Annotated in this window: 59 protein-coding genes and 3 pseudogenes (1 of these 62 only partly in view); 27 read left to right on the plus strand and 35 right to left on the minus strand. The window is 62.6% G+C overall.

Translation table 11 applies throughout. From position 1 onward, the window contains the following. From BLQ92_RS30025 to BLQ92_RS30060, 8 genes and pseudogenes are all read right to left on the minus strand, one after another. Positions 1–323 (minus strand): annotated as a pseudogene (locus BLQ92_RS30025) (hopanoid biosynthesis associated radical SAM protein HpnJ); the annotation flags it as partial. A 470-nt stretch (positions 324–793) separates the two neighbouring features. Then, positions 794–1,015: a YXWGXW repeat-containing protein gene (locus tag BLQ92_RS30030; protein WP_090690653.1), complete on the minus strand. Its 222-nt coding sequence runs from the start codon at positions 1,013–1,015 to the stop codon at positions 794–796. 53 nt (positions 1,016–1,068) lie between these two features. Then, complete coding sequence (locus BLQ92_RS30035) at positions 1,069–2,217, minus strand: DUF1501 domain-containing protein (protein ID WP_090690655.1); 1,149 nt, start codon at positions 2,215–2,217, stop codon at positions 1,069–1,071. Between the two features lie 5 nt (positions 2,218–2,222). Next, positions 2,223–3,641 carry a DUF1800 domain-containing protein gene (locus BLQ92_RS30040; RefSeq protein ID WP_090690657.1) on the minus strand — a complete coding sequence of 473 codons (1,419 nt, stop codon included), beginning with the start codon at positions 3,639–3,641 and terminating at the stop codon, positions 2,223–2,225. A gap of 144 nt (positions 3,642–3,785) precedes the next feature. Then, positions 3,786–4,325 (minus strand): periplasmic heavy metal sensor, encoded by a 540-nt coding sequence (locus BLQ92_RS30045; RefSeq protein ID WP_090690661.1) that lies wholly within the window; start codon positions 4,323–4,325, stop codon positions 3,786–3,788. Then, entirely contained in the window at positions 4,322–4,744 is a 423-nt protein-coding gene (locus tag BLQ92_RS30050; protein WP_090690662.1) for a hypothetical protein, read from the minus strand. Before BLQ92_RS30050 ends, BLQ92_RS30045 begins: the two co-directional genes overlap by 4 nt. Beyond that, on the minus strand, positions 4,741–5,346 hold the full coding sequence (locus tag BLQ92_RS30055) for an RNA polymerase sigma factor (protein WP_090690665.1): 606 nt from the start codon (positions 5,344–5,346) through the stop codon (positions 4,741–4,743). Before BLQ92_RS30055 ends, BLQ92_RS30050 begins: the two co-directional genes overlap by 4 nt. A 194-nt stretch (positions 5,347–5,540) precedes the next feature. Continuing rightward, positions 5,541–5,843: a YXWGXW repeat-containing protein gene (locus BLQ92_RS30060; protein WP_090690668.1), complete on the minus strand. Its 303-nt coding sequence runs from the start codon at positions 5,841–5,843 to the stop codon at positions 5,541–5,543. A 136-nt stretch (positions 5,844–5,979) separates the two neighbouring features. Between BLQ92_RS30060 and BLQ92_RS30065 the strand changes: the two genes are divergently transcribed. The 3 genes from BLQ92_RS30065 to BLQ92_RS30075 all read left to right on the plus strand — a co-directional run bounded on the left by BLQ92_RS30065 (position 5,980) and on the right by BLQ92_RS30075 (position 8,100). Next, positions 5,980–6,786 (plus strand): AraC family transcriptional regulator, encoded by an 807-nt coding sequence (locus BLQ92_RS30065; protein WP_090690670.1) that lies wholly within the window; start codon positions 5,980–5,982, stop codon positions 6,784–6,786. A gap of 112 nt (positions 6,787–6,898) precedes the next feature. Further along, complete coding sequence (locus BLQ92_RS30070; protein WP_090690673.1) at positions 6,899–7,861, plus strand: quinone oxidoreductase family protein; 963 nt, start codon at positions 6,899–6,901, stop codon at positions 7,859–7,861. 62 nt (positions 7,862–7,923) lie between these two features. After that, positions 7,924–8,100, plus strand: a complete 177-nt coding sequence (locus BLQ92_RS30075; RefSeq protein ID WP_090690676.1) for a DUF1427 family protein — start codon at positions 7,924–7,926, stop codon at positions 8,098–8,100. Here BLQ92_RS30075 and BLQ92_RS30080 read toward each other — a convergent pair. Further along, positions 8,101–8,453: pseudogene (locus tag BLQ92_RS30080) on the minus strand (hypothetical protein). Between the two features lie 155 nt (positions 8,454–8,608). On the opposite strand from BLQ92_RS30080, the pseudogene BLQ92_RS30085 reads away from it, so the two are divergent. Together BLQ92_RS30085 and BLQ92_RS30090 are read left to right on the plus strand one after the other, a co-directional pair. Further along, a pseudogene (locus tag BLQ92_RS30085) lies at positions 8,609–8,821 on the plus strand (LysR substrate-binding domain-containing protein); the annotation flags it as partial. A 72-nt stretch (positions 8,822–8,893) separates the two neighbouring features. Beyond that, a complete protein-coding gene (locus BLQ92_RS30090) occupies positions 8,894–9,487 on the plus strand; it encodes a DUF4337 domain-containing protein (RefSeq protein WP_090690682.1) in 594 nt (197 codons plus the stop codon). An 89-nt stretch (positions 9,488–9,576) separates the two neighbouring features. Here BLQ92_RS30090 and BLQ92_RS30095 read toward each other — a convergent pair whose 3' ends face one another. The 3 genes from BLQ92_RS30095 to BLQ92_RS30105 form a co-directional block, all read right to left on the minus strand. Beyond that, entirely contained in the window at positions 9,577–10,845 is a 1,269-nt protein-coding gene (locus BLQ92_RS30095) for an RNA polymerase sigma factor (protein WP_090691161.1), read from the minus strand. Positions 10,846–10,970: 125 nt separating this feature from the next. After that, positions 10,971–11,384 carry a YciI family protein gene (locus tag BLQ92_RS30100; protein ID WP_090690685.1) on the minus strand — a complete coding sequence of 138 codons (414 nt, stop codon included), beginning with the start codon at positions 11,382–11,384 and terminating at the stop codon, positions 10,971–10,973. A gap of 175 nt (positions 11,385–11,559) precedes the next feature. Further along, positions 11,560–11,913, minus strand: a complete 354-nt coding sequence (locus BLQ92_RS30105; RefSeq protein WP_090690688.1) for a YciI family protein — start codon at positions 11,911–11,913, stop codon at positions 11,560–11,562. Between BLQ92_RS30105 and BLQ92_RS30110 the strand changes: the two genes are divergently transcribed. The 6 genes from BLQ92_RS30110 (at position 11,912) to BLQ92_RS30135 (ending at position 14,372) form a co-directional block, all read left to right on the plus strand. Continuing rightward, positions 11,912–12,313 (plus strand): hypothetical protein, encoded by a 402-nt coding sequence (locus BLQ92_RS30110; protein WP_090690690.1) that lies wholly within the window; start codon positions 11,912–11,914, stop codon positions 12,311–12,313. The genes BLQ92_RS30105 and BLQ92_RS30110 overlap by 2 nt on opposite strands. Positions 12,314–12,377: 64 nt before the next feature. Further along, positions 12,378–12,626 carry a FitA-like ribbon-helix-helix domain-containing protein gene (locus tag BLQ92_RS30115; RefSeq protein ID WP_090690693.1) on the plus strand — a complete coding sequence of 83 codons (249 nt, stop codon included), beginning with the start codon at positions 12,378–12,380 and terminating at the stop codon, positions 12,624–12,626. Continuing rightward, on the plus strand, positions 12,623–13,042 hold the full coding sequence (locus BLQ92_RS30120) for a type II toxin-antitoxin system VapC family toxin (RefSeq protein WP_090690697.1): 420 nt from the start codon (positions 12,623–12,625) through the stop codon (positions 13,040–13,042). The genes BLQ92_RS30115 and BLQ92_RS30120 overlap by 4 nt, the downstream gene beginning before the upstream one ends. Positions 13,043–13,114: 72 nt before the next feature. Next, on the plus strand, positions 13,115–13,303 hold the full coding sequence (locus BLQ92_RS30125) for a glycine zipper 2TM domain-containing protein (protein ID WP_090690699.1): 189 nt from the start codon (positions 13,115–13,117) through the stop codon (positions 13,301–13,303). Between the two features lie 179 nt (positions 13,304–13,482). After that, the gene (locus BLQ92_RS30130) at positions 13,483–13,935 is read left to right on the plus strand and encodes a GNAT family N-acetyltransferase (RefSeq protein ID WP_090690702.1); all 453 of its coding nucleotides are present in this window, start codon (positions 13,483–13,485) and stop codon (positions 13,933–13,935) included. Positions 13,936–14,018: 83 nt separating this feature from the next. Then, on the plus strand, positions 14,019–14,372 hold the full coding sequence (locus BLQ92_RS30135) for a DOPA 4,5-dioxygenase family protein (protein WP_090690705.1): 354 nt from the start codon (positions 14,019–14,021) through the stop codon (positions 14,370–14,372). A 49-nt stretch (positions 14,373–14,421) separates the two neighbouring features. Here the strand turns inward: BLQ92_RS30135 and BLQ92_RS30140 are convergent, their stop codons facing one another. Next, positions 14,422–14,730: a high-potential iron-sulfur protein gene (locus BLQ92_RS30140; RefSeq protein ID WP_090691165.1), complete on the minus strand. Its 309-nt coding sequence runs from the start codon at positions 14,728–14,730 to the stop codon at positions 14,422–14,424. Between the two features lie 365 nt (positions 14,731–15,095). On the opposite strand from BLQ92_RS30140, the gene BLQ92_RS30145 reads away from it, so the two are divergent. Continuing rightward, on the plus strand, positions 15,096–16,319 hold the full coding sequence (locus tag BLQ92_RS30145; protein WP_244106111.1) for a DUF1444 domain-containing protein: 1,224 nt from the start codon (positions 15,096–15,098) through the stop codon (positions 16,317–16,319). Between the two features lie 264 nt (positions 16,320–16,583). After that, positions 16,584–17,357 (plus strand): hypothetical protein, encoded by a 774-nt coding sequence (locus BLQ92_RS30150; protein ID WP_090690708.1) that lies wholly within the window; start codon positions 16,584–16,586, stop codon positions 17,355–17,357. Positions 17,358–17,391: 34 nt separating this feature from the next. On the opposite strand, the gene BLQ92_RS30155 is transcribed toward BLQ92_RS30150, so the two are convergent. Next, complete coding sequence (locus BLQ92_RS30155; RefSeq protein WP_090690711.1) at positions 17,392–18,186, minus strand: sulfite exporter TauE/SafE family protein; 795 nt, start codon at positions 18,184–18,186, stop codon at positions 17,392–17,394. Between the two features lie 377 nt (positions 18,187–18,563). Between BLQ92_RS30155 and BLQ92_RS30160 the strand changes: the two genes are divergently transcribed. Beyond that, a complete protein-coding gene (locus BLQ92_RS30160) occupies positions 18,564–18,965 on the plus strand; it encodes a hypothetical protein (RefSeq protein WP_244106112.1) in 402 nt (133 codons plus the stop codon). A gap of 39 nt (positions 18,966–19,004) precedes the next feature. Here the strand turns inward: BLQ92_RS30160 and BLQ92_RS30165 are convergent, their stop codons facing one another. Next, positions 19,005–20,141 (minus strand): TDT family transporter, encoded by a 1,137-nt coding sequence (locus BLQ92_RS30165; RefSeq protein ID WP_090690714.1) that lies wholly within the window; start codon positions 20,139–20,141, stop codon positions 19,005–19,007. A gap of 163 nt (positions 20,142–20,304) precedes the next feature. On the opposite strand from BLQ92_RS30165, the gene BLQ92_RS30170 reads away from it, so the two are divergent. The 3 genes from BLQ92_RS30170 to BLQ92_RS30180 all read left to right on the plus strand — a co-directional run bounded on the left by BLQ92_RS30170 (position 20,305) and on the right by BLQ92_RS30180 (position 22,771). After that, on the plus strand, positions 20,305–21,195 hold the full coding sequence (locus BLQ92_RS30170) for a LysR substrate-binding domain-containing protein (protein ID WP_090690717.1): 891 nt from the start codon (positions 20,305–20,307) through the stop codon (positions 21,193–21,195). Positions 21,196–21,305: 110 nt separating this feature from the next. Then, a complete protein-coding gene (locus BLQ92_RS30175; RefSeq protein ID WP_143016695.1) occupies positions 21,306–22,319 on the plus strand; it encodes a CPBP family intramembrane glutamic endopeptidase in 1,014 nt (337 codons plus the stop codon). Then, the gene (locus BLQ92_RS30180) at positions 22,316–22,771 is read left to right on the plus strand and encodes a GNAT family N-acetyltransferase (protein WP_175772154.1); all 456 of its coding nucleotides are present in this window, start codon (positions 22,316–22,318) and stop codon (positions 22,769–22,771) included. Before BLQ92_RS30175 ends, BLQ92_RS30180 begins: the two co-directional genes overlap by 4 nt. A gap of 32 nt (positions 22,772–22,803) precedes the next feature. Here the strand turns inward: BLQ92_RS30180 and BLQ92_RS30185 are convergent, their stop codons facing one another. Together BLQ92_RS30185 and BLQ92_RS30190 are read right to left on the minus strand one after the other, a co-directional pair. After that, positions 22,804–23,640: a ProQ/FinO family protein gene (locus BLQ92_RS30185; protein WP_341806638.1), complete on the minus strand. Its 837-nt coding sequence runs from the start codon at positions 23,638–23,640 to the stop codon at positions 22,804–22,806. 115 nt (positions 23,641–23,755) lie between these two features. Then, positions 23,756–24,373, minus strand: a complete 618-nt coding sequence (locus BLQ92_RS30190; RefSeq protein WP_090690727.1) for a TetR/AcrR family transcriptional regulator — start codon at positions 24,371–24,373, stop codon at positions 23,756–23,758. A 314-nt stretch (positions 24,374–24,687) separates the two neighbouring features. On the opposite strand from BLQ92_RS30190, the gene BLQ92_RS30195 reads away from it, so the two are divergent. The 4 genes from BLQ92_RS30195 to BLQ92_RS30210 all read left to right on the plus strand — a co-directional run bounded on the left by BLQ92_RS30195 (position 24,688) and on the right by BLQ92_RS30210 (position 27,913). After that, positions 24,688–24,999 (plus strand): hypothetical protein, encoded by a 312-nt coding sequence (locus BLQ92_RS30195; protein WP_090690731.1) that lies wholly within the window; start codon positions 24,688–24,690, stop codon positions 24,997–24,999. Positions 25,000–25,052: 53 nt separating this feature from the next. Continuing rightward, positions 25,053–25,358 carry a HigA family addiction module antitoxin gene (locus BLQ92_RS30200; protein WP_090691177.1) on the plus strand — a complete coding sequence of 102 codons (306 nt, stop codon included), beginning with the start codon at positions 25,053–25,055 and terminating at the stop codon, positions 25,356–25,358. 218 nt (positions 25,359–25,576) lie between these two features. Beyond that, the gene (locus BLQ92_RS30205; RefSeq protein ID WP_090690736.1) at positions 25,577–26,797 is read left to right on the plus strand and encodes an MFS transporter; all 1,221 of its coding nucleotides are present in this window, start codon (positions 25,577–25,579) and stop codon (positions 26,795–26,797) included. A 120-nt stretch (positions 26,798–26,917) separates the two neighbouring features. Then, positions 26,918–27,913 (plus strand): aldo/keto reductase, encoded by a 996-nt coding sequence (locus tag BLQ92_RS30210; RefSeq protein ID WP_090690739.1) that lies wholly within the window; start codon positions 26,918–26,920, stop codon positions 27,911–27,913. A 57-nt stretch (positions 27,914–27,970) separates the two neighbouring features. On the opposite strand, the gene BLQ92_RS30215 is transcribed toward BLQ92_RS30210, so the two are convergent. From BLQ92_RS30215 to BLQ92_RS30230, 4 genes are all read right to left on the minus strand, one after another. Beyond that, on the minus strand, positions 27,971–28,735 hold the full coding sequence (locus BLQ92_RS30215; RefSeq protein WP_090691180.1) for an ROK family protein: 765 nt from the start codon (positions 28,733–28,735) through the stop codon (positions 27,971–27,973). 222 nt (positions 28,736–28,957) lie between these two features. Continuing rightward, positions 28,958–30,559: a glucose-6-phosphate dehydrogenase gene (gene zwf / locus BLQ92_RS30220; protein WP_090690742.1), complete on the minus strand. Its 1,602-nt coding sequence runs from the start codon at positions 30,557–30,559 to the stop codon at positions 28,958–28,960. A 163-nt stretch (positions 30,560–30,722) separates the two neighbouring features. Further along, entirely contained in the window at positions 30,723–33,446 is a 2,724-nt protein-coding gene (locus BLQ92_RS30225; protein WP_090690745.1) for an MGH1-like glycoside hydrolase domain-containing protein, read from the minus strand. A gap of 70 nt (positions 33,447–33,516) precedes the next feature. Then, positions 33,517–35,478, minus strand: a complete 1,962-nt coding sequence (locus BLQ92_RS30230) for an amylo-alpha-1,6-glucosidase (RefSeq protein ID WP_090690748.1) — start codon at positions 35,476–35,478, stop codon at positions 33,517–33,519. A 213-nt stretch (positions 35,479–35,691) separates the two neighbouring features. On the opposite strand from BLQ92_RS30230, the gene BLQ92_RS30235 reads away from it, so the two are divergent. Further along, entirely contained in the window at positions 35,692–36,051 is a 360-nt protein-coding gene (locus tag BLQ92_RS30235; RefSeq protein ID WP_090690750.1) for a hypothetical protein, read from the plus strand. A gap of 60 nt (positions 36,052–36,111) precedes the next feature. Further along, positions 36,112–38,241 carry a phosphocholine-specific phospholipase C gene (locus BLQ92_RS30240; protein WP_090690752.1) on the plus strand — a complete coding sequence of 710 codons (2,130 nt, stop codon included), beginning with the start codon at positions 36,112–36,114 and terminating at the stop codon, positions 38,239–38,241. A gap of 132 nt (positions 38,242–38,373) precedes the next feature. Here the strand turns inward: BLQ92_RS30240 and BLQ92_RS30245 are convergent, their stop codons facing one another. Next, positions 38,374–39,489 (minus strand): succinylglutamate desuccinylase/aspartoacylase family protein, encoded by a 1,116-nt coding sequence (locus tag BLQ92_RS30245; RefSeq protein ID WP_090690755.1) that lies wholly within the window; start codon positions 39,487–39,489, stop codon positions 38,374–38,376. 71 nt (positions 39,490–39,560) lie between these two features. Then, positions 39,561–40,331: a transporter substrate-binding domain-containing protein gene (locus BLQ92_RS30250; protein ID WP_090690758.1), complete on the minus strand. Its 771-nt coding sequence runs from the start codon at positions 40,329–40,331 to the stop codon at positions 39,561–39,563. Between the two features lie 155 nt (positions 40,332–40,486). On the opposite strand from BLQ92_RS30250, the gene BLQ92_RS30255 reads away from it, so the two are divergent. Beyond that, positions 40,487–41,413, plus strand: a complete 927-nt coding sequence (locus tag BLQ92_RS30255) for a LysR substrate-binding domain-containing protein (protein WP_090690762.1) — start codon at positions 40,487–40,489, stop codon at positions 41,411–41,413. 16 nt (positions 41,414–41,429) lie between these two features. Here BLQ92_RS30255 and BLQ92_RS30260 read toward each other — a convergent pair whose 3' ends face one another. After that, the gene (locus BLQ92_RS30260; protein WP_090690765.1) at positions 41,430–42,038 is read right to left on the minus strand and encodes a TetR/AcrR family transcriptional regulator; all 609 of its coding nucleotides are present in this window, start codon (positions 42,036–42,038) and stop codon (positions 41,430–41,432) included. Positions 42,039–42,110: 72 nt separating this feature from the next. Beyond that, positions 42,111–42,674: an MFS transporter gene (locus BLQ92_RS30265; protein ID WP_090690769.1), complete on the minus strand. Its 564-nt coding sequence runs from the start codon at positions 42,672–42,674 to the stop codon at positions 42,111–42,113. Positions 42,675–42,927: 253 nt separating this feature from the next. Here BLQ92_RS30265 and BLQ92_RS30270 point away from each other — a divergent pair, with 253 nt between their 5' ends. After that, entirely contained in the window at positions 42,928–44,112 is a 1,185-nt protein-coding gene (locus BLQ92_RS30270) for a glycosyltransferase (protein WP_090690772.1), read from the plus strand. A gap of 8 nt (positions 44,113–44,120) precedes the next feature. Here the strand turns inward: BLQ92_RS30270 and BLQ92_RS30275 are convergent, their stop codons facing one another. The 3 genes from BLQ92_RS30275 to BLQ92_RS30285 form a co-directional block, all read right to left on the minus strand. Then, positions 44,121–44,729, minus strand: coding sequence for a nucleotidyl transferase AbiEii/AbiGii toxin family protein (locus BLQ92_RS30275; protein ID WP_090690774.1), 609 nt, complete (start codon positions 44,727–44,729; stop codon positions 44,121–44,123). After that, entirely contained in the window at positions 44,710–45,807 is a 1,098-nt protein-coding gene (locus BLQ92_RS30280) for a type IV toxin-antitoxin system AbiEi family antitoxin (RefSeq protein ID WP_090691184.1), read from the minus strand. Before BLQ92_RS30280 ends, BLQ92_RS30275 begins: the two co-directional genes overlap by 20 nt. 226 nt (positions 45,808–46,033) lie before the next feature. Further along, positions 46,034–47,068 (minus strand): GNAT family N-acetyltransferase, encoded by a 1,035-nt coding sequence (locus tag BLQ92_RS30285; RefSeq protein ID WP_244106113.1) that lies wholly within the window; start codon positions 47,066–47,068, stop codon positions 46,034–46,036. A 569-nt stretch (positions 47,069–47,637) separates the two neighbouring features. Between BLQ92_RS30285 and BLQ92_RS30290 the strand changes: the two genes are divergently transcribed. Next, positions 47,638–47,907, plus strand: coding sequence for a hypothetical protein (locus tag BLQ92_RS30290; RefSeq protein WP_090690782.1), 270 nt, complete (start codon positions 47,638–47,640; stop codon positions 47,905–47,907). 91 nt (positions 47,908–47,998) lie between these two features. Here BLQ92_RS30290 and BLQ92_RS41175 read toward each other — a convergent pair whose 3' ends face one another. The 4 genes from BLQ92_RS41175 to BLQ92_RS30310 form a co-directional block, all read right to left on the minus strand. Further along, positions 47,999–48,133 (minus strand): hypothetical protein, encoded by a 135-nt coding sequence (locus tag BLQ92_RS41175; protein WP_090690785.1) that lies wholly within the window; start codon positions 48,131–48,133, stop codon positions 47,999–48,001. 99 nt (positions 48,134–48,232) lie between these two features. Next, positions 48,233–48,649 (minus strand): MarR family winged helix-turn-helix transcriptional regulator, encoded by a 417-nt coding sequence (locus tag BLQ92_RS30300; protein WP_090690788.1) that lies wholly within the window; start codon positions 48,647–48,649, stop codon positions 48,233–48,235. Positions 48,650–48,739: 90 nt separating this feature from the next. Continuing rightward, positions 48,740–49,006 carry a helix-turn-helix domain-containing protein gene (locus BLQ92_RS30305; protein WP_090690792.1) on the minus strand — a complete coding sequence of 89 codons (267 nt, stop codon included), beginning with the start codon at positions 49,004–49,006 and terminating at the stop codon, positions 48,740–48,742. A 10-nt stretch (positions 49,007–49,016) separates the two neighbouring features. Next, the gene (locus BLQ92_RS30310; RefSeq protein WP_090690796.1) at positions 49,017–50,432 is read right to left on the minus strand and encodes an aminotransferase-like domain-containing protein; all 1,416 of its coding nucleotides are present in this window, start codon (positions 50,430–50,432) and stop codon (positions 49,017–49,019) included. A 160-nt stretch (positions 50,433–50,592) separates the two neighbouring features. On the opposite strand from BLQ92_RS30310, the gene BLQ92_RS30315 reads away from it, so the two are divergent. Continuing rightward, positions 50,593–52,905 (plus strand): FdhF/YdeP family oxidoreductase, encoded by a 2,313-nt coding sequence (locus BLQ92_RS30315; RefSeq protein ID WP_090690801.1) that lies wholly within the window; start codon positions 50,593–50,595, stop codon positions 52,903–52,905. A gap of 157 nt (positions 52,906–53,062) precedes the next feature. Here the strand turns inward: BLQ92_RS30315 and BLQ92_RS30320 are convergent, their stop codons facing one another. The 3 genes from BLQ92_RS30320 to BLQ92_RS30325 form a co-directional block, all read right to left on the minus strand. Beyond that, the gene (locus BLQ92_RS30320) at positions 53,063–53,383 is read right to left on the minus strand and encodes a DUF4148 domain-containing protein (RefSeq protein WP_090690805.1); all 321 of its coding nucleotides are present in this window, start codon (positions 53,381–53,383) and stop codon (positions 53,063–53,065) included. A gap of 209 nt (positions 53,384–53,592) precedes the next feature. Beyond that, positions 53,593–53,715, minus strand: a complete 123-nt coding sequence (locus tag BLQ92_RS41180; RefSeq protein WP_279607894.1) for a hypothetical protein — start codon at positions 53,713–53,715, stop codon at positions 53,593–53,595. Between the two features lie 195 nt (positions 53,716–53,910). Continuing rightward, positions 53,911–53,985, minus strand: partial view of a substrate-binding periplasmic protein gene (locus tag BLQ92_RS30325; RefSeq protein ID WP_090690808.1) — the final stretch only. The gene runs 783 nt beyond the window's last position; only the last 75 of its 858 coding nucleotides appear in the window; its start codon lies off the right edge, out of view; the stop codon is at positions 53,911–53,913.

A 53,985-nucleotide genomic window follows, 5' to 3' on the forward strand; every position in this document is an offset into this window, starting at 1 on the left:
CCGATCAGCACCGACGGTTTGCGCTGCTTGAGGTCCTGCGCAAACATCGCATCGGTGGGGAACGACGGCGTGCTGGTGTGGATGATGACGAGGTCGTACTGCTGCGCGATCTCGAGCGAGGCCTCGACCGACAGGCCATCGGCCGGCGCATCGAGCACGCGGCTGTCCGGCACCAGTGCCGCGGGCTGCGCGAGCCAGGTGGGATACCAGAACGAGCGAATCTCGCGCTTCGCCTGATAGCGCGAACCCGCGCCGCCATCGAAACCGTCATATGACGGGGCCTGCAAAAACAGCGTTTTCATGAATGCTCCGGCCAGCTCCATTGAGCTTGATAGCGAGGGGAACGAATGTTGTTGTATGCGGAAAACGCCTATGCGACAGCACGAGGCTTCCGGATAGGCGTCTCCAGGTGCGCAAAGCCGCTCAGAAAGCTAACCCGCCGCAATAGTTGAATCAACCTGGAATGTCTCCCCGGGCGCCGTTTTGCATGGCGCTGTCGTGTTTGAAGGCAAGTCGTATGCAAAGCGTAAAACTCGGATCCAAAAGGCGAACCGCGTTCTTCGATTATCGGCCCTGTCCATGGAGATTTTGTGAATCTGGGAAAGAGCGCAGGAAATCGCCGACGCAGCGGTGCTGACGGGCAATCCGTTAGAAGCCGCCGAACACCGCTGCAGAAGGGGAGAGAATGCGTTTCCGCTTGCCGGATGGCGGCGAGCCGCTATTTCTAAACGGGGAGCGCGCATTGCACGCACTCCCTTCGAGCAAAAGCAAACAGCAAAAACGTCGGCTTAGCTTAGTAACCCGGCGCCCAGTGACCGTGCTCCCATTCCCAATGGTTGCCTTCCCAGCGATAGTGGCCCTTCACCCAGTGATAGCCCGGTGCGGGGGCCGCTGGCACCACTTCGACGAGCGGCGCGGGCTGCGGCGGCCGCGCCGGTTCGACGACGCATGCGCTAAGCAAGGAAGCGCACACACAAGAAAGCAAAGCAGCGGTGAAGGTCGATCGCTTTTTCATGTAAATCTCCTGTTTTTAGAACTGCTACTACCCATCCATAGCCAGGCTGCGCGCTAGCTACGGATCAAACCGGTCAACGGTTGCGTGGACCCCGCTTGCGCAAATAGCGCGGTGGCGGCGCGATGCGGATCGAGCCCGAGGCTCTCACTTGCGGCGCCTGCGATCAGGGCGTCCAGTCCAGTGGTGGGCCTGAGGTCGCGCGCCTGGTAAAGATCGCTCGACTTCAAGCCCGGCCAGTCAGCAAGTACGCGTCCGCCGTTCACGGCGCCGCCGATCAGCATGGCCACAGAACCCGTTCCATGATCCGTGCCGCCGGTTCCGTTGGCAGCCGCGGTGCGCCCGAACTCGGTGGCAACCAGCACCGTCGTCTTGTCCCATATAGGCCCGAGGCCGTCGCGCAAGGACGCGAGCATGGTGTCGAGCGCTTTCAGTTGGTTGGACAGACGCGGGTTCTGCGCGCTATGCGTATCCCAGCCGCCGGTTTCGATCATCGCCAGGCGCGGGCCGTCGTCGCGGGCCAGAAAGCTCGCGGCGAGCTTGCCGAGGCTGGCCGGGTCCTGGCGCGCACCGGCATCGCCAGCAAGGCCGCGTGCCGCCATGGCCGATTCCCACAGCGGCCTCAACTGCGCATCCTGGTTGTAAAGGTCCGAGACCCGCGTGAGCAGATCGTCCGGCGCTTGCGGCAAACCCGAAGGCGCGTACGAGGTCACATTCGCCTTGCCGCGCAGCGCCATCGGCACGGTCGGCGCAAATGCGATGGCGTTTTCGTGGCTCGACGGCAGCAGTGCGGCCAGCCGGTTCAGCCAGCCGTCCTTCACCTGATAGGGCGACGTGCCGCCTGTCTCGAGCACATTCTGGCCGTCGAAATGCGAGCGGTCGCGATACGGCGAGGCCACCGCATGGACGAACAACGCCTGGCCGGACCCGTACATCCTGGCGGTTTCGACGAGCGAAGGGTGCAACGCGAAAGTGCCGTTGAGTTTGGTCGCGGTCGACGGGTCGATGGCGAGCGCGCCGCGCAAGCTTGCATAGGATGGCTCAGCATATGGCACCACGATGTTCAGGCCATCGGCGGCGCCGCGCTGGATCACGAAGATGAAACGGCGGTCGGTCTCGGCGCTCGCGAAGGCCATGTGCGGCGACACGAGAATCGCACCGGCACCGGCGGCGGCGAAGTTGAGAAACTGGCGACGGGACATCATGGCGGTTATCTCCGTTGAAAATCGGGCGACACGAGCAGCAGCGCGACCGCGGTCGATACGCTTTCGGCTCGCGACACCGCGGTCTCGGTCGGCGCACTGATCGAGCCGACCAGCAGCGTCTGGCCCAAAGTATGTGGATCGAGGCGGTCGCCCACGCGCGCCGCAAAACGCTGCGCCACTTCCACCCGGCGCACGAGCGCATCGGGGGCGGCCCAGCTCGCCGCGATATCGTCGTAACCGGCGGGCGAACCCGGCCGCCACACGGGCTGGCCCAGTTGTGTCAGCAACGGCGCGCTCTGCAGATTGCCGACGTCCTGCCAGCCGAGACCGCGCATCGACGAAATGGTCCATTCCCACGGCGTTTTGAACTTCACCGCTACGGGCGACCACGCTTCCTGCGAATCGATCAGCGCGCGATAGACGGTCGGCAAGTCGCCGCCGCTGCGCTCGAATGCGTTGGCAAGCCGCTCGGTGACGGCAGGTGGTGGGTTATCCGAAACAAAGTGGCGGGCGAGCTTGCCGGCAATATGTTGCGCGGTGGCCGGCGACGCCGCGAGGTCGTGCAGGATCGCCAGCGCCTGGTCCTCGCCCTGCTGATCGTAGCGGCGCCCCATGATGGTCCGCGAACCCGGCTCATGCACCTGGGGGCGGAACACAAAGGCGCCGGGCGCCGCGCCGTTGGGCTGCGGCCCTTTGATGCCCGCCACGCTCCAGCCGGTCAGCGCGCGGGCGAATTCGGTCACGTCAGCCTGCGTATAGCCGCTGCGCACGCCCAGCGTGTGCAGCTCCATGATTTCGCGTGCGAGGTTCTCGTTGAGCCCGCGTTTGTTGTCCGGATTGCGCTCTTCCGCGCGCATCGCCGCCTTGCTGTCCGGACCGACCGAGCGCGTCTGGTCGAGAAAAATCTGCATTGCGGGATGCTGTTCCACCGCGACCAGCATGTCGTCGAAGCGGCCCAGCACGTGCGGGCGGATCGCTTCCATTTCGAACGCGCCTGCGAGCGCCGCGACTTGCGGCTTCTCTGTAGAGACCGCGAAGTGATTGGCCCAGAAATGCACCAGCCGATCGATAAACGGCGTCGTGCTGGTCAAGGCACTGCTGACGCGCACATTCACCGCCGTGCGATACACATCGCGGATTTCGCCGCGCATCGCCTTGTTAGCAGCCTGTTTAGCGGCCTGATTGGCGGCCGGATCGGCGTTCGTGTTGGCGTTGACGTTCTGCTGGCGTTGCTCGCCCAGCTCGGTTGCCAGCGCGACCGCAGTCGGCTGGCCCGCCCATGCCGCAGGCAGCGGCTGATACTGATCGAACTGCGCTAGCAGCCATCCCTTGGGGTCGGCGGGCGGGGTGTCTTCCGGGCGGGCGCCGAGACCGAAACGGTTCAGCGCAATCGCCGCGGCATTGTCGGGGGCTGAGGTGATCATGCGCATTCCTTCGAGCGTTGCGTACCTTCTTTAAACGCTGGAGGCCGGCATTTCCGTCGCGTCTCGCAGAAGATTTATTTGATTCTTCCAGCTTGCTCGAAGCTCGCCCCTCTTATTGACTGCTTGTTTGCTGCTTACTTCAACTCAGTCGCTTGCAGGCGCCCCGCTCGCCGCCTCGCTCGCTTGCGAACTCGCCGGCTTCTTGCCCTTGGCCCCCGACGCGGGCGTCGGTTCACGCCACTGCCCTGCCTGCTTCAGACCTTCAGCAAACTTGACGCGCTCCTCCGGCGTAAGAGTCGTCGCGAAGTCCGCAACGCTGCTTTCGACCTCGGTACGCAGCGCAATATCGGCGTCGCGCGTGCGCTTGAGCGCAACGTCGAGCGCGGCGCGATCGAATTGCGGCGCGGCCAGCAAGGCCAGCACCTCATGACGTCCTTCGCGGCCCTCGCGTGCGTAGTCCTTGCCTTCGCGGCGCGCTTCCTTGAGCCCCTCAAGGAACTCCTTCTGACGCTCAGACGACAGGCCATCCGTGGCGAAACGCAGCGCAGTGCGCGCCTGCGGCGCCTTGGCGACACTATCGTGCGTGGCGAACCATTGATAAGCACCGCCCGCAATACCACCCAGTAAAAACACGTTCAATACGAACGAACCCGCCAGCAGGATTTTCCATGAACGGTCGCTCATTCGCCGCTCCAGTCGACGCTTGAACCGCCGAAGCTCGAAGTCAGATAGGACGACGATTCATGCACTTGCGGCGGCGTGCCGGTCAGGACAAAAAACGACACGGCAAAGGCGCCCGCCAGACCGCCTGCCAGGCCGATACCGGCAAACGCCGCGCCCTGCCACCAGAGCCGCGTGCGCGGTTTGCGCGGATGCCGCGCGGGTGCCGTAGCGACAATCCGGTCGACGAACGAGCGCTCCGGCGGCGCGATGGTGTGGCTTGTCAGCCAGGCGTCGAGGCTAGCCGATTCGGCGAGCACGGCATCCGCCTCGCTCCGGTGCAGATCGGCCCATGCCTCGGCCGCCGCGCGCTCCTCGTCCGGCCAGCGGCGCGGATCGGCGCCGTAGGCGTCGACGATGGTGCGAAATCTCTCTGGTGTCATGGCATATCCTTGCTAAAGCCGCTGCCGGCCAGTTGTGCGCGCAGACTGCGGCGGGCGCGCGCCAGCAAACTTTCGAGGGCGTCGACGGTGATGCCCATCAGGGCGGCAGCTTCGATATTCGACAGCTCCTGGTAGTAGTTGAGCACCAGGGCTTCGCGCTGCCGCACCGGCAATGCAGCAAGCGCCGTGCGCACCCGTTCGTCGCGCACGCGGGCTTCCAGTTGCATGTCGGGTGAGCTGTGCGGATCGGCGGCCTCGTCGGGCAGTTCGGCGACCGGGTCTTCGCGCCGCCCGCGCAGGCGGTCGTAACAAAGATTCAGCGCCACGCGGTGAATCCACGTGTCGAATCGGGCCTCGCCTTCTTTCCAGTGCGGGGCCTGTTTCCAGATACGCACGAAGGCCTCCTGTGCCACGTCTTCCGCTTCCATACGGTCTCCCAACATGCGCGTCGCGAGCGCGAGCAGACGCGGCAGCTTGCGCGACACGAGCGTGCGCACCGCTGCCGGGTCCTGCTCGCCGACCCGTGCGACCAGGTCCGCGTCGGGATCGCGCTCGCTCAAGGCGCGCAATCCCGTGACATCCCCGGCACGTGCGGCTGCCACCGCTGCGCCCGGACAGATCGTGTCGCGACACGAGCGTTTCTCACTTGCCGTTGCTCCAGGAGGTGCGCGTTGCGCTTGTTTTCACTTGAGTCCTCAATATACGACGACGGCAGGATGGTAATACGCCGGATGGGCCGGCACCACGACGCAGCCGGCCAGCGTTGCCGCCGCGAGCGCCAGAATCAAAAGCGTTTTCACGGAGCCCAGTGCCCCTCTACCCAATGCCAGTTCGGGCCGTGCTGCACCCAATGGCCCGGCACCCAGTGATAACCGACCCGCACCGGCTGCCAGTGGCCCGGCACCCAGACGTATTGACCGTGATCCCAGCGCCAGCGGCCGTGGTCCCAGACATAGCCTGTGCGCGGCGCCGGCACGACCTCGACGCGCGGCGGCGGCGGCGCCATTGGCGCAATGATGACTTCCTGGGCGATGGCGGCGGTCGCTGCCAGCGTGATCGTGGCCGAGACCAGCAGCCGCGTGAGGGTGTTGTATTTCATGTAAAGCTCCCGTAGGTTTGAGTATTCTTGCGATACGCGGAATGGCTCCGTTTCGTCTTAAACGCGGCTGCCGGGAAAATCCGTCGCTTATTTTTTGCAGCCGTGCCCGCCAACCTTTAGCCGATCCCGACCCACTGTGTCCCAAGCCCGCCCTCCCGAACTCCCCGAAGACGACGACGCCCGCTCGCTGGCGCGGCGCTATCCCCGCGGGACGCACATCGAGCCGCACTCGCACACCTGGGCGCAGGTGCTGTACGCGGTGGCCGGCGTGATGTGGGTGGAAGTCGGCCGCGAGGCGCTGGTCGTGCCGCCGCAGCGCGCGGTATGGCTGCCGGCGGGCGCCGTGCACTCGATCCACATGATGAGCGAGGTCGAGATGCGCAATATCTATCTGCACAAGCGCAACGTCCAGCATCTCAGCAAAGAGAGCGATGTCTTTGAAATCAACGGCTTGCTACGCGAGCTCATTACCACGATCGCCGAGTACGAGCACACCCATGCCCGCGACAGCGCGTACCTCGAAACGGCCTATAAGCTCGCCATGCTGGAGCTCGTGCATGCGCCCCGCTCGTCGCTGCGCATTCCGCTGCCCGATGCGTCGGATCGCCGGCTCGACGCGCTGTGCCGGGCGGTGATCGAGAACCCGTCGATTGCCATCAGCTTCGAGCAACATGCCGCCTCGGTCGGGGCGAGCGTGCGCACGCTCGCGCGGCTGTTCACCCGTGAGCTCGGCATTGGCTTTTCCGAGTGGCGGCGCCAGGTGCAGCTTGCTGTCGCGGTGTCGGGGCTCGCCGAGGGCCGCTCGGTCAGCAGCATTGCGCGCTCCCTCGGTTATCTGCCAAGCAGCTTCAGCGACATGTTCCGGCGCGAACTCGGCGCGCCGCCGACCGAATTCGATGCGCAGGAAACCCTCAGCACGGCGCGTGAGGAAAGCAGAGCCTAGGCGCGCCCTCTGTCCGAAATTCGAAAGTTCTTGTCTCAACAATGTCCACTCGGCCACCTAGAATGGGTTCAACGCTGCACCGTGCAGCACCAACCGATCAGGAGCCGTGTCGATGAAAGCCATCCAGTTCAAGTCCTTTGGCAGCCCCGATGTACTCGAATACGTCGATCTGCCCACCCCGACGGCGGACGCAGAAAGCGCCGTAGTCCAGGTCAAGAGCGCCTCGGTGAATCCGAGCGACGTCAAGAACGTCTCCGGCCACTTCGAGCACACCGAGTTGCCCCGCGCGCCGGGCCGCGACTTCAGCGGTGTCGTCGTGGAAGGTCCGGCCGAGTGGCTCGGCGCCGAAGTGTGGGGCACCGGCGGTGACATCGGTTTCACGCGCGACGGCACCCACGCCGAATTCATCAAGATTCCGCTCGCCGCGTTGTCGCGCAAGCCGAAAACGCTCAGTCACGAACAGGCCGCGGCGATTGGCGTGAACTTCGTGGTGGCGTGGCTCGGCACGGTCGACTACGCGCAACTGAAGGCTGGCGAGACGATTGCGGTGATCGGCGCCGGCGGCGGTGTGGGCGGTGCGGTGGTGCAGATTGCCAAGGCACGCGGCTGCCGCGTGATCGGGGTCGACCGTCAGGCGCCGCTGGCGGATTCGCCGGCTGGCCGCCTGATCGACGAGTTCGTACCGTTCGACGAGCATGCGGCGGAGCGCGTCAAGGCGCTGACCGGCGGCGGCGTCGATGTGGTGTACGACTCGGTGGGCGGGGTTGCTTTCGAAACCGCGCTGGGGCTCGTCAAGCGCCGTGGACGGGTGGTGGAGATCAGCGCGACTGGCAAGCGCCGCGTCGAGTTCGACTTGATCGACTTCTACCATAACGAAACGCAACTGCTCGGCGTGGATAGCGCCAAGCTGGGGGTAGCCGAGTCGGCGCGGCTGATGACGGCGCTCGTCGAAGGCTTCGAGAGCGGCGCGTTGCAACCGCCTGCGATTGCCGAGCGGTTCGAGCTGGCGCGCACCCGCGAAGCCTACCAGGCGGTCGCAGCCGGCACGCGCGGCCGGGTCGTCATCACGATGTGAGCTGTGGTTGGTGCGGCGGTGCAAATGCCCGCCGCGCGCCATCAACAGAGGATCAAACAATCATGAAAGCCTATTTCGTCTCCTTGGTGGTGGGCGTGGTGGTCGGCGTGTTCTATAGCGTCGTCAATGTGAAATCGCCCGCACCGCCGACCATCGCACTCGTCGGGCTGCTCGGCATGCTCGGCGGTGAACATCTGATACCGCTGGTGCGGACGTTGTTCGGTTTTAGCGTGAACTAGTCACCACTTGCCCGCCGAGGCCCCGCCGTCGACGGGCAGCACGACGCCCGTCGTGAATTCGGCATCGGTCAGATACAGCACCGCGTCGACCACATCCCTGGTTGCCCCCATGCGCCCCACCGGCTGCCGCGACTTCATGAATTCATGTATAGCGCCCAACCGGTTTGGCGATAAACGCGCCCGCGTTGTTCACGAGGATATCCACCTTGCCGAAAGCGCCAATGGCGCGCTCGAACAACGTGCGGGACGTTGCCGACCACATTAAAGCCGCGGGCGAGATAAGCCTGCGCCAACGCAAGGCCGATGCCGCTGGAGGCGCGAGTAATGACGACGGTTCTAGTTTCGGTATTCACGGTTGAAGTCCCATGCAACATGGTTGCGGTTTGAGCGTAGTGAGAGCGAGCGCGAAACCACTGCAGTGCCGCGCCATACCGGGGAGCGGACGATCTCCCCGCTCACTTGCGGCCGACTATACTGATGCCGTTTGCACCGATAAATCTGCTTGTTCGCGCGGCACGGCGCGGGATTGTTTCAGACCTATCGTTTCGTGGTGGAGCGCGATCTGCGCGAAGGAAGCCTTGTCGAAGTGCTGCCGGAATACGGCGGCGCAACGCGGCCGTTTGTCTTGCTCTATCCGCATGGACGACTCCCGTCGGCCAAGGTGCGCTGCTTTGTGGATTTTCTGCTGGAACAACTCGCGCATCGCACTACGCGATCGTAAGCGCAACACGCTAAGATTTAGCCCCGCGTTGGAAGCGGCAAGAAATTCACCAGGTTTGTCCCGGAGTGTTGGATGTCAGATGAATTCGAAGTACATGGTCCGCACGACCATGCTGTTGAGCACGTTGGCGCAGGGCATAGCGCCCATGCGGACGCCGATCCGTTCGCCAGCCGCATGGCGGTGATGACGGCGATCCTCGCCACGATCGGCGCGATTTACGCCTACCAGAGCGGCACCAGCGAAAACCTCGCGCTTTACTACAAGAACGAAGCGGCCATCAAGAAGACCGAGGCCGCCAATCAATGGTCGTACTACCAGGCGAAGGGCGAGAAAGAAAATCTCGCTGAGCTGGGCGCCGCGCTGTCAGCGCCAGGCAGCGACGCGCACGCGAAATTCCTCGCCGATGTCGACAAGTACAAGCAGCAGAAAGACCCGATTCGCGCCAAGGCCGAAGCCATCGAAAAAGACGTGGCCGACAATGACGCGCAAAGCGAGAAGCTGCTGCACGGTCATCACCGCTGGGCTCAAGCCACCACGCTGATCCAGATCTCGATCGCGCTGACGGCCATTACCTTGCTCACACGCAAGAAATGGCTGCGCAACCTGTCGCTCGGTGCTGCTGCAGCCGGCATTCTGTTCGGCGTGGCGGCGTTCTTGTCTGTTTAAGCGAGCGCGTGTGCGGCGGGCTTATCGTCACCTTGGGTTTCCTGCAGTGGGTGTGGAGCGGTGTTAGCCGAGGCGAGGCACGCACGGCGTCAGCCGAGACGGGCCCGCTCCAGCAGCAACTCACGCTCGCGCGCATTGCGCGTCATCGCCGCGGCACGCTCGAATTCCGCGCGTGCCTCGTCCCTGCGCCCAAGCTTCGCCAGTAAATCCCCACGCACGCTGGGCAACCAATGATAGTTGGCAAGCGTCGCGTCGGCCGCCAGCGCGTCGACAATCTCCAGCGCTACCGCCGGGCCGAACGCCATGCCGACCGCGACCGCCCGGTTCAGCTCCACCACGGGCGATGGGCTCACCTGGGCAAGCGCGTCGTAGAGCGCAACGATCTGCTCCCAGTCGGTTTCCGCCGCGCTATGGGCGCGAGCATGACAAGCCGCCAGTGCCGCCTGCAACGCGTAGGGGCCACTCGCCCCGCCGAGCGCCTGGGCTCGCTCGAGCGCGGCCAACCCGCGCCGGATCAGCAGTATGTCCCAGCGGCTGCGGTCCTGCTCGAGCAGCAGGACGGGACGGCCCTCGCCGTCGATCCGCGCGTGCGTGCGCGAAGCCTGGATCTCCATCAGCGCGACGAGTCCATGCACTTCGCTTTCATCCGCCACGAGGCCTGCCAGCACCCGGCCCAGCCGTAGCGCCTCCTCGCACAAGGCGGGACGCATCCAGTCGTCGCCGGCGGTAGCCGAATAGCCTTCGTTGAAGATCAGGTAGATCACTTCGAGCACGGACCCGAGCCGCGCTGCGCGTGCGTCGGCACGCGGCACTTCGAATGGCACCTTGGCGGCCGTCAGCGTGCGCTTGGCACGCACGATCCGTTGCGCGATGGTCGGCTCGGGTACGAGGAACGCCCGCGCGATTTCATCGGTCGTCAAGCCTCCTAACAAACGCAGCGTGAGCGCGACCCGTGCATCGGTGGACAGCACCGGATGACACGCGGTAAAGACGAGCCGCAGCAAGTCGTCGCCAATGTCGTCCGCGCGCGCGGCGTCGAGCGCGTCGACAAAATCCGGCACGAGGTGGGCCTCCTGCGCGTCCAGGTCGCGGCCCAGCTCCTCGCGCTTGCGCGCATGCAGCACTTCCTGGCGCAAGCGGTCGAGCGCGCGGTTTTTGGCGGTCGCCATTAACCAGGCTCCAGGATTGTCAGGCACACCGTCTTCGGGCCAATGTTCGAGCGCCGCGACCAGCGCGTCCTGCGCCAGCTCTTCCGCAACGCCTACATCGCGGACCATGCGCGCCACACAGGCAATCACTTTCGCGGACTCGATGCGCCAGACAGCTTCGATCGCCCGATGCGTAGCTGCCGGATTCACGGTCATCTCAGTTCGCCTGCGGCGCGGGCCGATGCGCGTGACTCCGTCGCGACATGTGCTCGCAGACTACGAGGTTCACACTGAACTGGCCGTGCGTCATGGGTTGTTTCCTATCGTTATCCACCTTAGCGCCGCGTCGTATTGAGCTCGCGAAAAAGCTCCACGGACGGCCCCGGTTCAAAGTCTTCCAGTTCGAACAATTGCCGTACCTCGATTTCGCCGTCGGCGTGTTCGCCGAACGGAGCCGGGAAACGCCGCGCCCATTCCATTGCTTCTTCCCGCGAGCGCACCTGAATCAGCGTATAGCCCGCTACCAGTTCTTTGGTCTCTGCGAACGGACCGTCGATCACCGTGCGCCGTCCTTGCGAATAACGGATGCGCCAGCCCTTCGAACTCGGCTGCAAGCCGGTGGCGTCGAGCAACACGCCCGCCTTCGCCAGTTCCTCGTGATAGGCGCCCATCACCGCCATCAGGGACTCCTCCGGCATGGCGCCGGATTCGCTCTGCGCAGTCGCCTTAACCATGATCATGAATCGCATCGCAGTGCTCCTTGAGGTCGTGGAGATCGGCCCACATGGCCGCCTCTTCACTGACACGACGCGCGAGCCACGGCAAAATCGACAAGCGATCGGTTGGACCGGGAAAACCCTGAGCCCTGCGTCTCGATCGATCCGATCACCGGGAAGCCGGGTCGGTACTCGGCTCATGCTCAAGTCACTGATAACAGGGGCCGACCTCGCGTACCTCGACGGTGCACCATTGCGCGGCCGGGCAGGCTTCGGCGATCGCGACAACTTCTTCGCGCGTCTCGCAGGTCAGCAACAGGAAGCCGCCGATCATTTCCTTGGCCTCGGCAAACGGGCCGTCGATGAGGCGCCGCTGACCTTCGCGGACCTGCACCCGCACGGCTTTGCTGGTATTCGCGAGCGACTCGCAGGCAACCAGCAGTCCGCGTTTGCGCAAGTCTTCGGCATAGTTGGCCATCCGGTCGTAGAGCGCGCGCCCTTCCTCTTCGGTGCGGTCACTACGCTGATGAACGGGTTCAACGATGAGCAGCATGTAAGGCATGGAGGACTCCGTTGGATCGAACGAGGCGAGTTGGGCGGGCAGGGCTGGGGAAGTGCGTCCTCAAACATGGAACCTGCACGCGCAGACGATCGCTATGAAGGATGCGACGGGCAGTCTAACAAGCGCACAGGAATTACGCACCGGTGGGGTACTCGTCATCGCAGCGATCACGCCGGCTGCCGCGATTGAGATGCCATTTTCCGCCTACGGTTTCAGCGTCTATGACGAGGCAACGCTTGAGGGAACGTGCGTGGCGGCGGCCTTCCGGTCGGTGCAGATTACACATTATATGGAGCCGCTTACGAGGGCTACCGAAGAGGGCGCCATGCGCGAATTCATGTTGCTGCGAGTGTCAGTCAGGGAACGCAGCCGCCTTCTCAGATGGGCTCCGATCGCTTGACTGACAGGGATTGTGCAGCGTGCAATCATTGATTAAAATTGCATCAATGATTAATGGAGGGTCTATGGCAAGCATGACCATTCGAAATATCGACGACCAGTTAAAGGCGCGCTTACGCATCCAAGCGGCCACGCACGGGCGATCCATGGAGGACGAGGCCCGCGATATCCTTCGTACGGCACTGTCGGCTGAGCCGGTTCGAGGGGATTCTTTGATTAGCTCGATTCGGGCGAGAATCGAGCCGCTGAGGGGGATTGAACTGGAGTTGCCAACCCGCGAGTCCATCCGCAGCCCGATGGACCTCGGCGAATGATCGTCCTGGATACGAACGTTCTGTCGGAAGTTCTACGCCCCGCACCCGACCCCAACGTCCTGGCATGGCTGGCAAGACAGTTGCGCGCAGCGCTGTTTACGACGAGCGTCACGCGCAGTGAAATTCTCTACGGTGTTCAAGTGTTACCGTCCGGCCCCCGGAAAGATATGCTTCGAAACGCCGTACTGGGTATCTTCGACAGTGACTTTGCAGGGCAGGTGCTAAGTTTCGACAGCGATGCCGCCGACTTCTATGCCGACATCGCGGCGTCGCGCAGGTGCGCCGGACGCCCTATCAGCCAATTCGACGCGATGATCGCTGCGGTGGCCCGTTCGCGGGGGGCGAGTTTGGCCACCCGCAACGTCAAGGATTTCATCGATTGTGGGATTGAGGTCATCGATCCTTGGACCGCCTAGGCACCGCTGCACCGCATCCACGGCACATGAATTGCTCCACCCTCTGCATCAGCATGTACAGAGAGGTCGAAAATGAACACTCGATTCAGGTGGACAAGCATCGTGACGCTTGCGGTTCTGGCAGCGCTCTCGAGCGGCTGCACGCTAGGCGGTGCCGCCGCAGGCGGCGTGATCGGCAATGAAGCGACCAATCACAGCGTGGCTGGCACCGTGGGTGGCGCCGTGGTTGGCGGCGCGGTCGGCTACGAGTTGGGTAAATAAGAAAATGGGTAGGTCACCTGAGCAGGCAATCCGCTAGATAGCCCGCAATAAAAAACGTCTCGGCAACCCAGGTAAATTTGACACGCGCAGCGAGGCAGAGCAGACTGCCTCGCTCGCCGGGCCGCTGGAAGGCTGCGTCTGCCGCGGCAAAAAGCGGCCTTTTCACTCCCACCCGAAACATGATCGACCCTGCCATCACACTGCGTCCGGCCACCAATGCCGACGAGTCCTTTCTGCTCGGCTTGCGCCGGGCCACCATGACCGAACATCTCGAACGCGTCGGCGAACCATCCGACGCGGCGGCTCATCACGCTCGCTTGCAATACCGCTACGATGCGGCGCGCATTGTCTGTCTCGACGGCGTGGCAATCGGTTTGCTGAAAGCCTATCGCGACGCAACCGAGTGGCATCTGGTGCAATTGCAGATCGACCCGCACTACCAGGGACGCGGACTCGGCGAACAAATCATCAAAACCCTGCTTGCGGGTGCGCAAGCAGATGCGTTACCGGTATCGCTCAAGGTGCTGAAGGGTAATCCGGCAAAGCGTCTCTACGAACGCCTCGGCTTTCGCGAGATCAGTTCAGACGAGCGGGAATTCCACATGCGGTGGCAGCAAACGCACCAGGTCTGATCGGATCGGCGACCCACGCGGCATCTCGCACACAGATCCGCAAACTGCCTTATCCTGACGGTCTTCCCGCACCCATTCATCATATGACCTCTCCAGACGTCTCGGCTATCCAGGGCTGGCATGCCCACGTGTACTTCGACGCGGAACACCGCGACGCCGCATGGGCTCTGCGCGAGCAGATCGAAGCCCGCTTCGAGGGCAAGCTTCAACTGGGCCGCTTTCATGAGCGTCCGGTCGGCCCGCATCCAATGTGGTCCTATCAGCTCGCGTTTGAGCCGCCTTACTTCAGTGAGATCGTGGAATGGCTCACGCTCAACCACGGCGCACTGGACGTTTTTCTGCACCCCAATACCGACGACGAACTACGTGATCATCGCGATTCGGCGGTATGGATCGGTCACTCGCACGTACTCAAACTCGAAGTGTTCGGCCGCTGACCTGGCGTGGCGCCCTCGCCCACGCGTCGGGTCACACAGCACGCCTGCGCTACATGTTGCTATAAGAGCTGCACCAACCGGTCGCCGCCACCTGCTGCGTGCCGAACACCATGCATCCGCCCCAGGCATCCGATGCCTTGCCCTGAAACAGCGAGCAGTTGGCGCACGTCTGCCCCGCTACGTAGGTCGGAAACTTAGCTTTGTCGACGTTTGCCGCGACCTCTTTATATCCCAGCGCTTGCGCCTTGGGATCCGCTTCGCTGACCCGGGTCGCATCGGCAAGCGCCACGCGCGTCAGGGCGAGCGACGCTCCAACGCCGATGCTCAAAAAGACAAAACTGCGACGTGAGTTTTTCATGGTGGGGATGGGATGTTTTAGCTTCAATACCGCATCGATCGCGTTGGCGGATTCGTTCATTCCGATGGCCTTTGCTGAGTGAGTTGCGCTTGAGCGGGCCTGACGCTGGCGTGCCTCACACCCGGCCCGCCCTTGTCGGGCGATTGCCTGACGGGTTGGCGGGACAACAGACCAGCGCCTGTCTTCGGGGCGATTCTAGCCGGTGCCGCGCAGGCTTGCTGGCGAGGCCTTCAAGAATTGCCGCGCGAGGCCGTTATTCCTGACATGCCCACAAACTGGGCGACTGACCGGCTGCGCTTCGCGGCGACGTTCCCGCTGCGCCCGCCCGGCACGGCGCCCTCGACCGACTGTCTTCGCTCGCCTCAATGCCTTTGCTCAAGATGGGATTTTTCGACGCGCTGTTCGGACGCAAACCTTCGCCGGACGCGTTCGCCTCCCTGTTTATCGAGGCGGCCAAACGCCGCGGTTTTGGCGCCGCGCTGCGCTACAACGCGGACGAATACCGCCTCGAATATGGGGACAACGCCGTCTTCAATCTGCATCACGCGTACCGCGCTTACTGCGGCAGCGACAAGGCGCTGCGCGACGAATCGCTGCAAGGCTTCGTCGTCACGCTCTGCTCGAGCCAGCAGGCGGCGCCCGAGCATCTGTCCGACGCGCGCGCAAAGCTACGCCCGCTGATCCGCGGCCGCAGCATGCTCGAAGACGTGCGCCTGCATCAACTGCGCACGGCGGGCCGGGATGCCGCTTTCTCGCCGGCATGGCATGCGTTCGGCGAGGATTGCGCGGTGCTGCTGGCGCTCGACTATCCCGAGTTCACCTCGACGCTGATGAGCGGACCGGCGCAGTCATGGAACATCACGCTCGACGATGCTCTCGCGATCGCCCGCGATAACCTGCGCGACATGACCTCCGACACCTTTGTCGAGGTGGCGCGCGGCGTCTATCGCGGCGACTGGCGCGACGGTTACGACGCGAGCCGTGCGCTGCTGCCGGACCTGCTGCATCGTGCTCCGGTGCACGGCTGTCCGGTCTTCATGATCCCCACCCGCGACGTCTTGCTCGTCACCAGCAACAAGGACGACGGCGGGCTCGCGGCCATGGTCGACGCAAGCCGCGAAGCCGCCAAGACCGGCCGCCCGGTGTCGCCCTTCATGTACTGCTACGACGAAGGCCTGCGCCGCTTCACACCCCCGCAGCGCGAGGTGGCGCGGCGTCTCGCGCAACTCGCCCTGCGTTATCGCAAGGATGACTACGACACGCAGAAGGCCGCGCTCGATCGTCTGCACACCCAGGAAGGTCGCGATGTATTTGTCGCCAACTATCTGCTGTACGGCAGCAAGGACGAGACCGGCGAAATGTTCTCGGCGGCGACGTGGACAGCGGGCGTAGAAACCTTGTTGCCCGAGGCCGAACGGATCGTGCTGGTGTGGCCCGAATCGGGCGAGACGCGCATCGTGCCATGGCAGCAAATCGCGCCACTGATGGGCAGCCTGCTCGAAGCAGAACCGATGTATCCAGTGCGCTATCGCACCTGCGGTTTTCCGGATGCGGGGCAATTCGCATCGTTCGCGCGCAGCGAAGCCTAACCCTGCCCGGTTACACGTGGCGACTCAGGGGGCCTGGCTCTTGCTACCCCTTGGTGACGCCTGACAGCGGTCGCTGTCGTCACTCGCCCTGCTGCCTTACCTGCGGTAAGGGCGTTTGCTCTTTCCGCCCCTTACAAACCATCAAACTCCGCGGCCCCCTCTCCGATAACCCGTTCGATCAGGCTCGTGCCGTCAAAGTGAAGTCGCCTTTCGATTGCGCACACGCCATTGCAATTCAACGTGTTTATCTGGAGGAAATGGACCATGTCGCTCGATTCGTTTGGACTGACAATGGCGTCGCTGCCGACGCCCACCCCAACATCGGTGTCGTCGCCGGAGCCCACGCTTGCCAAAAAGCCGAGCACGAATGCCGGCACGTCCACGACGCCGACCGCCAGCACCGATCCACTGATGGCCGCACTGCAGCAGACGCTCTCGCAGCTCGGCTACAGCATGCCGGCTGGCTCGCCGACCACCAACGGCACAGACGCATCGGATAGCAGCGCAGACAGCACCAGCAGCGCAACCAGTTCCGCCAGCTCCGATGCGAGCAGCACCGGCACGCAGTTCCTCGCCGCGCTCTATCAGGCGCTGGCGTTGCAACAGTCGATCTCGGCAGGCGGCGGCAGCGCCTCGTCCGGCGATGCCTCGGCTAACGCGATCGCCAGCTTCAACGATCCGGCGTCTTCAGGAAGTGGCATCAGCGCCTATCGCGACCTTGGATCGCGGATTGCGGATCTGTCCAACGCATCGCGCGACTCGGTGGACGACACGGGCGACGCGGACGACACCGCTGGAGAATGGGACATCGAAATCGACGACGTGTCCGAGACCTCGGAGCCCGACGAAGCGGACGACGAAGATCCGATGGATACCGCGATGTCGAATCTAAGCGATGCGTTGCAGGCTCACGTCGCCGCGCTCGATCAGGACCCCGGTGCGACGGTCACGCTTTCCGATGTGCTCGACGGCTTGTCGAGCAGCGCCAGCAGTCTGAACTGGCAGCCGGTCGGTGTACTCGTCGACGTGTCGGCCTAAGAGCGGCCCGGGGGACGACTGGGTTGGCGAGCGCCTACAGCACCCCGGACTTCCATATCATCTGCGCGGCAGCCGCGAGTACGAACAGCAGCACCAGCTTGCGGAAAGTCGAAGGGTGCAGCTTGTCGCGCAGCGGCCGCACGATCAGCATGCCGGCGATCACGGGAATGCTCGCGGCGGCGGAGATGGCCAGATCGATCCAGCTTGCGTGCGCGCCGCCGCTGAACGCGGCGATCAGCGTGATGATGGAGACCACCAGGATGATGGCAATCTGCTTGGTGAACGCCTTGCCAGTTGCCCCGGTGGCGATCAGGTACATCGCCAGCAACGGGCCGGGTACTGACGCGATGCTCTCCATCACGGCGGCCCCGAAGCCGAGCACGAAACCCACCAGTTTGGCGATGCCCGGCGACAACGTGAGCCGCGGCGAGACGAACAGCAGCAACGCGGCGACGATCAGCAGAATGCCGGCGGCAGCTTGCGCGCGATGCGGCGCGAGCGAGATCAGCATCGTCACCCCGACGATGTTGCCCAGCACCGTGCCGACCAGCGGCGCCGCGATCCGCCGCACCGTGGCGAGCATCTGGCCGCCTTCGAACGCCTGCGGAATGTTGCCGAGAATGATTGGCATCGACAGCAGCAACACGGCCTGCTTGATCGGCAGGAAGTGGCTGAGAATCGGCATCGCGACGAGCGGCACACCGATGCTGACCACGCCCTTGACCATGCCGCCCAACAGCAGCGCGAGCACGATGCCGAGCAGCGCGTAGCCATCGAGGGCCTGCAGGGCAGAGCCTAAAACGCCATCGGAGAGATTGATGTGAACCATGGTGGAGTCTGTCCGCTATGACTGCGGAGTTGCGACTTCGAGCATCGCGCAGTGAAATTCGTGTCTTGGCCGGCCCGTCCGGGGCCCGGCCAACTGACAGGCGCCCATGCCCGCCGGAGCCGCATGATACCCCGGCGCGCGTCCGGTCGCGCGCGGTGCGCTTTGGTGCTCTCTGATGCGCTTACGCGCGGGAACCGGACGGCTGCGGCCTTACCTCCCCTTACCAACACTCAAGTTAGGTTCCTGCAAGGTCGAAAAGACAGGCAAGGCGAGATCGCACCGATAACACGGGTTGTCCGCCACGCTGCCATCGCAGGGCGGTGTGGCCACTGCGCCCAACCGGGCGGCCCGGGATAAAAGGATGAGGAAGGATTGCCATGCAAATCAGCAACGCTGCGTCGTCACCTACGCTGACACCATCGGGGACTAGCGGCACCACCACACCGGACTCCGACTCGGCTACGGCGTCCGTGACCAGCGCTGACGCAACGTCGACCGATACGTCATCAACATCAGCAGCCCCTAGCCCAAGCCAGGACGCAGCCGTGAACATCTCGCCCGAGGGCGCAGCGATCGCGGCGCAGGATCCCGGCACTGCGGATACCTCGGACGACCCCGGCAACACGGCTAACGTTTCGCCACTCAAGTCGTTCACTTACGGCACGTTGGGACTCGAGCGCCCCGACCAGGCGCAAGACAATCGCAATCCGTTCTATACCGCTGGCCGTTGGCTGGCTGCGGGGCTCACGATCGGGGGCATCATTTCGCTGCTGGTGTGACGGCAGGCTTAAGGTTACAAATATGGTTGCTGGCACAACTTAACGGACCAACGCGAGACACGGTGCATTGAAGAGACGACCCTGCGTGAACTCACGAATCGTCTTCGACAGCACCACCATCCACAAGCCACCCAGCGCAGCCGCCAGCACAACGCCAATCACAGCGAAGCCACTGAAGCCCGTGATGCGATAGAGGTTCAGCGTAGCCAGCGTGTAGACCCCGATCGGGAAGGTGAAGCCCCACCAGCCGAGATTGAACGGCAGACCTTCACGGCGATAGCGCCACATGAAGAGCACGGCAATCGCGAACCACCAAAGGCCCACACCCCACAGCAGCAAACCACCAACCACACCGAAGTCCCTCGCGATGAGCGCCACACTGGCGAGTGAAGTACCCGCAAATGCGCCCGAAGCAGCTTGCCCAAGTGTCAGCAATCCCAGCGCACCCGTCCCGATCGGACCCAGCGTCAACCAGCTCGACGGAACCAGATCGCGGTGCGGCAGCTTGTGAATCACGAGCCGGAAGAACACCAGCGTCAGCACAGCGAACGCCAGCGGCACCGAGATCGCCCACAGCACATAACCGGCGCCGGTCACGAGGCGCGCCGTTTCGAGCGGCAGATGCGGCGCCAGCACAGCGGCACTCGACGCAGCCACTTCCGGCGCGACGATCGGCAACAGCAGGACAGCGGTCAGACGCTCGAACGCATGGCTTTGCTCCGTGAACATCAGGTACGGCACGGCTACCGCTACCACGACCGCGAGCAGCGCATCGAAGCACCACAGCGCAGAGGCCAGCGTGTAAACGCTAGCGCCGAAGTGCGGACCGGCGAACAGCACGATGCCGTTGATGATCGGCGCCAGTCCCATGGGGATCGCACCGAGGAACATAGACTGCAAGGGGTGATGCAGCAGCGGCTTCACCGTCTCCGGGTAGAAGATCCAGCGCGCCGCGAACATCCCGGCGAACACGGCATACAGACCGATATCCACGCACCAGAGCGACTCGGCCAACGCCCGCTGGCCGCTGAAGTGCAGCGGCAGCGCCATCAGCACGAGAAAGACGATGCCGTTGCCCATCGTGACCGCAAACCAGTTCGGCGTGAACTGACGCACCTTGTCGGAAAAGGGCTGCGCGCCGGAAGCGCGGGTGCCTGCGATTGAATTGGTGTTCATCATCATCTCCGTTAGAGAACCCATGACCGAACTTTAGGCTCGCGCAACCCATATGAAAAATACATGTTTAGTATCTGTGCGATGCCTTTTTGATATACATTGATCCCAAGCCCGATTCGCCGGCGCTGCAACCTGCCGCCAACCCCACACAGGCATTCATACCGTGAACTTCACCCACTTGCTCGCTTTCTTCGAAGTGGCCCGCGCCGGCAGCGTCAGTGCCGGCGCCGAACGGCTGCGCGTCAGCCAGCCTGCGGTCACGCGCGAAATCCGTGAACTGGAAGAGCGGCTCGGGCTGATCCTGTTCGACCGCTTGCCGCGCGGCATCGCGCTCACCGAAGCGGGGAAGCTGCTGTTCGGCTACGCCGAGCGGATCTTCGCGCTCTCCGACACCGCGCAAGCCGAATTGAAGGAGCTAGCTGGTTTGAGCGCCGGACAACTGAGCATCGGCGCGAGTGCAACCGTAGGCGCCTATCTGGTGCCGGACATGATTGCGCGCTTCAACGTAAGCCATCCGAAAGTTGGCATCGACCTCGCCGTCACCAATACCGAGCATGTCGAACAGAGCTTGCGCGACCACACGGTGTCGCTCGGCTTCGTGGAAGGTCCCTACGACGACAGCATCCTGCACACGCACCCGATCGGCGCCGACGAGATCGTCGCTGTCGCAGCGGCTGCGCATCCGCGCGCCGGACAACGATTGCGGGCACGCGATCTCGCCGAACGCGTCGTGATTCTGCGCGAGCCCGGTTCGGGGACGCGCGCCGTCGTCGAAGAAGCGTATGCGCGTATCGGCCTGCACATCGAGCCGCTGATGTCGATCAGCGATACGGTCGCTATCAAACGCATGCTGCTCGCGCAGCACGCCATTGCGTATGTCTCGTCGCTGAGCATCAGGGACGAGGTCCGCCGCGGCGAGCTAAGCATCCTCGATGTACGCGACCTGCGCATCGAGCGCCCGCTCAACATGGTCTGGCTCAAAGGGCGGACGCTCTCACCGAGTACCCAGGCGTTTGTCGATCTGGTGCGGGAAGAGTTACAGTTACGCGCCTAAGCTCGTCGCGCATGATGCACCACGCATCGACAACACGGTCACCTGATCGAAACCGTGAGCGCAAGGCGTAGCTGAGCCCTTGCATCGTCGTCAATTTAACGGAGGCTTTTTTGGACGACTCCCTCATGCAGTCTGCGGAACAAAGCAAAAACGACACACCTGCAGCGCGGCGCAAACAACGGTTGCGCTGGGTCTTCCTGGGCCCGAATGGAATCCGGGCCGGCTGGGGCATCGTGGTGTTCATAGCGGCGTTCATGGCAGTCAACTTCTGCGTTTCGAAGCTGTTGCACTTTTTCTTCGGACACATCCCTCATAGCGCAACCGATCTATCGATGCCGACGTTCTACCTCGGCGAGTGCTCCTTGCTCATCTGTCTGGCCGGCGCAGTCGCCGTGGTATCGACCATCGAGCGGCGTTCGATACTGTCGTTCGGCCTGCAAGGCTCCGCTGGATGGGCACGCTTCGCAGGCGGCCTGATCTGCGGGTTCGGTGCGATCAGCCTGGTAGTGCTGATTTTCCTGCAGATGCATCTGCTGACACTCGACCCACCCTCGACGCATGGCGCAACGCTCTGGACGCACGGAATCGCGTGGGGTGGCGCGTTTCTGCTGGTGGCGCTCGCCGAGGAGTCGGCGCTGCGTGGATATCTGCAATACACGCTGACACGCGGCGTGGGCTTCTGGTGGGGCGCGTTGCTGCTCTCGATCCTGTTCGGCGGCCTACACGGCTCCAATCCCGGCGAAACACCGGTGGGACTCATTTCCGCAGGCGGCTTCGGCATCGTGCTATGCCTGAGTCTCTGGTACACGGGCTCGCTGTTTTGGGCGATTGGCTTTCATGCGGCGTGGGACTGGGGGCAATCGTACTTCTATGGCACCTCCGATAGCGGCACGTTGCTGGAGACTCGTCTCTATACCGCACACCCGCTCGGCAACATCCTCTTGAGCGGCGGCAAAACCGGCCCGGAAGGCAGCTTGCTAGTCCTGGTGCTGCTGGTCGTAATGGGGCTGGCGATGTGGTTATGGTGGGGACGCCGGACCACCTCGCCGTTCAGCGGCAGCGGCTGGCGGCCGGCGCGCACCGGCAATCGCGAGCCCCGCTTCTTCTCCAAAGCCACGAGATGAAAATTGAAGACATTCAGGCCTCCGATGCATCGAGCCTCGAACCGATGATGCTGCATACGATCAGGACGAGCGTACGGGTTGACGAGGTCGAAATGGTTGCCGTGGTTGCGAATGTTCTCGCCAACATGCGCTGGGCATTCGACCATGCGCAACAGTGCGTCCACCTGAAATGCGTCGATGAAGGGCGCATCGTCGGTGTCGTGCTGGTAAAGAATTTCTGGAACCTATGCAGTCTGTTTGTGGATCCTGACTACCATCGGCGTGGCCTGGGTCGCAGGCTGATCGAGGCCGCCGTCGAACAGTGTGCGCCACGTAACGAGCGATCGTATCTGCAGGTCAACGCGGCGCCGAATGCCGTCGCGTTTTACCGGTCGCTGGGGTTTGCAAAGCTGGAAGGTGCGAAGGGATTCGGCACGAGTACGCCGATGGCGCTGCCGCTAAGCGCCCAGTAGGGCGTGGCGCGGCAGCGTTGTGACGCAGCGGGTTATTGGGCCGCGCTGTCTTGCTGAGCTTCTTGCTGAGGAGCGGCGTTCTGTTCAGCGGTGCTGTCTTGCTGAGCTGCTTGCTCTTGCTGCACGGCGCTTGCTTGAGCAGCGTCGCCTTCCTGCGCGACGGCTGCTTGCTTCGCCGCACCGTCTTGCTCAGCCACGACTGCTTGCTGTGCAGCGCCTTCTTGCGCAGCCGCACCGCCCTGTTGCGCGGTACCGCCTTGCGCAGCATTCTTCGTCTTTTGCCGCTTGGCTTGCAATCCACGCGCGCGCGCCGCTTCCGCCGGCAGCACTTGACCGGCATCCTGACCGTTCAGGTCCACACGCATTGCGTTGTCGACAACGCATGCCCAATAACGGCTACCCCAGCACCAGACCTTGATGGCCTCGCGCAGGGCTGCTTCGTCCAGGCCGAGCTCTGCGGAGTGCTCGAGCAGATCCTTGAAAATGCCGACCTTCAGCGGCACTTTCGGCGCTGGATTCTTGGGGAATGCCTTCGGGAAGCGCTTTTGCAGCTTGCCGATAGACAGCACCACCGGATCGACCGGTTTCGACTTCTGCGCGGGTGCGGTGCGCGCTGCCGTGGGCGCAGTGCGGCCCGGCTTGGCGTGCTTCGCGGCGTCGGTCTGCCTGGCCGGCTTCGCTGCGTCAGCCTGCTTGGCTGGCCTCGCTGGCTTGGCTTGCTTCGCTTGCCTGGCTACGCGTTTCTCTTCAGCCTGTTTCGCCAGCTGGTCTTTCAGTGCAGCGAGTTGTTCAAAGCCCATGATGCAGTCTACGACGAGGAAAATGCGTGGATTGTAGCAGTTCGAACGGAAAACCATATTTGCACGCATGGCGCATCGCCATACGCCGCGCGCCTCGCCGTCCCGCCGCCGGTGGGCGCCATGAGCCGCATCGCCTCACGATGCGGCGTGATTCTGTGCGAGCCGCGCAGCCGCTTGTCCAGCACTATGTGCCCGCGTCCATCTGCGCCGACAGCAGATAGACGCGCACAAGCTGCCTGATTTCCGCCTGGAGCAAGCGGCGTGCCGCTGGTTTTTCACCGGCGAAGGCAGACACGCCCTTGAGCAGATGCAGAAGAACGACGGCCATGGTTTCGGATTTTGCTTTAGTCATCGCTGGAATGACCGTGCGCAAAACGCCCGCCAAGCCGTCGCGCATTGCCTGGCGAAACTTCACGCGCCGCTCGTCGCTGCCGCCGCGCGCATCGAGCAGCGCGATCGCAAAACTACGCTGAGATTGCAGCGACACCATGAAATCCACCAGCGCGTCGGCCAACACGTCGAGCGTCATCGCCGGCGCCCGCGCCGCAAGCGCCACGAAGCGCTCGGTCACGTGCTGCGCATAGTTGACCAGCAAGGCATCGGCAAGGACTTCCTTGGATGGAAAAAACCGGTACAGCGAACCGATTGCCGTGTCCGAGCGGGCCGCGATCTCGGTCATCGTGGCAGCGTCGTACCCCTTTTCCGTGAACACGGCGACGCCGGCTTCCATGATCGCCGCGACGCGCAGGTGGCCGCGCTGCCGCTTCGGTTCGTGTGCGCTCGTGGCGGGTGTGGTTGGCATGTCAGTTTGTTCCATCTACCGGTGTTTCGTAAGAATCGCCTCGCATGTTAGCGCTGCGGGTCGGGAACACCCAAACTTTGTGACGGCACGCACAGGCGGCAGCCCCAATCCAATCTACCCACCGCATTGGCGAGGTTTGACTTATGCGAGGGTACCCTCTAATATCGTATGCGAGGATATCCTCGCATATCTACACACGCCGGCCGTGTTCGACTGTTTGCATTGCCGTTCTTGTCAGCGGCATGAAAGCAGTCTTGCCGCGCCCGACGCTTACGGCGCCCGGCGGATTTCCACTCTTTCCCTCAAGTGATCTCATGCACTACGTCGCCGCTTTTTTTGCCGGGGCCTTTCTCTGCAATTGCCTCCCCCACCTGATCGCAGGCCTGCAGGGCATGCCGTTTCCCACTCCCTTTGCCAAACCACATGGCGTCGGCGACTCCTCGGCATCCGTCAACTTTCTGTGGGGATTTTTTAATCTGCTGGTGGCTCTTTACCTGTTTTCGCTCCACCCATTCACATTGGCGCTCACGCCCGAGCTGATTGCGCCGCTCGCCGGTGCGCTGTCGCTCGGACTGTGGATGTCGGTGCATTTCGGCAAAGTCTGGCGGGACAAGCACGCCAGATGACAAGCAGCGCTTGTCAGTTGACGAACACTGTATTCGTCGATATTGTTCAGTCCATGGCCGATTCAGAATTCATCCACCCGGGCATTACCGTCCGGCAGAACTGCCTTGAGCGGTTCAATTTGACCGTCACCGAGGGTGCGCTGGTTCTGGGCGTCAGTCGGCAGGCTTTAACCAATCTGTTGAGCGGCAAGGCAGGCATCTCCCCGGAGATGGCCCTGCGACTCGACAAGGCGTTCGGCGGCGGCGCTGAAACCTGGTTGCAAAGGCAAGTGCTTCACGATCTCGCAAAGGCGCGCCTGCGGCTCGACGAACTCAACGTCGTGCCAATGGTCAACGCTCAACAACCGGCGTTGTTCTAAACCCCGGCTCATCGACGATCGGCAAGATCCGCGTTACCCGTAACACCCGTTGGCAAACTGCATCGAACCCTTGAGCGATCCGGGGTTCGCGCCGTCTCATCCATATTTTTAGTATTCCTCATCTAACTATTCGAAATGCTTCGAAGGCATTGTTGCGTCCTGCTGTTTTAGCACGGGCCGCGGCGAGCTTTAGATCTACAAACATACTGAGAGTGAATATGTCGAGCAATCGCCGCTTCTATACCTTCCTCACCGGGAGTTTCTTTGCGAGCTTTGGTGGCTGGATTAACTTTCTCGCGATTCTCAACATCGCCACCTTTCGTTTTAACGCCAATCCGTTCGATCTGGTCATCCTCAGCGCGGCCTTGCTGGCGCCGCCGATTTTGCTGACGCGCAGCATCAGCCGGGTCTGCGAGCGTTATGCGGGTACGCGGGTTCTGGTGGTCGCTCTCGCGCTCACGCTGGGCACGACCGCAGCGCTGCTTTGGGTCGGCAATTTCGTCACCTTTTTGCTGGTTGTCGCGCTGAAATCGGCGGCGCTCGGCTTTACCGATCCGGCCGAGACCGTGTACGTCACCACTAGCGTCGCAGAAGCGCAGCAAAGCCGCGCGTTCCGGCTGCTGAACCTGGCACAGAGCATGGCGAAAATCTGCGCGCCGGCGGTCGGTGGCATCGTCGGCGCGTGGGCCGGCGACAATCGCACGATGCTGGTGTCGATCGTCTTCATCGCGGCGGCCATCGTCATGATGCTCGCCTCGGCGTCGCGTGCCAAAACGGCGCCTGCTGCATCCACCTCCGACACCGGGAAAGCGGCTCCGCGCGTGCGCTTCGGCGGCCCTATCATGCCGCTGCTGCTATGCGTCGGCATTTACTTTGCGCTGGCCGCAGCCGTCAACAATCAGTTTCCGCTGATGCTGCGCAACCAGGGGTTCGACAAATCCGTGCTCGGCATCCTAGTCTCCTGTTCTGCCTTGGGCGGCGTGCTCGGCAGTTTGTTGCCAATGGGGCGCAACGCGAAGCAAGCCGGTCTGGGCACGCTGCTCGCGCCTGCCTTCGCCTCCTGCGCCCTGTTCATCGCAATTGGCGGGATCTTCCGGCTGCCGTTGCGCCCGGCCGAACTGATGCTGGCCTCTGCGTTCTTTGCGACTGGCCTCGCGGGTGCGCGTTTCAGAGTCGAGTGCCGGCTGTTTATTGCCCGGCGGCTCGCGGACCAGGTCGCGGGCGCCAGCGCAACGCTGCAGTCTGCCGGGATGTGCATGCAGTTCGTTGCGCCCTGCATCGGCGCAGTGCTGACCAGCCTGCTCTCTACGAGCGATGTGTTTATCGTGCTCGGCGGTTTCTCGGCCGTCTGCCTCGCCGTGGTGGCGATGCGCTTTGGCAAGCAGCCGCACACGGTCGAGCCGGCCGCTGAACCGGCCGCTGCGGCTGTGCCCGACTGAGGCGTAGGCGGACACCGCACGCGCCGCGCCGCTTGCCACCCCGCCAACGCGACTCCGCGATAAGCGCTATGCTTTTCGCTTCACGCATCTGGCAGCCTTGTTCCTCTCGCGGAGTCCACCATGCAATACCGTAAATTCGGCCGCACTGGCCTGAGCGTTTCACGTCTGTGTCTCGGCACGATGACTTTCGGCTTGCAAACCGAAGAGTCCGTTTCGCATCGCATCCTCGACAAAGCGGCGGAAGCCGGCGTCAACTTCATCGACACGGCCGACGTCTACCCGCTAGGCGGCGGCGAAGATCTCGCGGGACGCACCGAAGAAATCGTCGGACGCTGGCTGAAGGGCAAACGCGAGCGCTTTATCGTCGCCTCCAAGGCGGTGGGCAAGGTTGGACCGTCGCCGTGGGACCAGGGCGCCTCGCGCAAGCATCTGCTCGATGCGATCGACGCCTCGTTGCGCCGTCTCGGTACCGACTACGTCGACCTGTACCAGTTGCACTCCGACGACCAGGAGACTCCGCTCGACGAAACGCTGGAAGCGCTCGATGTGATCGTGCGTTCGGGCAAGGCGCGCTATGTGGGCGTTTCGAATTTTCTGGCGTACCGCCTGGCGCGGGCCTTGGGACGCGCCGATGTACTGCGCGTGGCCCGCTTCGTCTCCGTGCAGCCGCGCTATAACCTGCTGTTCCGGCAAATCGAGCGCGAGTTGCTGCCACTAGCCGGTGAAGAACAGCTCGCGGTGATGCCGTACAACCCGCTGGCTGGCGGTCTGCTGACCGGCAAGCACCGGCACGACACGCAGCCTTCGTCCGGCCGCTTTACGGCAACGGTCGGCAAGGCCGGCGAGGTGTATCAGCAGCGCTACTGGCATCAGCGCGAATTCGAAACCATCGACAAGCTGCGTGAGATTGCCGAGAAGGCTGGCACCTCGCTGACGAAAACCTCGGTTGCGTGGGTGCTGGCGAATCCGCTGATTACCTCGGCAATCCTCGGCGCGAGCAACCCCGATCAACTGACGGACACGCTCAGTGCCGTCGACCTGACGCTCGATGCCGAGCTCAAGGCGCAACTCGACGATGCGACGCACGAGTACCGCTGGGGCGACGCCGCGCGTTAATGCGTGTATTCGGCTTGTATGCCGCTTGCGTGCGCAACGAACTGTTGCGCACGCACCTCATTTGAACACGCCAGTGCGCTGAGTCGCTTCCGGCAGTTGCCGGGTCTCGCGCAACGAGCGCGGATGCCAGAGTTTCGCGCCCCCTTCAATCCCCGCGTCGTTCGAAACAACGGCCACGTTGTCCGGCAACTTGAAGGTCAGGCGCGCGGCATTGCCACCGCCAATCCAGAGCTTGTCATAGTTCACCAACGACGCAAGAATGCCGATCACCTTCTCGACGCGGCGATTCCAGCGCTTGTTGCCCGCCTTCATGCGCGCCGCGTCGCCGATGTATTCGTCGTAAGCTCGGTTCTTGCTAACCGGGTGATGCGCCAGTTCCAGATGCGGCATCAACTCGCCGTCGCGAAACAGCGCCGTGCCCGCGCCGGTGCCAAGCGTCAGCACGAATTCGATGCCGTGACCTTCGATGACGGCGAAGCCTTGCACCTCGGCGTCGTTGATCATGCGCACCGGCAAGCCGCCCAACCGCGTGGCCAGCGATTCGGCGAGCGGGATATCGTGCCAACCCTCGTTGCCGAAGTGCGGCGCAGTCAGCACGCGGTTGTTACGCACCACGCCCGGGAAACCGATCGAGATGCGCGTCGGCGGATGCTCGGCAAGCAGCGGCTGAACCAGTTGCACGAGCGTGTCGACCAGTTGCTCGGGCGTGCAAGGATGCGGCGTCGCCACGCGCAGACGATCCGTGAGCATCTTGCCGTGCGCGTCGATGATGGCGGCCTTCAGCCCGGTGCCACCTACATCGATGGCGAGGATCTGCTCCACGCCATGCTTCGCGACCGGCTTGGCGCCACGCTTCGCGGCGCTCTTAACGCTGGCCTTAGCGCCGCGTCCAGCGCCGCTCTTCGCCGCACTCTTGGTGGCCGGTTTAACGATCGCACGCTTTACCGGACTTTTAGCAGCGCCGGCAGCACTATTCTTGACGCTAGCTTTCACATTAGTCTTACGTGTCGCCACGGTGGTCCCCTGGTGGTGTGTGGTTAGGCGTTACTTTTTTGCGTCCGCATCCTTGCTCAAAGGACGCCATGCGTGGCCGTTGCGCGCCAGCAGCGCATCCGCTTCGACTGGACCTTCGCTGCCTGCCGGGTAGCCGTACACGGGCAGCGGACTGCCTTTCGGATGCAGCACGTCGTCCACGGCGGCCCAACACGTCTCGATGCTATCGGCGCGCTGAAACAGCGTCTCGTCGCCTAGCATGCAGTCGTACAACAAGGTTTCGTAGCCGACATTCGGCTGTTCCTCGAAAAAATCGCCATAGTTGAACGACGACTGCACGGCACCCATCTGCATCACAGGCCCGGGCGCCTTCACGTTGAAATCGAAACTGGTGCCATGCGTCGGATCGATCCGCAAGGTCAGCACGTTGGGCGTTAGCGCATCCACGGGGGTATCGCGAAACAGCCTGAACGGCACCGCCTTCAGTTGTACGGAGATCTCCGTGCGGCGCGCCGCGAGCCGCTTGCCGGTGCGCAAATAGAACGGCACGCCGGCCCAGCGCCAGTTTTCGATAAACACGCGCGCGGCCGCATAGGTTTCGGTCTGGCTGTCGGTTGCCACATTCGGCTCCTCGCGATAGCCCGAGCCCGCCGGTCCCTTTCCGTACTGCCCGAATACGACGTCGTCCGCTTTCAACGGCTGGATCGCGTCGAAGATATCGGCCTTCTTGTCGCGCACCGCTTCGGCGTCGAAGGAATTGGGCGGTTCCATCGCCACCATGCCGAGCAACTGGAACAGGTGGTTCGGCAGCATGTCGCGAAACGCGCCGGTCTGCTCGTAAAACTTGCCTCGCCCTTCCACACCGATCGTTTCGGATGCCGTAATCTGCACGCAGTCGATGTACTCGCGCCGCCAGACCGGCTCGAACAAGGCGTTGGCGAAGCGCACGGCAAGGATGCTCTGCACGGTATCCTTGCCGAGAAAGTGGTCGATACGATAGAACTGTTCCTCTCTCGCATAACTCAGGATATGCGCATTCAAATCGCGGGCTGATGCAAGATCGGTGCCGAACGGCTTCTCGATCACGACGCGGCGGAATCCCGCGCCACCGTCGCCTTCTTTCAGCAAACCGGCCTTGCCGAGGCGTTCGACAATCGGCTTGAAGAAGCGCGAGGTGACCGCGAGATAGAACACCACGTTGCCGCCGGGGGTGTTTTCGAGCTTCTGTTTCAGCTTGGCATACGTGTCATCGCTTTCGAATTCGCCGCTCATATATTCGAGGCGCTGCGCAAGCGTTCCCCACGCTTTGTCATCGAGCTTCGAGGTGTGGAAGGTGCTGGCTTTGTCGGCGGCAAACTGTTGCAGCGCGGCGAACAGTTCATCGCGCCATGCGCCGGTTTCGCCGTCACCGTGATTCACGCCGATGATCTTCATCTGCGCATCGAGCAACCCGTCAACCGTCAGGTTATACAGCGCGGGCATCAGCAGACGTTTGGTGAGATCGCCGCCGGCCCCGAAGATCACCAGCGTGCAAGGCGGCGCCGGGTGTTTGCCGGCCGGAACGATGGGGAGGGCGGCCTGCGCGCCGTTGGCCGGATTGGCGGCGGTGGCGGAGGAGGCGTTTGAATCAGGTGCGTTCGAAGGAGTCGACATGGGGTTCACTTGCTCGAAGGAAGCCAATGGAACGGACGTGGCAATACATAAAAGACCAGGCCCGCCGCCGCACAGTTCAAAAACAGTCGCGAATCGTCTGCCTGCAGGGAGTCTCTGAGGCGCCTCAGACCGTTGCCCTGCCTCTTCAACGCACGACGCCTGCCTACTTGGTGGCCAGCGCCGCTTCAACTTCGCCGGTCGCCGGGACGTTGCCCGCTTCGCCCATCACGCGCGGCTGCAGCAGCAGCGCGACGAGCCCGCTCCAGCCGGTTTGGTGCGAGGCGCCGACGCCACGCCCATTGTCGCCGTGAAAGTATTCGTGGAACAGTACGAGATCGCGTGAACGCGGGTCGGCTTGCAGCAGCGGATACGCCCCCATCACAGGACGCTCGCCGTTGCTGTCCTTGAGAAACAGCGTGGTAGCGCGCCGCGCGAGCTGGTCGGCAATTTCGCTCAACGAGAACTTCTGACCGGAGCCGGTCGGAAACTCGACGCGGAAATCGTCACCGTAATAGCGGTGAAACTCGTAAAGCGACTCGATCAGCAGATAGTTGACCGGCATCCAGATCGGTCCGCGCCAGTTCGAATTGCCGCCGAACACACGCGAATCCGATTCGGCCGGCAGATACTTGACGCAAAAGCGGTCGCCGTTGTGCTTGAACACGAACGGCTGGTCGAGGTGCACCCGAGACAGCGCCCGCACGCCATGATCGGAAAGAAATTCTGACTCGTCGAGCGCGCGGCGCAACAACGCCTTCATGCGGTGCCCACGCAGCAGCGACAGAAGCAGGTTGTTGCCCTTGCCGGGTTCGTTCCAGCGCGACACCAGCTTGGCCAAATCAGGACGGTGTTCGAGAAACCACACCAGCCGCTCGCGCAAGCACGGCAGGCTGCCATGCAGCCTTTCTTCGAGTACATGCACCGCAAAGAGCGGAATCAGGCCGACGATCGAGCGCAAGCGCATCGGCTCGCTGGAGCCATCGGGCAACCTCAGCTTGTCGTAGAAGAATTCGTCTGCGCTGTCCCAGAGGCCCGTGTCGCAGCCGTCGTCGCAACTGACGGCCTCGGCGATGTACAGAAAGTGCTCGAAGAACTTCACGCCGATATCGACAAACACGTGATTGGCAAACGCCAGTTCCAGCGCAATCCGCATCAGATCGAGCGCGTAGGCTGCCATCCAGGCGGTGCCGTCGGCCTGGTCGATGTGGCCGCCGGTCGGCAGCGGCGACGAGCGGTCGAAGATGCCGATGTTGTCGAGCCCAAGAAAGCCGCCCTGGAAAATATTGTGACCGTCGGCGTCCTTACGGTTCACCCACCACGAAAAATTCAGCAACAGCTTGTGAAACACGAGTTCGAGGAAATCGCGGTCGCCTTTACCGGTGAGCGCCCGGTCGATTTCATAGACCCGCCACGCGGCCCACGCATGCACGGGCGGATTGGCGTCGCCGAGCGCCCACTCGTAGGCAGGCATCTGACCGTTGGGATGCTGGTAGCGGTCCTTCACCAGCAACAGCAACTGGCGCTTGGCAAACTCCGGATCGATCAGCGCGAACGCCGCCGCGTGAAACGCCAGATCCCACGACGCGTACCACGGGTACTCCCACTTATCGGGCATCGAGACGATGTCCGCATTGCACAGATGACGCCAGTCGGCGTTGCGGCCGTGCTTGCGGCTCGCGGGCGGCGTGGGTTGCGCCGGATCGCCTTCGAGCCAGCGCTGCACATCGAACTGGTAGTACTGCTTCGACCACAGCATGCCGGCCAGCGCCTGCCGTTGTACGAGCCGCACATCCGGATCGTGCATGTCGTGCTGCAACGCCGCATAGAACGCGTCGGCTTCGGCGAGGCGGCGGGCAAACAAGGCCTCGGCGTCGAGCGGCACGTCATCCGGCGCGGATTCCGGGCGCCAGCGCAAATAGACCACGGCACGTCCATGCGGCGCCAGTTCGAGCGGCACATGCGCTGCGGCCTTGCTGCCTGTGTCGGTGCGCACCGCTTGAGTGTCGCCGCCGACGAGGTAATCGTTGATGCCGTCCTTGAACGGCCCCGCGCTATCCATGCCGAAAAGGCGCTTGACGTTGGTGTCGTTCTCGCAGAAGAGCCAGGTCAGTGAGGGCGTGTCGTTCGACCACGCAGTGACCACGATCGGGTCATGGCCATGTTGGCGCCCGATCAGATGCGTTTCGCCACGCGCCGTCTGTCTGGAAAGCGACGGCCGGTCTTGCGTGCCCTTCCACGACCAGGTATTGCGCGCCCAGATCTGCGGCAGCACGTCAAGCGAGGCGGACTGGTCCGCGCGATTCTCGACCGTAACGCGCATCACAATGTCGTCAGGCGTGTGCTTGGCGTATTCGATCTGTACGTCGAAATAGCGGCAGTCGTCGAACACACCGGTATCGAGCACTTCGTATTCGGGCATGCCCGCACCGCGCCGGCCGTTTTCCTCTATCAGATCGCTGTATGGAAACGCGGCATGCGGGTACTTGTACAGCATCCGCATATAAGAATGGGTGGGCGTGCCGTCGAGGTAGAAATACAGCTCTTTGACGTCCTCGCCGTGGTTGCCCTGCGCATTGGTGAGACCGAACAGACGCTCCTTGAGAATCGTGTCGTGGCGATTCCAGAGCGCGAGCGAGACGCACCAGTTGAGTTTGTCGTCGCCGAAGCCAGCAATGCCGTCCTCGCCCCAGCGATAGGCGCGGCTGCGCGCATGGTCGTGCGGAAAGTAGTCCCAGGCGGTGCCATCCGGGCTGTAATCCTCGCGCACCGTGCCCCACTGACGCTCGCTCAGATAAGGGCCCCAGCGCTGCCAGTGCGCGCATTCCCGGGAGTGCAGACGGGCGCCTTCGATGGTCGCGAGCAGATTGGCGGCACGCAGCGGGGGCATGGAGCGTTCCCTTGCTTTTCGAGCTTGGCGGTGGGATTCACATCGTAGCGCGTTTTGAGTAACGGGGAGCCTACCCGTTCGCCAGCATCCGCTTCACTCTTAACAATTCTCCCAGCGACCACGCCTGAAACGGCGTGCCGCCAGGTTGATGCGGTGCATCACCGTCGGCGACTTCGCAAACGTGATCGAGGCCATCGTGATCCAGGTGCGCGAGCAGCGGCGCAAGAAAGCGCGTGCGCGCCTGGGCTCGCGCCCCCTCATCCGGTTGATGCACGCGCAACCATGCTTCGACGAACGGGCCGATCAACCACGGCCACACCGTGCCTTGATGATACGCACCGTCCCGCTCCACCGGACTGCCCGCGTAACGTCCTCGATATGCAGGGTCAGACGGGGCCAGTGTGCGCAAGCCGAGCGGCGTCAAGAGATGCGTTTCCACCTGTTCGACCACCGCGCGTGCCACCGCACCTTCGAGCAAGGTAAACGGCAAGCCCCCCACCGCGAAAATCTGGTTGGGACGGATCGAGCGGTCGACCGCGCCCGGCACGTGGTCGACATCGACGTTATCGAACAACGCACCGCTTGCCGGGTCCGTGAAGCGCTGCGCGAATGCCTGCGAGGCGCGCGCCGCCAGATCCTGCCACTGCGGATTCCACGCCGACGCGATGCGCAGCGCGTTGATCCACAACGCCTGTACTTCAACTGGCTTGCCGATGCGTGGCGTCACCACCCAGTCGCCGACCTTCGCATCCATCCACGTCAGTTGCACGCCCGGCACGCCGGCGCTTAGCAGGCCATCGTCAGCGGCGCGAATGCCGAAGCGGGTGCCGCGGCTGTACCCTGTGAGAATCGCCTCGACCGCCTGCTGCAAGCGCTTGCGCGTGGCGTCGCCCGCCTGCTCTGCCGAAAGATAGTCATGCACTGCAACAACGAACCACAGCGAGGCATCGACGGCGTTGTACTCCGGCGCGCTGCCGTAGTCGGGAAAGCGGTTGGGTAGCATCCCTTCGGAGAGCGTATTAGCCCATTCGAGCAGGATCGACTCCGCAGCCTCGTGACGACCGGATGCCAGCAGCAAGCCTCGCATCGCGATGAAGGTATCGCGCCCCCAGTCGGTGAACCAGGGAAACCCGGCGACGACGGTACGGCCCTCGTCCCGTGCCACCAGATAGGCATCGGCCGAGCGATGCAGACGCGAAGGGAACCCGCTACGCCGCGCGTATTCGGTGTCGGCCAGCGTCTTGAAGCGTTCCACTGCCGAGGTGACGCCCGGCTGAGGACCGGCCTGCAGGATCATCAACGCTTCGTTATCGCCGAGCGAGAAGGTAAACACGCCGGGCGTCGCCAGGTCTTCGCTGAAATCGAGGCCACGTTCACGCTCACGCACATAGCAGAAGTTGCGATACCAGTCGGGCGCATGGGCATACGTGCCGTTGCTCGATGCGTGGATGACCGGCAGGTCGCCGTAAGGCTGCCAGCTCACACGGCCATGCGCATCGTCCACATCCGCGTAGAAGTTGAACGCTGCGTTTTCATGGTGCAGCGCGTGGTAGTCGCGGCCCGATAGCAGCGGCCGCACTTTCAGCGTGTAGCGGTGCGCCACGGCATCACTTGATTCGTCGCTTGCTGCGCCGTGCTCGAGGCGCCAACGCAGTGCCGTTTCGCAGCTCGCCTTCGCCACGAAGACCTCTGCAATCAGCACCGCCTCGCCATCGAGCTGGAAGCGCCACGTCGGCCACGGCTGCGTATCGAAGCTGAGCAGGCTCGCGGACGCGTCTGGATACACCACGTCGGGCACATAACGCTGCATGGTGATGGGATAGCGCTTGCCGTCCGCCTCGAGCCACGCTTCGATGCCGTTGACCAGCACGACCCGCCCGCCAGGCGCATGCGTGGCCGCCAGCAGCAACGCGTGGTAGCGGCGTGTGCGCGCCGTGCCGAGCGTCCCCGAGGCGAAGCCGCCAAAGCCATCGGCTTCGAGCCATTCATCGCCGAGCCGGAAGGAATCGAAAGGCTGTTCGATGCGTGTCATTTTTCACTTTCTCATTCAGCAGTCCGATCTTACCGATTTAACAAATGGATGCGGTAAATCTTCCGGTTTTTCCCGTCTTAAGTTTTCGAATACCTTTCTAAAAACACAAAATGCATGCCCGTTTTAGCGACTCCAAAACATTACACACTCTTTCATAATATTTTCTTCAAGTCGCTGGAGACTGCATCCCGCTACCCGAACGAGGATGCAGACATGAGAAGACAGCACGTCGCGGTCACGGCCGCACTCGTTGCACTTACAACCACTTTGCTGAGCGCCTGCGGTCCTGACGACAGCACCTCGGCAAGCGTCGATCAAGGCAACCCAGCGCCCACCGCGGCCCCGACCTCAGGCCATGAAACAAGCCCGACGGTAACACCACAGTCTGCGTTCGGCGCATCGGCCACGCTGACCAGCGCGCCCGACACCGCTGCCACAGCCGCGACAGCCGCCTCGGACAGCGCGGTGCAAAGCGTGCAGGCAAGCCTCGCAGCGGACAGCCAGCAAGTCGCCCCGGTGCTGCACTACGCACCGGGCGACAGCGACCAGAACAGCAACAGCAACAGCAATTGACCACCGGATTCCCCCGGCGCGCCAGACGCGCTATCTTTCCCCCGCAGAAGGTGATAACCAATGACCTCAAATAGCCGTCGCCGTTTCCTGCAGACCGTCGCATCGTCCGCTGGTGCAGCCGCCGCTTTGGCCGCATTCCCTGAATCGATCCGCAATGCGCTGGCTGTACCGGCGAATTCGCGCACCGGCACGATTCAGGATGTCGAGCACATCGTGGTGTTCATGCAAGAGAACCGTTCCTTCGATCACTACCTCGGCCATCTGCGCGGCGTGCGGGGTTATAACGACCGCTTCCCGATTCCGTTGCCGGGCGGCCAGCAGCCGGTGTGGTATCAGCCGTCCAAGGAAAATGCGGCGCAACCGGTGCTGCCGTTCCATCTGAACACGCAGACCACCAGCGCGCAATGCGTGGGCGATCTCGACCACTCGTGGTACCCGACGCACTATGCGATCAACAACGGCGCGTATAACCAGTGGCCGCAGTACAAGACCGACATGACGATGGGCTACTACCTGCGTAGCGACATTCCGTTCCACTACGCACTGGCCGACGCCTTCACGGTTTGCGATGCTTACTTCTGCTCGTTGCCTGGCCCGACTCACCCGAACCGTTCGTATCTGATGACGGGCATGGTGGACCCGAGCGGCACGATGGGCGGCCCGCTGCTCGACAACAACGACTATGTGGACGGCGATGGCCCGCCGAAGTATGCGCTACTCTCGTGGACCACTTACCCCGAACGTCTGCAGGCCGCAGGCATCTCCTGGCAGGTCTATCAGCAGGGTATTAACGGCGACGATCCGCTGAACGGAAACTACGGCACCAACATCCTGCAGAACTTCGTCAACTACATCAACGCGCAGCCGGGCTCCGCGCTGTACGAACGCGCGCAAACGGTGCGCACGATCGCCGATCTGAAGAACGACGTGCTCGCGGGCAATCTGCCGCAGGTCTCGTGGCTGCTGCCGCCGGCCGCTTACTCGGAGCATCCGAGCTACACCCCGGCTTATGGCGCGGAGTACCTCTCGACCATCCTCGATGCGCTGACGTCGAATCCGGAAGTCTGGAGCAAGACGGTCCTGTTCGTCATGTACGACGAGAACGACGGTTTCTTCGACCACGTCGTGCCGCCGCAACCGGCAACGACGCCGGCTCAAGGCCAGTCGACCGTCAGCGTGGAAGGCGAGATTCACAATGTGGTGAACCCTTTGCGCGGCGGCAGCTACACGGCCGACGGCCTGCCCTACGGTCTCGGACCGCGTGTGCCGATGACGATCGTCTCGCCGTGGACCAAGGGTGGCTTTGTGTGCTCGCAGGTGTTCGACCACACCTCGGTGATCCGCTTCATCGAAAAGCGTTTCGGCGTATTTGAGCCGAACATCACGCCATGGCGCCGCGCGGTGTGCGGCGATCTGGTCAAGGCATTCGACTTCCGCACACCGGACGTGACGATGCCGCCGCTGCCGGATACCAGCAACTACATCACCACCGCCAACAACCAGTGCGCGACGAACCCGAAGCCGGTCGTGCCGGCGACGCCGGGTCCGTTCGATCCGCAGGAATCGGGTATCCGGTTTGCTCGTGCGCTGCCGTATGAACTGCATGTGAACGGTCATGTGAGCGTCACGCAGAACACCTTCACGATCGAGCTGGCCAACACCGGCGAGCAAGGCGCGCATTTCTACGTGTACTCCACCAACCGCACCGACGGTCCGTGGCGCTACACGGTCGAAGCGGGCAAGTCGTTAAAGGAGACCTTCGACCTGACCACGACGAGCGGCGTCTACACCTTCGACGTGTACGGCCCGAACGGTTTCGTGCGCAAGTTCGCCGGTAACGCCGCTCAAACGCAGACGCAAAGCGGCAGGCCGTCGCTGCCGGAGGTGCGCACGCACTACGACGTGGCGAACGGCAATGTGTTCCTGAAGTTCACCAACAAGGGCCGCGGCTTTGCGCGCCTGACGGTGATCGACAATGCTTATGGCGCACGCCCGCGCACGATCGTCGTGCCGGGTGGCGCCGAGATCGAAGAGGCATGGGTGCTGGCGTCGAGCCATCATTGGTACGACCTGACTGTCAGCAGCCATGAAGACAGCAGCTACGCTCGCCGCCTTGCCGGTCACGTGGAAACGGGGCGCCCGAGCATCAGCGATCCGGCGGCGGTGGCGCCGACCCTGACGGCAATCTGAAGTCTCTGAGGCGCCGCTGGGGATCGGTTGGCAAGCGTCGCGTGAAGTACGCGGCAAGATCGATGCTCAGCGGGTCGGCACGGATCAAGGCGTCGCCGTGCGATGGCACGGCCGACGCCCCTCTTTTTTGAATCACGCGCCCAACAGCACACCCGTACGCACAGGCTTGGTTCCCGTGACCCGGCCCAATGGCGCGCCTGCGGTCACAAAACGAATCGCGCGACGCATATAGAAAATGCCATCGGTCTTGCTGCTGATGGTGGTGGTTTCGTCCGTCAACGGGTCGACGATATCGAATAGCGGATCGCCCGCGCGGATCGTGTCGCCGATATTCGCGCGGTGCACGAGTATCCCGCTCACCGGCGCATAGAACTGCTCGCTGCCGGCAAGCGGTGTGGCCGGCGTCAACAGTTCAGGCAGCGGCTTCGGCTCGCCGCGAATGGCTTTACGCCACTTCAGATAGTCGACGATCGCCTCCGCGTCCTGCTGCGCCACCTCATAGGACACGTCGCGTTGCCCACGGCACTCCACTGTCACCGCCAGCGTGCCGTTGCCGACCGGCTTGTCGGCGGGCAGGTTCTGCTGCAATTGCCACCACAGCAGGCTATGCGTTTCGTCGAACGCGCCGCCGCCCGAGTCCGTCGCCAGCAGCGAGGCGCGCGACCCCAGGTAGCAGGCGAGCGGCTCGAAGTCGGGCCAGCCTGCTTCGCTCGTGTACACATGCATCACCGCTTCCAGTGAGCAATGCAGGTCGATCACCACGTCCGCATCGAAGGTGAGCTTCTGCAGCGCCAATTGCAACGATTCGAATTCGGTCAGCGGCTTTTGCTGCTCCAGCTCGTCACGCACCAGTTGCCGGACGATCTGGCGATTGGCCACCGGGTCCGAGCCAAGCGCTTCTTTGGCGCGCTCCACCACCCGCGGGAATTGCAGAAAGTGGCGGTTGAAGTTTTTGCCGCTGCTCAGATCGAAGCGCCCGATGAACTGCCCGAGCAGGTACTGGCCGAGCCCAACCGGGTTCGCCACCGGCACCACCACGATCTCGGCAGCCAGCGCACCTTGCGCCTCGAGTTCGCGCAAACGCCGGTTCAGCAGCACGCTCGTCAGCATCGCGGGCGTTTCGTCGGCGTGCAGGGTCGATTGCACGTAGATTTTCTGCCCGCTATCCGTAGGGCCAAAATGAAAGCTCACCAGTTCACGGTGCGTGCCGATGGCGGGTGACAGAAGCGGGATCGATTGTTTTTTCATGAGCGAATAAGGTAAGACTGACTATCCGGATGCGTGCCGGCTGCGGCGGATGCGATCAAACGAACCAGCGATCAATTGCCGCCGTACGGATCGAAATCGAAATATTTGTGCGCGATCTTCGCATACGTGCCGTCCTGCAGCATCGACGCGATCGCGCTATTGATGGCCGCCTGCAAAGCGGTCTCGTCCTTGCGCAAACCGATGCCTACGCCACGGTCGCCCATCGAGAGCGGTGCGCCGACAAACGCGAAGCCCTTGCCCGCAGGTGTGCGCAGGAAACCCTGATCCGCTTCCACCGTACCGAGCAGGGCACCGTCGAGGCGGCCATTGACGAGATCCGTGAAGACCTCATCCTGACTCTTGTACGCGACGATATTGACACCGTTAGGAGCCCAATGCGCTTGCGCATAGGTTTCGAACTGGGTGCCCGACTGCACGCCGATCTGCTTGCCCTTCAGCGACGCGACCGCGTCGCTCAGCCCCGAGCCCTGCTTGGCCACAAGATGCGATTTGAACTGGAACAGTTTCGACGAAAACAGAATCTGTTGCTCGCGCTTTTCGGTGATCGCCATGGACGACATGATGGCGTCGATCTTGCGCGCCTGCAGTGCCGGAATCATCCCCGAGAACTCCAGTTCAACCCACTGGCAATGGGCATGGATACGCCGGCAGATTTCGTTGCCGAGGTCGACGTCGAAGCCCTTCACGCTGCCGTCCGGCGCTTTGGCGTCCATGGGCGGATAGCTCGGATCGATGCCAAGCCGCAGCGTGTCGTTACCAGTAGCAAACGCGCTACAGCTGAAAGTCAGCGCGGCGATCAGGAGCATCAACGGAGTTTTCATGGCGAGCCGGTCGGGTAGAAAGATGCCTTGGGAAGGCGTGGGAGAACGGAAGCTGCGATGTGGTTCAGGCCATGCTACGCCGCACCGGTGCACCCAAGAAGTCCCCATCGGTCTATCATGTTCACTTTTACCGATCACCAACCTCACCAAGCGCCATGGCCCTGACAATCTCCCAGTTGCGCGTGTTCACCGCGGTGGCGGAACACGGCAGCATTCGTGCGGCGGCGCGGGCGCTCGGGACAGCGCAGAGCGGCATTACCCAGCAGTTGCAGAATCTCGAGCTGATCCTCGGCGCGACGCTGTTCACCCGTACCAATCGCGGCATTACCTTGACGGCGCTGGGCCAACGGCTGCTGCAACGGGCCGGCGCTATTCTCGGCGAGTGCGAGCGGGCCGAGCAGGAAGTGCAGCAGTTGCGCGGCGATTATGTCGGCGAGGTCACGTTCGGTATGACTACGGAGCCGCTGATCGACGCGCTCGCGCCGGTGCTCACCGAATTCCGCACGCGCTTTCCACGCGTCGCCGTGCATCTGCGCACGGGCACCTCGCGCATGATGATTGCGTGGATTCGCGAGGGTACGCTGGACTTCGCTGTGGCGCTGGTTTCGAAGTACACCGACACGGCCGATCTGTCCGTGACCCGGCTTTATCGGTCCGATCCGGTAATCGTCTGCCGGCGCGGTCATCCAAAAGCGGACGCTACCTCGCTCGCCGAACTGACCGACTGCACGTGGATCGCCACGCGCTCGCCCAATCTGACCGACGACCCCCAGGCCAGCCGCCTTAGCAACCTGTTTGAAAGCCACAGCCTGCCGCCGCCCAACATTATCGCTACGGTTGAGGGCTTGTTCGAGAGCCTGCACCTGGTCGGGGAAACCGATTGCCTGTCGCTTGAATCGTCGGTTGTGGCGAAGCGGGGTCCTTTCGCGGATTCGCTGACCTCGATCGCGGTGCGCGAGCGCGCCGTCGAGCAGGACGTCTGCCTGCTGCAACGTGCCGCCGTTCCGGTTACGCCCGCCGCCCAGGAACTGGCGACGATGATTGCGTCGTACACCCGCACCGTCCGCGCCCGAGCCGGATAACTGGGCCGCGCCGGGCTCACTCAGGCGGCAGTCCCACCGTGCGGAAAAAGAGCTGCTCAGCCTTCTGCGCGAGGCGCGAGCGGTTCACCCGCTTCTCCTTCATATAGGCGTGATCCACCGCGCTGTGCAGTCCGCTGAACAAAAACACCGCCATGAAACGCGGATCGTCGATCGACCATGCCTGCGCCGTCACACCCGCTTGCAGCAGCGCAGCAAGATCGTCGACGACCCTGTTGTCGACGCTGCCCTTGCGGGTCGGCGGGCGCGACTCGTAAAACACCGCGTCGTGCAAGCGGATCGAATCGAGGTAGCCTGCCACGTAGCCGTTGGCCCAACTGGCCAGCTTCTTCCTCCACTCTCCCTGCGGCTGACGCGCCACTGCAGTCTGTACGTTCGACAGCAGCGCCGCCGAGAAGCGCTCGCGCAGGGCGGCGAGCAAGTCGTCCTTGGACGAGAAGTGGAGATAGAACGTCCCCTTCGCAACATCGGCGCCAATGGTGATCTGTTCAACCGTGGTGGTGGCGACGCCCTGTTCCAGAAAGAGACGCTGGGCGGCGTTCATCAGCTCGTCGCGCCGTTCTTCGGGCGCCTTGGTCCTGGGCCGGAGCCTGGTGGCAGTACGCATCAACTGGATTAACCTCTGCGACGGGTCTCGGGGTACTGCGGGGTGACTGCGCAAAGGATAGCGCAAGACCCGTCACAGTGGCCCTAGGACACCGCAGATCGCACCGCTCACGCGTGTGTGCCGTCCAGCCGAGCCGCCGATAAAGAGGCCCGCCGCCGCCGGCACGCGTCCACGCATCGCATCCGGTGTGACGATCTGCACCAGCGTCAGCCGCACGTAGACCGAGATCATGTCCGCCGCTCCTGATGCGATCAGCGCGATCAATGACACCAGCATCGAGCGCGACACGGCGAATACCAGCGCGCAGCCGATCTCGACCACCGTGCAGATTTGCAGGATCGCGCGCCGGTCGCAGCGGTCGGCCACCGTGCCGGCAAGCAAGGTCAGCATGAACAGCGGCACGAACTGCGACAGCCCAACCATGCCGACGAGGAACGCGCTTTGCTCGACGCTCTTCGTCGCGCGTGCCACGTTGTACACCTGCCAGCCGAGCGTAACGCTCTCAGCCCGCACGGCGAGCGCCAGGCAGATGCGCGCAACCCAGAACAGCAGGAAGGCGCGGTATTTGAAAACAGAGTCCGCTTGCGTCCTGGACGAGGCACTCGCCTCGGGCGGCGGATCCACTTGGGTGTCCATTCGGTACGGCACCTCAGGCAATTTCAAGACCTCATGCTACGTGCCTGACTGGCGGTCAGTCAATCGCTCGCTCGAACTATTCTGTGCCGCTGAGCCCTGCCTGGACTGAACGCCACCCCGCTAGCGACTGCTCTGACTTACCCGCCAAACCTTCGCCGTCCCCGGACAACGCCCCGACCCGCGCCATTAGCGGGTTACGATGGCCGTGCAAAACCTAATCCTGCCAACCCAACACCGATCGGTTAGCCCCTCCATGCGAGTCCTGTTCGTCGTCGGCAATCTAGGTGACTATCATGTACCGCGCTACCAGGCGCTCCTCAGGCTTGCCAACGGCCGCGGTCATGAAGTATTTCTCGTCGAAGTGTTCGGTAAATCAGGCGTGTACGGCTTTCCGCAGGACCGCCGCACTGCATTCTTCAATACTCATCCTGCGAACTGTGTCACGCTCATCAAGGATGCAGGCGAAGGCGACGGGCACACCGTTCGGGTAGCCGTCGAACTGTTTTCGGTGTTCCGCAGGTTCGCGCCGGACGTGGTCGTCACGCTTGGCTACAACACCAATTACTCTATCGTGCTGTGCGTCCTGAAGGCGCTGACGCGGCGTTGTTCCCTGATCTATATGTCCGACTCGAAAGCCGACGACGGCAAACGCTACGCCCTGAAGGAACGCGCCAAGCGCATGCTGGTATCGAGGTTCGACGCCGCACTGGTGGCAGGAGAAAAGCACCGTATCTATGCGCAGTCGCTGGGCGTGCCGCTCGAACGTTCGCGCGTGGGCTTCGACGTGATCGACGTCGATTACTTTTCTCGCAAGGCTCGCGAGGCTGTCTCGAACGCCGCCGACATCCGCGCGCGCTTCACGCTGCCGCCACGCTATGTGCTCTGCGTGAGCCGCTTCGTGGCGCGCAAGAATATCGACCTGTTGATTGGCGCGTTTTTTCAGTCAGGACTGCATGCGGCGGGTGTCTCGCTCGTGCTGGTCGGGCAAGGCCCGTGCAAGGAGCAATTGCTCGAGCAGATCGACCGGCTCGGTCTGAACCGCCATGTGGTGATTCTGAGCTCGGTGCCGAACCAGCATATGCCGGGTCTCTACGCGCTCGCGGATTTCGTCGTGCTCGCCAGCAGATTCGATCAATGGGGCTTGTGCATCAACGAGGCCTTCGCGGCCGGCACGCCTGCCATCGTCACGCACGCTTGCGGGGTGGCGAACGAACTGGTGCAGGACGGCGTCAACGGCTTTATCGTGGAGCCCGGCGACGAATCCGCGCTGGCTACGAAGATCATGCAATTGGGTGGCAACAGCACGCTGCGCGAGCGCTTCTCCGCCAATGCGCTTACGTCGGTCAGGCGCTGGACTCCGGCGTTGTTCGCGTCGAACACGATTGAACTGGCTGAAGCGATGATTGGGTCGGCGGGGCGCACGCAAGAGGTGGCGTAGCCAGGAAATCAGGGGCCTGGCCATTCCATCAGCCCGATCCTGAATTCAGCAAGCCGGTTCTCAATCTCCCCTACCGCGTCTTTCGGATTGGACTGCCCGCGGTCCAGCCACGCGATCAACTTCGTCATCACGAGGCCCGGTATCGATGCAACGGGGATTTCACAGTGATCTGCAATGCGCACGGCCACCGCACTGTCCAGCGCTTCGGCGTAGCCCGCCACGTTCATCACAATTGCCATGTCCGGAGGCCACGCCACTTGCGCGGGAGATACCTCGACGCCGCCGAACGGCACCAGATCGACCGGAAAACCATCTCCAATAGTTGGCGAATAGTGAAGCCGATGCAGAACCTTGGCGTCCGGCCGGAAGCCCGGCTCCTGAAGAAGCGCCGCCCTGAGCGCCTCAAACACTGTCCAGTTCTCGATCGCCATGGCGAAATCGATGTCGGGACTGGCGCGGTTGATAGGGAATCCGTGGATGTGATACATCAGAATGTCACGCGCCGTCGCACCGACAACGAAGTACCGCAGGTTCGTCAGACGGGCCACACGATCCATGACTGTCAGCAGAACTTGCTTTCCTTCTGGCAGCGGCGTCTTAAGATGGATTGGAGTCATCCGCCTGCTCCATCTGGTTGCGAATCAACACCGCAGCCTCCGCATTGCGGGGTTCCCTCGTACGCTGCAAATCTGCGTACACGAGCAATGGTGGCGTCGTCACTTTCTCCATCTGTACCTCGTCGAGATGCCAGAAAGCATCGATGATTTCCAGAGTGCCAGCGGGATCGGCACGCAAGCGATGACGCTTCGCGAGTGCCATCGTAACGTCCGGTCTGACCGTGGGTTCGACATAGAGCGTTTGCGCAGCTGGCCGAAGTTGCTTGGTCAGTTTTGCGGCAGCAACTTCTCCGCCCCACCACGCTTGCCCGGCGGGAAGCGCTGCATGCTGCCACCATGACGGATCGCCTATTGAGAGCCGTTGCGCGTTGAGCTTCGGCAGCAGGCGAAGTGGATAGTTGATCGCCCACTCTTCCCTGAGCGCTGCAGGGTCGAGCAATCGCCGGTCGTCCGTGCCCGCCAGCAAGCCGCGCTCACGCAGGTCGTCCAGCACACTGCCAACGGTGCCAAGCGCCACACCCGCCGCTACCGCAATTTCCCGGTATGGACGGTTAAGCAACTCTGGAGCCGATAACAATACAAAAATCATCCTGAGCGCAGAGGCGCTCGCGGACATGGCGGGCTTCCCGGATCTCGATGCCAGACGCCTGATCTCGGGATTCGCCGGCCTGCCGGTTACAAGCATGTACTGGCCAGGGGCATGCATGTACAGATTGCCGGCCAGATCGATGAACTGCAGGTCGTGCTCGACGCACTCGTCCGCTAAAGCGAGTGTCAAATAGGCAGTGGCCAGCAAGACCGGAAAAGCCGCGGTGCGGTTCTTCGCCGCGAGGGCTGCCAGTTCTGCCCGCGATCTTATCCGGCCTTGGGCTGCGAGCGTGTATTGCTGGATCGCACCATTCACGTCGAGCGTCAATTCCCCCGCCCCGGCCAAACCATCGCTTTGCCCAGCCGGGCGAAAGTCGATAATACTCAGCGGAACGCGTCCGGGCCGGCTTGCAGCGCTGGTGAGCCGACTGAGCAACGCTTCAGTCGGACGATCAAAGTCCGAAAGGCCATACGGATCGTCGTCGTTCATAGATTTCGCTTGTTCAAATAACGTGAACACGCAGCTATTACGAACGACCGATGTCCAATGTTCAATTATTTTTCTTGTTCATATTTTATGAACACCAGACTTATCTGAACAAATTCTACGCTCCCCGTCAATGTCGCGAGCATCGCGCCTGGATCGTCGCCTCGACGGAGCGCGCATCGATCTATGACGGCGGCATTCAAATCGCGCACGCCGCGCAGCCCAACTCTCAGAGGTTAGGCGCAAACACCACCGCCGAGCCCGGCACGATGCGGCGCTTCAGAATGCGCGCGACCGAATACATGGTCCCGAGGCGCTCGACCCCTAAGCGCTGCTTCAATACCCCGCCAAAGCCATCGAGAAAGTTATAGGTAGCCCGGCTGGAGAAGCCGTCGAAATCGAACGTCAGCTTGCGCTCGAGCGCGTGCTGGATGCCCATCCAGATCAGCAGGCTGATCGACCCGCCATGCGCCCCGAGCGCGCGCGAGGAAAGCAGGTAATACATCGTATGCTGGTCCCAGACGAGACCGATCGCGGCGACCAGCGTCCCACCAGGGCCATAGGCGCCAAGCAGATGCCCGGCCTTGCGCTCGACAAACGCGTTCACAAGCTGGCGCATCACCATTGAACCATAAGCATTCGTGCGCGAACGCTCCAACAGATTCAATTCGTAGAACTGCAGGAATTCGCTAGGCGTGGCGATGGGCGCGACCGTCAGCTTCCTTTCGGCACTGCGGATGACATTGCGCGTTTTGGCGTGCAGACGCGCCCAGGCCTCCGGTATCGTGCAATCTGGCGAGATCTGGAAGGTGTAACGCGCGGACACCGTAAAACCGCGCAACGCGAACGCAAGTGCATCTTCGACCCGAGGATCGAAGAGTTGAAAGAAGCTATCGAAATGCGGCAGTTGCTCGACCAGGTCCGTCGTGACGCTCAGCCGATGACGCTGTTCGTGAGTGCTGTCGAGACCCAAGGAGGGGATAACGGGACCAAGGGTACGCGTGAGCGGCGGGAGCTGAGAGATCCTCCACATGCCCTTGCGCGTGAAATAGTATGGCAATTCGCCAAGCACATCGGTGCCGCGCACGACCTTGGCCATGCTCCAGTTGCCACCGGTCGCGATATCGAGCCACCACGGTTCATGGAAAATGGAGCGGGCCGCAGACTCATCGAGCAAGCGCGCCGGCGCAGCGGTAGACGGCGCGGCGGCGGGGCCGCGCATCACGTGCTCAGTAGGCAACGTCCGGTCTCGTAGTGTCGTCATCGGCGATTCACATTGTTCCGGACCTGATCGTGCAGCCATTGTTTTCTCGACGCCCGGACTGTCGTGCCGCGAGGCACGCCACCGCGACCTAAGTCCTTCCCCCTGACGGCCACGGAAGTAAACGCGATCTTGCACACGGGCGCGGCCACGACCCGGCTAAACCGAGTCTATTCGTAGTCCGGTAGTGCATTTACGCCAAAATCGAGCCGAACAGACGAATACCGCCACAGATACAGCGCCGGCGGTGCGGCAACCAGGTATTTCTTCAGCAGAAACTCTCACAGTGCTCTAACACTTCGACGGCTGGGTTTTGCAGAAAGCCATTCGATCTACGTATCAAGCTGTCCTGTATCGCGGGCGAAAAGGTTTGTTTTCTACAAATATTGTTTCGTTTTCTACAAAGATTGTTTGACGCGCCGATTATCCTTGCCACGTAAAACGTCAGCCCAGCATACTAGCCAGCATCATTCAGGACACCGTTTCATTACGGCAAAATTTATCGCACATCCAGCGCAGGGCTGGTCGGCCGCGGCAATCAGAATATAAATCTACGGGTATTCGAGGAAACCATGAACATGCGATTGAGCAGTGTCGAGCTGCGTCCGGTCGATCTTGCCGAGCCCGAGGTCGCGACGCTTTATCTGGAGTGCCTCGAGGCTGAAAAACGCTTGCGGGGCGCGCGCAAAGTGGCTGCCGCAGCGGTTTTCCAGGTGCGGGAGAAACAACTCAATGAGTTATGGAAACGTCTCAGCGAAATCGACCCGCAACTGTGCGACGCATTGCAAGAGGGTGTGCGCGACTGGCATGAAGTTGCGGTGAAATTGCGCGGCGGCGAGTAGGCGGCGAAGCGGGATCGCAGCAGCGCCACGACGCATCACGCGATCTGCACCTGCTCGAAGCCGTCGGCACTTGCACCGGCGCCCTGCCTTGTTAGGGACGCAGCAAGTCGAAGCCACCCAGCACGACCACACCACTGAGCGCGATCATCGCCACCGAGTGCTGACCAAAATAGAGAATGGCGGCGGCTGACCAGGTAGCGAGAGAAAAAGCGGCGATACGTTTCATGATGAGTTTGCCAGTCCTGCCGGCTTCAAGATGGGACCAATGGTACATATGGCCCCTAAATAATTAGCTATGCAACTATATGCGAACAAAAAAGACACTTCACGGAAGTGCCTCGCGAACCCCACGGATCTTCGACACAGCCTCCGTAAACTCCGCGCCGCCCAGCACTTTCTTTAGCCTGGCGGTCACCGCCCCGCTTGCGCCGTTCAACTCGGCTTTGATTTCAAGCGCCTTGGCGGTGGGGAAAATGGAGACTTCCCGCCCGTCCTCTTCAGTGCGGCGGCGTTCGATGTAGCCCTTGGCTTCCAGACCGTCCAGCGCCCGCGTGGCGGTGGGCCGTGCGATAAACAGTTCTTCAGACAATTCGCGCTGCAGCATGCCCGGGCGATCGATCACCGCCCGCAGCATGAAGCCTTGTGGCGGCGTCACCTCGAAAGGCTCGAACGCTTCCACCCACTCGCGTTCAAGACGGCGAGCCAGCGCGGAGGTGTTGAAGTAAAGGCAATGATCGAACATGTGCCAAGAATACGCGAAACTCGTTAGCTATGCAACTAGTTTTGAGATGCCCCATTCGGGGGAAAGCTCATAGCAAGCACGTGATGCGCTTCACTCCGCAGGATCGAGGAACAGCTCGGCACACAAGCTGCGGCCTGCATCGCTTAGGCGCGCGGTACCTGTGCCCTCCTCCGTGAAGTTCGTCTCGGCAATGCCGCCATCCACTAGCGCCGTCAGTTGCCGCCGCAGCGCGCTCATCGGCACGCCTGCTTGCTTCGAGAGCTTCGCCAGCGACCAGTCGCGCCCAGGCGTTTCCTGCTCCGCACGCCAGAGTTGCATCAGCACGGCCACCAGCACCGGATCGACTTCATCGTTCATCTGTTTGTCCTCAGGCCATCTCTGCGACGAGACCGCCTAACGTCCTGAGCGCCGCTTCGGTCTGCGCGGTCCAGGGATAGCTATAGTTCAGCCGGATAAAGTGGCGAAAATCGTTGCGCGTCGAAAACATGTAGCCCGGTCCCACCGTGATGCCACGTGCGAGCGCGGCCTGATAGAGCTGCATCGAATCGACGCGTGCGGGCATCTCCACCCACAGCACGTAGCCGCCCTGTGGTGAGGAAATGCGCGTGCCGGACGGAAAAAAGCGCTGCACCATCGCGCTCATCAGCCGCGCCTGCTGGCGGTAGAACTTGCGCACATGACGCAGATGGCGGTCATAGCCGTCCTGGCGCAGATAGTCGGCCACGGCCACCTGCGGTACCGAAGGCGTCGTCAGCGTGTTCAGGAACTTGAGCTTTTCGACCTGAGCGCGGTAACGGCCCGGCATCGCCCAGCCGATCCGGTACGAAGCGGTCAGGCTCTTCGAAAACGACGCACAGTGCAACACCAGCCCTTTGGTATCGAAGTTCTTCAGGGTCGTAGGCCGCGCGTCGCCGAAATACAGTTCCTGATACACGTCGTTTTCGATCACCGGGATATCGTGCGCCGTCAGCAGTTCGACGAGCTGCCGCTTCCTTTCGTCCGGCATCTGAAAACCTAGCGGGTTCTGGAAGTTCGGCATCACCATGCAGGCCGCGATTTTCTGCTTCTCCAGGATCTCCGCCAGTACCTCGATATCGATCCCTTCGGTCGGATGCGTCGCCACCGCGATTGCGCGCATGCCGAGACGCTCGATGGCGTGCAGCATCGCGTAGTAAGTCGGCGATTCGACCACCACCGTGTCGCCCGGCTTCGCCACGGCCTGCAGGCTCAGATTGATCGCCTCGGTGGCGCCGAGCGTGATGATGATTTCGTCCGGATCGACCGGCACGCCGTTTTCGGCGTAACGCCGCGCGATCTGGCGGATCAGTTCCGGGTTGCCCGGCGGCAGGTCATCGATCAGGTTCCAGCTCGAGTGGCGCCGTGCAATCGCATTCGCGTACTGGTTGATGCGCCGCCACGGAAACAGCGTGGGATCGGGATACGGCGAGCCGAGCGGGACGGCGTCGTGCGCGCGGATGCTGCGCAGGGTGGACAGCACCAGCCGGCTCACGTCCACTTCCGCAGCGGGCGCGGGGCTCGGCGCCGGCTGCTCGCGGCCGGTCTGGGGCGCCGCCGCCAGTTCGCGCACGAAATAGCCGGATTGCGGCCGCGTTTCGATCAGACCTCGCCCTTCCAGCAGCGCGTAGGCGTGCAGCACGGTCTTGATGCTGACGCCGTGCTGCTGGCTCGCCTGGCGCACCGAGGGGATCCGTTCGCCAGCGGCGAACACGCCGCGGCGCACGGCTGCGCCGATTTCATCGGCGAGTTTTTCGTAGAGCTTCAAAGGGTCAGCAACAGCAAAAGGCAGGAGAATGACCGCAGTCTATGACAAATCTCAAAAAACTGTATCCCTTACCTTTCCTGTTTTCTGTGTTCCGAAACCTTTTCGGAACACAGTAAGCTTGAGTTCATCGGCAAATCCGCCTATCCCAGGCAACAAGGTCATGAAGAAACCCGAAGCGCGCATCGCACCGTACACCCACCCCGCCGCAGGCTGGGGCGCCCTCAAGTACGTCGCGATCAACCTCGTCAAGGAAAAGGTCACCGCTGGCAATTACCGCACGCTGCTGGCGCAGAACCAGCCGGACGGCTTCGATTGTCCGGGCTGCGCGTGGCCGGACCGCGAACACGCCTCCACGTTTGAATTCTGCGAAAACGGCGTCAAAGCAGTAGCCGCCGAGGCCACCAGCAAGCGGGTAACGCCGGCGTTCTTCGAGCAGCACACGATTGCGGAGTTGATGACGCAGTCCGACTACGATCTGGAACAGCATGGGCGCCTGACCGACCCCATGGTCTATGACGCCAGGCTCGACCGCTACGTGCCGATCGAATGGGATGCGGCGTTCGAACTGATCGCGCGCCATCTGAACGCCCTCGATGATCCCGACCGCGCCGCCTTCTACACCTCGGGGCGCGCCAGCAACGAAGCGGCGTTCCTGTTCCAGTTGTTCGTGCGCATGTACGGCACCAACAACTTCCCCGACTGTTCGAACATGTGCCACGAAGCGACCAGCCGCGGCTTGCCGGGGACGGTGGGCGTCGGCAAGGGCACGGTCACGATGGACGATCTCGAACACGCCGACACGCTGCTGATCTTCGGCCAGAACCCGGCCACCAACCATCCGCGCATGCTCGGCGAACTGCGCGAGTGCGCCAGGCGCGGTGCGACCATCGTCTCGATCAACCCGCTCAAGGAGCGCGGCCTCGAGCGCTTCGCGAGCCCGCAGCACCCGGTCGAAATGCTGACCATGGGCAGCACCAAGATCAGCTCCGTGTTCATTCGCCCGAAGGTGGGCGGCGACTTCGCGTTGATCAAGGGCGTCGCCAAGCGCGTGATCGAACTGGACGACGCGGCACTCGCGAACGGCTCCGAGCGCGTACTCGATGTGGACTTCATCGCCGAGCACACGGTGGGTTTCGAAGCCTTCGCCGACGACCTGCGCGCGGAAGACTGGGAAGCTATCGTCGCCGAATCGGGCGTGCCGATGGACGACGTGCTCAAGCTCGCCGACATCTACGTCAAGGGCAAAGCGGTCATCTCCACGTGGGGCATGGGCCTGACGCAGCACAAGAATTCGGTGCCGACGATCCAGATCCTGTCGAACCTGATGATGATGCGCGGCATGATCGGCAAGCGCGGGGCGGGTCTGTGCCCGGTGCGCGGTCACTCGAACGTGCAGGGCGACCGCACGGTGGGGATTGAAGAGCGTCCGACCCAGCAGTTCCTCGACCGTCTCGGCAAGGTGTATGACTTCGAGCCGCCGCGCGAACACGGCCTCGACGTCGTGAACTCGATCCAGGCAATGCTCGACGGCAAGGTGAAGGTGTTTATCGGCCTGGGCGGCAATTTCTCGATTGCGACGCCGGACACGCCGCGTACGTGGGAAGCCATGCGTTCGTGCGATCTGACCGTGCACATCACGACCAAGCTGAACCGCAGCCATCTCGTCCATGGTCGCGACGCGCTGATCCTGCCGACGCTCGGACGTACTGAGATCGACATGCAGAACGGCGTGGCGCAAGGCGTGAGCGTCGAAGACTCGTTCAGCATGGTGCATATCTCGTACGGCATGAACAAGCCGGCTTCGCCGAATCTGCTGTCGGAAATCGCGATCGTCGCGCGCATGGCAGAGGCCACGCTCGGTAGCGCCAAGGTCGACTGGCGCGCCCATACGGACGACTACGCGCTGATCCGCGACGGCATCGAGAAGGTGTTCGACGGTTTTGAAAACTACAACGAGCGCCTGAAGCATCCGGGCGGCTTCCACCTGGGCGTCGCTTCGCGCGACCGGGTCTGGAAGACGCCAAGCAAGAAGGCGCAGTTCCTCGTGCACGCCATTTCCGTGGACACGCCGATTCATCGCGCCCGCCACCGCCATGGCGAGCGCCTGATGACGCTGATGACCACGCGTTCGCACGACCAGTACAACACCACGATTTATGGCCTCGACGATCGCTATCGCGGCGTCTTTGGTCAGCGCCGTGTGCTGTTCGCCAATAAGGACGACCTTGCGATGCTCGGCTTCGTCGCCGGCCAGCGCGTGGACATCACGAGCGTTTGGGACGACGGTGTCGAACGGCGTGCGGATGGCTTTTTGCTGGTCGAGTACGACATCCCGCCCGGTTGCCTCGGCGCTTATTACCCGGAGACCAATCCGCTAGTGCCGCTTTCGTCAGTCGCAGATGGCGCTGGCACACCGACTTCCAAGTCGATTCCGGTGCTGCTCACGGCTTCGGTGGAAGCGGTCGCCGCCTGACACACAGGCGCTCCTTTCGAGCGTCGACTGAACGAGAATGTGAGAATGAGAAAGGCCGTTCACCGACGTTAAGTCGGGAACGGCCTTTCTCGCATGCGACACTCAAAGATCAGTGCCTGGCGGTACGTGACGGCCCGATCGGGCCGCCATCAGCAGCTTACTGGCCGCCGAAGTACACCGACTTCGGACCGGTCGAAGCGACCGGCGCACTGACGCGCACGCCGACTGCCGTCGCGTTGGTGGCGCCACCGTAGGCGGCTTCCGAGCCGTTTTGCTGGCTCACGCGGGCTTCAGCAGCCTGAATGTTAGCGGGGTAGTACGGATCGGAAATGCCCGGATGAAAGCCTGCCTGTTCGAGCTGAACCAACTCGGCGCGAACTTGCGCGCGGGTGACAGGAGCGTTCGACTGCTGGGCAAACGAGGCGACCGGAGCAACGAGGGCGGCGGCAACGACAACAGCTTGAATAAGCGACTTCATGGTAACGACCTCCAGATTTTATTTTCTGCTGCTCCGAACACCTTGTTCGTAGCCAGTGATTGCATTCTAGTTATGCAACTCACCTGGAGTAATCACCAGTTTAGCGAAACTTTGTTACCGTATTTGCAACAGTCATTGCGCATGACCTTGGGTGGCCTGGCGGGGTCGGCCGTCTGGCTTTCGCGAGACGGTCGGCCCAGGCCGCACGGCTAGACCAGCAGTTTCACCAGCAGGGAGCCGATCAAGCCAGCCGTACCGACGATCACGAGCGTCTGGATGATGGTCAGCGATTTACGCGAAGAAGACGAAGCCGAGTTTGTGGAGGAAGTCACGTGTATTTCTGATTTCAATTCGAGGAAAGACCGACGCCGCGCGGCGTGCGGCTCACGAGCCACACGCTTTGCGAAGGCGTGATTGTACGGCCAAGTCTCGCGGGCTTCGGTTTTTGCCAGGTGCGCCGGATTGTCGCCGGACTGCCTGCGGCGCCTCTGCTACGACGCAGAGACTCCGGCCGTCAAGCGTGCCGGTCAGTTCTTGACCGGGAAATACCAGAGGTTGCGGTCGGTGTAGCCGAACTGCGCGATGATCGCGCCGAGCGTACC

Origin of the sequence: Paraburkholderia phenazinium, assembly GCF_900100735.1 — a bacterium.
GTDB lineage: Bacteria > Pseudomonadota > Gammaproteobacteria > Burkholderiales > Burkholderiaceae > Paraburkholderia > Paraburkholderia phenazinia.

What these genes read in the sequence shown, in the direction of transcription:
- BLQ92_RS30045 (WP_090690661.1), bottom strand. Translation starts at nt 4,325, where the DNA reads ATGAGCGACCGTTCATGGAAAATCCTGCTGGCGGGTTCGTTCGTATTG.
- BLQ92_RS30150 (WP_090690708.1), top strand. Translation starts at nt 16,584, where the DNA reads ATGTCGCTCGATTCGTTTGGACTGACAATGGCGTCGCTGCCGACGCCC.
- BLQ92_RS30305 (WP_090690792.1), bottom strand. Translation starts at nt 49,006, where the DNA reads ATGAACGATGAAGTCGATCCGGTGCTGGTGGCCGTGCTGATGCAACTC.
- BLQ92_RS30260 (WP_090690765.1), bottom strand. Translation starts at nt 42,038, where the DNA reads ATGCGTACTGCCACCAGGCTCCGGCCCAGGACCAAGGCGCCCGAAGAA.
- BLQ92_RS30145 (WP_244106111.1), top strand. Translation starts at nt 15,096, where the DNA reads ATGCCTTTGCTCAAGATGGGATTTTTCGACGCGCTGTTCGGACGCAAA.
- BLQ92_RS30210 (WP_090690739.1), top strand. Translation starts at nt 26,918, where the DNA reads ATGCAATACCGTAAATTCGGCCGCACTGGCCTGAGCGTTTCACGTCTG.
- BLQ92_RS30185 (WP_341806638.1), bottom strand. Translation starts at nt 23,640, where the DNA reads ATGCGTGCAAATATGGTTTTCCGTTCGAACTGCTACAATCCACGCATT.
- BLQ92_RS30125 (WP_090690699.1), top strand. Translation starts at nt 13,115, where the DNA reads ATGAACACTCGATTCAGGTGGACAAGCATCGTGACGCTTGCGGTTCTG.
- BLQ92_RS30030 (WP_090690653.1), bottom strand. Translation starts at nt 1,015, where the DNA reads ATGAAAAAGCGATCGACCTTCACCGCTGCTTTGCTTTCTTGTGTGTGC.
- BLQ92_RS30075 (WP_090690676.1), top strand. Translation starts at nt 7,924, where the DNA reads ATGAAAGCCTATTTCGTCTCCTTGGTGGTGGGCGTGGTGGTCGGCGTG.
- BLQ92_RS41175 (WP_090690785.1), bottom strand. Translation starts at nt 48,133, where the DNA reads ATGAAACGTATCGCCGCTTTTTCTCTCGCTACCTGGTCAGCCGCCGCC.
- BLQ92_RS30300 (WP_090690788.1), bottom strand. Translation starts at nt 48,649, where the DNA reads ATGTTCGATCATTGCCTTTACTTCAACACCTCCGCGCTGGCTCGCCGT.
- BLQ92_RS30060 (WP_090690668.1), bottom strand. Translation starts at nt 5,843, where the DNA reads ATGAAATACAACACCCTCACGCGGCTGCTGGTCTCGGCCACGATCACG.
- BLQ92_RS30265 (WP_090690769.1), bottom strand. Translation starts at nt 42,674, where the DNA reads ATGGACACCCAAGTGGATCCGCCGCCCGAGGCGAGTGCCTCGTCCAGG.
- BLQ92_RS30190 (WP_090690727.1), bottom strand. Translation starts at nt 24,373, where the DNA reads ATGCCAACCACACCCGCCACGAGCGCACACGAACCGAAGCGGCAGCGC.
- BLQ92_RS30250 (WP_090690758.1), bottom strand. Translation starts at nt 40,331, where the DNA reads ATGAAAACTCCGTTGATGCTCCTGATCGCCGCGCTGACTTTCAGCTGT.
- BLQ92_RS30120 (WP_090690697.1), top strand. Translation starts at nt 12,623, where the DNA reads ATGATCGTCCTGGATACGAACGTTCTGTCGGAAGTTCTACGCCCCGCA.
- BLQ92_RS30165 (WP_090690714.1), bottom strand. Translation starts at nt 20,141, where the DNA reads ATGAACACCAATTCAATCGCAGGCACCCGCGCTTCCGGCGCGCAGCCC.
- BLQ92_RS30195 (WP_090690731.1), top strand. Translation starts at nt 24,688, where the DNA reads ATGCACTACGTCGCCGCTTTTTTTGCCGGGGCCTTTCTCTGCAATTGC.
- BLQ92_RS30235 (WP_090690750.1), top strand. Translation starts at nt 35,692, where the DNA reads ATGAGAAGACAGCACGTCGCGGTCACGGCCGCACTCGTTGCACTTACA.
- BLQ92_RS30285 (WP_244106113.1), bottom strand. Translation starts at nt 47,068, where the DNA reads ATGACGACACTACGAGACCGGACGTTGCCTACTGAGCACGTGATGCGC.
- BLQ92_RS30155 (WP_090690711.1), bottom strand. Translation starts at nt 18,186, where the DNA reads ATGGTTCACATCAATCTCTCCGATGGCGTTTTAGGCTCTGCCCTGCAG.
- BLQ92_RS30135 (WP_090690705.1), top strand. Translation starts at nt 14,019, where the DNA reads ATGACCTCTCCAGACGTCTCGGCTATCCAGGGCTGGCATGCCCACGTG.
- BLQ92_RS30245 (WP_090690755.1), bottom strand. Translation starts at nt 39,489, where the DNA reads ATGAAAAAACAATCGATCCCGCTTCTGTCACCCGCCATCGGCACGCAC.
- BLQ92_RS30290 (WP_090690782.1), top strand. Translation starts at nt 47,638, where the DNA reads ATGAACATGCGATTGAGCAGTGTCGAGCTGCGTCCGGTCGATCTTGCC.
- BLQ92_RS30140 (WP_090691165.1), bottom strand. Translation starts at nt 14,730, where the DNA reads ATGAAAAACTCACGTCGCAGTTTTGTCTTTTTGAGCATCGGCGTTGGA.
- BLQ92_RS30110 (WP_090690690.1), top strand. Translation starts at nt 11,912, where the DNA reads ATGGAGGACTCCGTTGGATCGAACGAGGCGAGTTGGGCGGGCAGGGCT.
- BLQ92_RS30240 (WP_090690752.1), top strand. Translation starts at nt 36,112, where the DNA reads ATGACCTCAAATAGCCGTCGCCGTTTCCTGCAGACCGTCGCATCGTCC.
- BLQ92_RS30315 (WP_090690801.1), top strand. Translation starts at nt 50,593, where the DNA reads ATGAAGAAACCCGAAGCGCGCATCGCACCGTACACCCACCCCGCCGCA.
- BLQ92_RS30035 (WP_090690655.1), bottom strand. Translation starts at nt 2,217, where the DNA reads ATGATGTCCCGTCGCCAGTTTCTCAACTTCGCCGCCGCCGGTGCCGGT.
- BLQ92_RS30270 (WP_090690772.1), top strand. Translation starts at nt 42,928, where the DNA reads ATGCGAGTCCTGTTCGTCGTCGGCAATCTAGGTGACTATCATGTACCG.
- BLQ92_RS30160 (WP_244106112.1), top strand. Translation starts at nt 18,564, where the DNA reads ATGCAAATCAGCAACGCTGCGTCGTCACCTACGCTGACACCATCGGGG.
- BLQ92_RS30205 (WP_090690736.1), top strand. Translation starts at nt 25,577, where the DNA reads ATGTCGAGCAATCGCCGCTTCTATACCTTCCTCACCGGGAGTTTCTTT.
- BLQ92_RS30100 (WP_090690685.1), bottom strand. Translation starts at nt 11,384, where the DNA reads ATGCGATTCATGATCATGGTTAAGGCGACTGCGCAGAGCGAATCCGGC.
- BLQ92_RS30050 (WP_090690662.1), bottom strand. Translation starts at nt 4,744, where the DNA reads ATGACACCAGAGAGATTTCGCACCATCGTCGACGCCTACGGCGCCGAT.
- BLQ92_RS30320 (WP_090690805.1), bottom strand. Translation starts at nt 53,383, where the DNA reads ATGAAGTCGCTTATTCAAGCTGTTGTCGTTGCCGCCGCCCTCGTTGCT.
- BLQ92_RS30070 (WP_090690673.1), top strand. Translation starts at nt 6,899, where the DNA reads ATGAAAGCCATCCAGTTCAAGTCCTTTGGCAGCCCCGATGTACTCGAA.
- BLQ92_RS30225 (WP_090690745.1), bottom strand. Translation starts at nt 33,446, where the DNA reads ATGCCCCCGCTGCGTGCCGCCAATCTGCTCGCGACCATCGAAGGCGCC.
- BLQ92_RS30040 (WP_090690657.1), bottom strand. Translation starts at nt 3,641, where the DNA reads ATGATCACCTCAGCCCCCGACAATGCCGCGGCGATTGCGCTGAACCGT.
- BLQ92_RS30105 (WP_090690688.1), bottom strand. Translation starts at nt 11,913, where the DNA reads ATGCCTTACATGCTGCTCATCGTTGAACCCGTTCATCAGCGTAGTGAC.
- BLQ92_RS30275 (WP_090690774.1), bottom strand. Translation starts at nt 44,729, where the DNA reads ATGACTCCAATCCATCTTAAGACGCCGCTGCCAGAAGGAAAGCAAGTT.
- BLQ92_RS30200 (WP_090691177.1), top strand. Translation starts at nt 25,053, where the DNA reads ATGGCCGATTCAGAATTCATCCACCCGGGCATTACCGTCCGGCAGAAC.
- BLQ92_RS30090 (WP_090690682.1), top strand. Translation starts at nt 8,894, where the DNA reads ATGTCAGATGAATTCGAAGTACATGGTCCGCACGACCATGCTGTTGAG.
- zwf (WP_090690742.1), bottom strand. Translation starts at nt 30,559, where the DNA reads ATGTCGACTCCTTCGAACGCACCTGATTCAAACGCCTCCTCCGCCACC.
- BLQ92_RS30255 (WP_090690762.1), top strand. Translation starts at nt 40,487, where the DNA reads ATGGCCCTGACAATCTCCCAGTTGCGCGTGTTCACCGCGGTGGCGGAA.
- BLQ92_RS30280 (WP_090691184.1), bottom strand. Translation starts at nt 45,807, where the DNA reads ATGAACGACGACGATCCGTATGGCCTTTCGGACTTTGATCGTCCGACT.
- BLQ92_RS30230 (WP_090690748.1), bottom strand. Translation starts at nt 35,478, where the DNA reads ATGACACGCATCGAACAGCCTTTCGATTCCTTCCGGCTCGGCGATGAA.
- BLQ92_RS30115 (WP_090690693.1), top strand. Translation starts at nt 12,378, where the DNA reads ATGGCAAGCATGACCATTCGAAATATCGACGACCAGTTAAAGGCGCGC.
- BLQ92_RS30180 (WP_175772154.1), top strand. Translation starts at nt 22,316, where the DNA reads ATGAAAATTGAAGACATTCAGGCCTCCGATGCATCGAGCCTCGAACCG.
- BLQ92_RS30130 (WP_090690702.1), top strand. Translation starts at nt 13,483, where the DNA reads ATGATCGACCCTGCCATCACACTGCGTCCGGCCACCAATGCCGACGAG.